At 67.8% G+C, this 57,091-nt stretch carries 62 protein-coding genes (2 of these 62 running past the window's edge); 57 read left to right on the forward strand and 5 right to left on the reverse strand.

Going from position 1 to position 57,091, the window contains the following annotated elements; all coding sequences use genetic code 11:
• The 43 genes from ACFSXZ_RS38630 to truA form a co-directional block, all read left to right on the forward strand.
• Window positions 1–19: the 3' end of an MlaD family protein gene (locus ACFSXZ_RS38630; protein WP_378271251.1), read on the forward strand. 1,241 nt of this gene lie to the left of the window's left edge; the window shows 19 of its 1,260 coding nt (coding positions 1,242–1,260); the start codon falls outside the window, past its left edge; its stop codon occupies window positions 17–19.
• 35 nt (window positions 20–54) lie between these two features.
• A complete protein-coding gene (locus tag ACFSXZ_RS38635) occupies window positions 55–669 on the forward strand; it encodes a hypothetical protein (protein WP_378271252.1) in 615 nt (204 codons plus the stop codon).
• A gap of 17 nt (window positions 670–686) precedes the next feature.
• The gene (locus ACFSXZ_RS38640; protein WP_378271253.1) at window positions 687–1,514 is read left to right on the forward strand and encodes a hypothetical protein; all 828 of its coding nucleotides are present in this window, start codon (window positions 687–689) and stop codon (window positions 1,512–1,514) included.
• Between the two features lie 542 nt (window positions 1,515–2,056).
• Window positions 2,057–5,560 (forward strand): DNA-directed RNA polymerase subunit beta, encoded by a 3,504-nt coding sequence (gene rpoB, locus ACFSXZ_RS38645; protein WP_378271254.1) that lies wholly within the window; start codon window positions 2,057–2,059, stop codon window positions 5,558–5,560.
• An 80-nt stretch (window positions 5,561–5,640) separates the two neighbouring features.
• Window positions 5,641–9,558 (forward strand): DNA-directed RNA polymerase subunit beta', encoded by a 3,918-nt coding sequence (locus ACFSXZ_RS38650; protein WP_378271256.1) that lies wholly within the window; start codon window positions 5,641–5,643, stop codon window positions 9,556–9,558.
• Window positions 9,559–10,544: 986 nt separating this feature from the next.
• Complete coding sequence (locus tag ACFSXZ_RS38655; protein WP_378271257.1) at window positions 10,545–10,694, forward strand: hypothetical protein; 150 nt, start codon at window positions 10,545–10,547, stop codon at window positions 10,692–10,694.
• A gap of 455 nt (window positions 10,695–11,149) precedes the next feature.
• Window positions 11,150–11,524, forward strand: coding sequence for a 30S ribosomal protein S12 (gene rpsL / locus ACFSXZ_RS38660; RefSeq protein WP_003102113.1), 375 nt, complete (start codon window positions 11,150–11,152; stop codon window positions 11,522–11,524).
• Entirely contained in the window at window positions 11,524–11,994 is a 471-nt protein-coding gene (gene rpsG / locus ACFSXZ_RS38665; protein ID WP_378271258.1) for a 30S ribosomal protein S7, read from the forward strand. The genes rpsL and rpsG overlap by 1 nt, the downstream gene beginning before the upstream one ends.
• Window positions 11,995–12,067: 73 nt before the next feature.
• A complete protein-coding gene (gene fusA / locus ACFSXZ_RS38670; RefSeq protein ID WP_378271260.1) occupies window positions 12,068–14,167 on the forward strand; it encodes an elongation factor G in 2,100 nt (699 codons plus the stop codon).
• A 118-nt stretch (window positions 14,168–14,285) separates the two neighbouring features.
• Window positions 14,286–15,479, forward strand: a complete 1,194-nt coding sequence (gene tuf / locus ACFSXZ_RS38675) for an elongation factor Tu (protein ID WP_378271261.1) — start codon at window positions 14,286–14,288, stop codon at window positions 15,477–15,479.
• Window positions 15,480–15,884: 405 nt separating this feature from the next.
• The gene (gene rpsJ / locus ACFSXZ_RS38680; protein ID WP_003883485.1) at window positions 15,885–16,190 is read left to right on the forward strand and encodes a 30S ribosomal protein S10; all 306 of its coding nucleotides are present in this window, start codon (window positions 15,885–15,887) and stop codon (window positions 16,188–16,190) included.
• A gap of 71 nt (window positions 16,191–16,261) precedes the next feature.
• Complete coding sequence (gene rplC / locus ACFSXZ_RS38685; protein WP_378271263.1) at window positions 16,262–16,918, forward strand: 50S ribosomal protein L3; 657 nt, start codon at window positions 16,262–16,264, stop codon at window positions 16,916–16,918.
• Window positions 16,915–17,598, forward strand: a complete 684-nt coding sequence (gene rplD / locus ACFSXZ_RS38690) for a 50S ribosomal protein L4 (RefSeq protein ID WP_378271264.1) — start codon at window positions 16,915–16,917, stop codon at window positions 17,596–17,598. Before rplC ends, rplD begins: the two co-directional genes overlap by 4 nt.
• A complete protein-coding gene (rplW, locus tag ACFSXZ_RS38695; protein ID WP_378271265.1) occupies window positions 17,595–17,906 on the forward strand; it encodes a 50S ribosomal protein L23 in 312 nt (103 codons plus the stop codon). The genes rplD and rplW overlap by 4 nt, the downstream gene beginning before the upstream one ends.
• A gap of 16 nt (window positions 17,907–17,922) precedes the next feature.
• The gene (rplB, locus tag ACFSXZ_RS38700) at window positions 17,923–18,756 is read left to right on the forward strand and encodes a 50S ribosomal protein L2 (protein WP_378271267.1); all 834 of its coding nucleotides are present in this window, start codon (window positions 17,923–17,925) and stop codon (window positions 18,754–18,756) included.
• An 18-nt stretch (window positions 18,757–18,774) separates the two neighbouring features.
• Window positions 18,775–19,056, forward strand: coding sequence for a 30S ribosomal protein S19 (gene rpsS, locus ACFSXZ_RS38705; protein WP_015105260.1), 282 nt, complete (start codon window positions 18,775–18,777; stop codon window positions 19,054–19,056).
• 16 nt (window positions 19,057–19,072) lie between these two features.
• Entirely contained in the window at window positions 19,073–19,486 is a 414-nt protein-coding gene (gene rplV / locus ACFSXZ_RS38710; protein WP_378271269.1) for a 50S ribosomal protein L22, read from the forward strand.
• Window positions 19,486–20,337 (forward strand): 30S ribosomal protein S3, encoded by an 852-nt coding sequence (rpsC, locus tag ACFSXZ_RS38715; RefSeq protein ID WP_378271270.1) that lies wholly within the window; start codon window positions 19,486–19,488, stop codon window positions 20,335–20,337. The genes rplV and rpsC overlap by 1 nt, the downstream gene beginning before the upstream one ends.
• A 3-nt stretch (window positions 20,338–20,340) precedes the next feature.
• Window positions 20,341–20,760, forward strand: coding sequence for a 50S ribosomal protein L16 (rplP, locus tag ACFSXZ_RS38720; RefSeq protein WP_378271272.1), 420 nt, complete (start codon window positions 20,341–20,343; stop codon window positions 20,758–20,760).
• Entirely contained in the window at window positions 20,760–21,002 is a 243-nt protein-coding gene (rpmC, locus tag ACFSXZ_RS38725; RefSeq protein WP_378271274.1) for a 50S ribosomal protein L29, read from the forward strand. The genes rplP and rpmC overlap by 1 nt, the downstream gene beginning before the upstream one ends.
• Window positions 20,999–21,292: a 30S ribosomal protein S17 gene (rpsQ, locus tag ACFSXZ_RS38730; protein ID WP_378271276.1), complete on the forward strand. Its 294-nt coding sequence runs from the start codon at window positions 20,999–21,001 to the stop codon at window positions 21,290–21,292. Before rpmC ends, rpsQ begins: the two co-directional genes overlap by 4 nt.
• A gap of 91 nt (window positions 21,293–21,383) precedes the next feature.
• The gene (rplN, locus tag ACFSXZ_RS38735; RefSeq protein ID WP_027940992.1) at window positions 21,384–21,752 is read left to right on the forward strand and encodes a 50S ribosomal protein L14; all 369 of its coding nucleotides are present in this window, start codon (window positions 21,384–21,386) and stop codon (window positions 21,750–21,752) included.
• 1 nt (window position 21,753) lies between these two features.
• Window positions 21,754–22,068 (forward strand): 50S ribosomal protein L24, encoded by a 315-nt coding sequence (gene rplX / locus ACFSXZ_RS38740; protein ID WP_378271278.1) that lies wholly within the window; start codon window positions 21,754–21,756, stop codon window positions 22,066–22,068.
• Window positions 22,068–22,637 carry a 50S ribosomal protein L5 gene (gene rplE / locus ACFSXZ_RS38745; protein WP_378271279.1) on the forward strand — a complete coding sequence of 190 codons (570 nt, stop codon included), beginning with the start codon at window positions 22,068–22,070 and terminating at the stop codon, window positions 22,635–22,637. The genes rplX and rplE overlap by 1 nt, the downstream gene beginning before the upstream one ends.
• The gene (locus ACFSXZ_RS38750) at window positions 22,637–22,822 is read left to right on the forward strand and encodes a type Z 30S ribosomal protein S14 (protein ID WP_027940989.1); all 186 of its coding nucleotides are present in this window, start codon (window positions 22,637–22,639) and stop codon (window positions 22,820–22,822) included. The genes rplE and ACFSXZ_RS38750 overlap by 1 nt, the downstream gene beginning before the upstream one ends.
• A gap of 105 nt (window positions 22,823–22,927) precedes the next feature.
• Entirely contained in the window at window positions 22,928–23,326 is a 399-nt protein-coding gene (gene rpsH / locus ACFSXZ_RS38755; RefSeq protein WP_378271281.1) for a 30S ribosomal protein S8, read from the forward strand.
• A 17-nt stretch (window positions 23,327–23,343) separates the two neighbouring features.
• Entirely contained in the window at window positions 23,344–23,883 is a 540-nt protein-coding gene (gene rplF, locus ACFSXZ_RS38760) for a 50S ribosomal protein L6 (RefSeq protein ID WP_378271283.1), read from the forward strand.
• A gap of 2 nt (window positions 23,884–23,885) precedes the next feature.
• Window positions 23,886–24,296 carry a 50S ribosomal protein L18 gene (rplR, locus tag ACFSXZ_RS38765; RefSeq protein ID WP_378271284.1) on the forward strand — a complete coding sequence of 137 codons (411 nt, stop codon included), beginning with the start codon at window positions 23,886–23,888 and terminating at the stop codon, window positions 24,294–24,296.
• 172 nt (window positions 24,297–24,468) lie between these two features.
• Window positions 24,469–25,113 (forward strand): 30S ribosomal protein S5, encoded by a 645-nt coding sequence (gene rpsE / locus ACFSXZ_RS38770; protein ID WP_378271286.1) that lies wholly within the window; start codon window positions 24,469–24,471, stop codon window positions 25,111–25,113.
• Between the two features lies 1 nt (window position 25,114).
• Window positions 25,115–25,300, forward strand: a complete 186-nt coding sequence (gene rpmD / locus ACFSXZ_RS38775; RefSeq protein ID WP_378271288.1) for a 50S ribosomal protein L30 — start codon at window positions 25,115–25,117, stop codon at window positions 25,298–25,300.
• Entirely contained in the window at window positions 25,297–25,743 is a 447-nt protein-coding gene (gene rplO / locus ACFSXZ_RS38780; protein ID WP_378271290.1) for a 50S ribosomal protein L15, read from the forward strand. The genes rpmD and rplO overlap by 4 nt, the downstream gene beginning before the upstream one ends.
• A gap of 254 nt (window positions 25,744–25,997) precedes the next feature.
• Window positions 25,998–27,305, forward strand: coding sequence for a preprotein translocase subunit SecY (gene secY / locus ACFSXZ_RS38785; RefSeq protein ID WP_378271292.1), 1,308 nt, complete (start codon window positions 25,998–26,000; stop codon window positions 27,303–27,305).
• Window positions 27,302–27,856, forward strand: coding sequence for an adenylate kinase (locus ACFSXZ_RS38790; protein WP_378271294.1), 555 nt, complete (start codon window positions 27,302–27,304; stop codon window positions 27,854–27,856). Before secY ends, ACFSXZ_RS38790 begins: the two co-directional genes overlap by 4 nt.
• A gap of 7 nt (window positions 27,857–27,863) precedes the next feature.
• Entirely contained in the window at window positions 27,864–28,649 is a 786-nt protein-coding gene (map, locus tag ACFSXZ_RS38795; RefSeq protein ID WP_378271295.1) for a type I methionyl aminopeptidase, read from the forward strand.
• Between the two features lie 218 nt (window positions 28,650–28,867).
• Window positions 28,868–29,089: a translation initiation factor IF-1 gene (gene infA / locus ACFSXZ_RS38800; protein WP_004558881.1), complete on the forward strand. Its 222-nt coding sequence runs from the start codon at window positions 28,868–28,870 to the stop codon at window positions 29,087–29,089.
• A gap of 164 nt (window positions 29,090–29,253) precedes the next feature.
• Complete coding sequence (rpmJ, locus tag ACFSXZ_RS38805) at window positions 29,254–29,367, forward strand: 50S ribosomal protein L36 (RefSeq protein ID WP_004558882.1); 114 nt, start codon at window positions 29,254–29,256, stop codon at window positions 29,365–29,367.
• A gap of 203 nt (window positions 29,368–29,570) precedes the next feature.
• Window positions 29,571–29,951 (forward strand): 30S ribosomal protein S13, encoded by a 381-nt coding sequence (gene rpsM, locus ACFSXZ_RS38810; protein WP_378271296.1) that lies wholly within the window; start codon window positions 29,571–29,573, stop codon window positions 29,949–29,951.
• Window positions 29,948–30,145 carry a hypothetical protein gene (locus ACFSXZ_RS38815; RefSeq protein WP_378271297.1) on the forward strand — a complete coding sequence of 66 codons (198 nt, stop codon included), beginning with the start codon at window positions 29,948–29,950 and terminating at the stop codon, window positions 30,143–30,145. Before rpsM ends, ACFSXZ_RS38815 begins: the two co-directional genes overlap by 4 nt.
• 19 nt (window positions 30,146–30,164) lie before the next feature.
• The gene (rpsK, locus tag ACFSXZ_RS38820) at window positions 30,165–30,569 is read left to right on the forward strand and encodes a 30S ribosomal protein S11 (RefSeq protein ID WP_020668402.1); all 405 of its coding nucleotides are present in this window, start codon (window positions 30,165–30,167) and stop codon (window positions 30,567–30,569) included.
• Between the two features lie 23 nt (window positions 30,570–30,592).
• Window positions 30,593–31,198: a 30S ribosomal protein S4 gene (gene rpsD, locus ACFSXZ_RS38825; protein WP_378271299.1), complete on the forward strand. Its 606-nt coding sequence runs from the start codon at window positions 30,593–30,595 to the stop codon at window positions 31,196–31,198.
• 188 nt (window positions 31,199–31,386) lie between these two features.
• Window positions 31,387–32,448 (forward strand): DNA-directed RNA polymerase subunit alpha, encoded by a 1,062-nt coding sequence (locus ACFSXZ_RS38830; protein ID WP_378271300.1) that lies wholly within the window; start codon window positions 31,387–31,389, stop codon window positions 32,446–32,448.
• A 107-nt stretch (window positions 32,449–32,555) separates the two neighbouring features.
• The gene (gene rplQ, locus ACFSXZ_RS38835) at window positions 32,556–33,122 is read left to right on the forward strand and encodes a 50S ribosomal protein L17 (protein WP_378271302.1); all 567 of its coding nucleotides are present in this window, start codon (window positions 32,556–32,558) and stop codon (window positions 33,120–33,122) included.
• Window positions 33,123–33,980 (forward strand): tRNA pseudouridine(38-40) synthase TruA, encoded by an 858-nt coding sequence (gene truA, locus ACFSXZ_RS38840; RefSeq protein ID WP_378271304.1) that lies wholly within the window; start codon window positions 33,123–33,125, stop codon window positions 33,978–33,980.
• 122 nt (window positions 33,981–34,102) lie between these two features.
• Here truA and ACFSXZ_RS38845 read toward each other — a convergent pair whose 3' ends face one another.
• Together ACFSXZ_RS38845 and eccE are read right to left on the reverse strand one after the other, a co-directional pair.
• Window positions 34,103–34,825, reverse strand: a complete 723-nt coding sequence (locus ACFSXZ_RS38845; protein ID WP_378271306.1) for a hypothetical protein — start codon at window positions 34,823–34,825, stop codon at window positions 34,103–34,105.
• On the reverse strand, window positions 34,822–36,000 hold the full coding sequence (gene eccE, locus ACFSXZ_RS38850) for a type VII secretion protein EccE (RefSeq protein ID WP_378271307.1): 1,179 nt from the start codon (window positions 35,998–36,000) through the stop codon (window positions 34,822–34,824). The genes ACFSXZ_RS38845 and eccE overlap by 4 nt, the downstream gene beginning before the upstream one ends.
• Before the next feature lie 465 nt (window positions 36,001–36,465).
• On the opposite strand from eccE, the gene eccB reads away from it, so the two are divergent.
• Entirely contained in the window at window positions 36,466–38,061 is a 1,596-nt protein-coding gene (gene eccB, locus ACFSXZ_RS38855; protein ID WP_378271309.1) for a type VII secretion protein EccB, read from the forward strand.
• Between the two features lie 78 nt (window positions 38,062–38,139).
• Here the strand turns inward: eccB and mycP are convergent, their stop codons facing one another.
• On the reverse strand, window positions 38,140–39,546 hold the full coding sequence (gene mycP / locus ACFSXZ_RS38860; RefSeq protein ID WP_378271311.1) for a type VII secretion-associated serine protease mycosin: 1,407 nt from the start codon (window positions 39,544–39,546) through the stop codon (window positions 38,140–38,142).
• A 12-nt stretch (window positions 39,547–39,558) separates the two neighbouring features.
• Window positions 39,559–40,926 carry a type VII secretion integral membrane protein EccD gene (gene eccD, locus ACFSXZ_RS38865; protein WP_378271313.1) on the reverse strand — a complete coding sequence of 456 codons (1,368 nt, stop codon included), beginning with the start codon at window positions 40,924–40,926 and terminating at the stop codon, window positions 39,559–39,561.
• 215 nt (window positions 40,927–41,141) lie between these two features.
• Between eccD and eccCa the strand changes: the two genes are divergently transcribed.
• From eccCa to ACFSXZ_RS38925, 12 genes are all read left to right on the forward strand, one after another.
• Window positions 41,142–45,149 carry a type VII secretion protein EccCa gene (gene eccCa, locus ACFSXZ_RS38870; RefSeq protein ID WP_378271315.1) on the forward strand — a complete coding sequence of 1,336 codons (4,008 nt, stop codon included), beginning with the start codon at window positions 41,142–41,144 and terminating at the stop codon, window positions 45,147–45,149.
• 255 nt (window positions 45,150–45,404) lie between these two features.
• Complete coding sequence (locus tag ACFSXZ_RS38875; protein ID WP_378271316.1) at window positions 45,405–47,270, forward strand: type VII secretion-associated protein; 1,866 nt, start codon at window positions 45,405–45,407, stop codon at window positions 47,268–47,270.
• Between the two features lie 214 nt (window positions 47,271–47,484).
• Window positions 47,485–47,802, forward strand: coding sequence for a WXG100 family type VII secretion target (locus ACFSXZ_RS38880; protein WP_378271318.1), 318 nt, complete (start codon window positions 47,485–47,487; stop codon window positions 47,800–47,802).
• A gap of 57 nt (window positions 47,803–47,859) precedes the next feature.
• Window positions 47,860–48,153 (forward strand): WXG100 family type VII secretion target, encoded by a 294-nt coding sequence (locus tag ACFSXZ_RS38885; protein WP_378271320.1) that lies wholly within the window; start codon window positions 47,860–47,862, stop codon window positions 48,151–48,153.
• Window positions 48,154–48,440: 287 nt separating this feature from the next.
• Window positions 48,441–48,893: a 50S ribosomal protein L13 gene (rplM, locus tag ACFSXZ_RS38890; protein ID WP_378271321.1), complete on the forward strand. Its 453-nt coding sequence runs from the start codon at window positions 48,441–48,443 to the stop codon at window positions 48,891–48,893.
• 14 nt (window positions 48,894–48,907) lie between these two features.
• The gene (rpsI, locus tag ACFSXZ_RS38895; protein ID WP_378271323.1) at window positions 48,908–49,375 is read left to right on the forward strand and encodes a 30S ribosomal protein S9; all 468 of its coding nucleotides are present in this window, start codon (window positions 48,908–48,910) and stop codon (window positions 49,373–49,375) included.
• 167 nt (window positions 49,376–49,542) lie between these two features.
• On the forward strand, window positions 49,543–50,877 hold the full coding sequence (gene glmM / locus ACFSXZ_RS38900) for a phosphoglucosamine mutase (RefSeq protein WP_378271324.1): 1,335 nt from the start codon (window positions 49,543–49,545) through the stop codon (window positions 50,875–50,877).
• 59 nt (window positions 50,878–50,936) lie between these two features.
• A complete protein-coding gene (locus tag ACFSXZ_RS38905; protein WP_378271325.1) occupies window positions 50,937–51,257 on the forward strand; it encodes an acyl carrier protein in 321 nt (106 codons plus the stop codon).
• Window positions 51,258–51,399: 142 nt separating this feature from the next.
• A complete protein-coding gene (locus ACFSXZ_RS38910) occupies window positions 51,400–51,675 on the forward strand; it encodes a hypothetical protein (RefSeq protein ID WP_378271326.1) in 276 nt (91 codons plus the stop codon).
• Window positions 51,675–54,050, forward strand: a complete 2,376-nt coding sequence (locus tag ACFSXZ_RS38915; protein ID WP_378271328.1) for a hypothetical protein — start codon at window positions 51,675–51,677, stop codon at window positions 54,048–54,050. The genes ACFSXZ_RS38910 and ACFSXZ_RS38915 overlap by 1 nt, the downstream gene beginning before the upstream one ends.
• Window positions 54,047–54,454, forward strand: a complete 408-nt coding sequence (locus ACFSXZ_RS38920; RefSeq protein WP_378271330.1) for a hypothetical protein — start codon at window positions 54,047–54,049, stop codon at window positions 54,452–54,454. Before ACFSXZ_RS38915 ends, ACFSXZ_RS38920 begins: the two co-directional genes overlap by 4 nt.
• 101 nt (window positions 54,455–54,555) lie before the next feature.
• Window positions 54,556–54,807 (forward strand): hypothetical protein, encoded by a 252-nt coding sequence (locus tag ACFSXZ_RS38925; RefSeq protein WP_378271332.1) that lies wholly within the window; start codon window positions 54,556–54,558, stop codon window positions 54,805–54,807.
• Between the two features lie 45 nt (window positions 54,808–54,852).
• Here ACFSXZ_RS38925 and ACFSXZ_RS38930 read toward each other — a convergent pair whose 3' ends face one another.
• Entirely contained in the window at window positions 54,853–55,665 is an 813-nt protein-coding gene (locus ACFSXZ_RS38930; protein ID WP_378271334.1) for a dienelactone hydrolase family protein, read from the reverse strand.
• A gap of 54 nt (window positions 55,666–55,719) precedes the next feature.
• Between ACFSXZ_RS38930 and glmS the strand changes: the two genes are divergently transcribed.
• A protein-coding gene (glmS, locus tag ACFSXZ_RS38935; RefSeq protein WP_378271336.1) for a glutamine--fructose-6-phosphate transaminase (isomerizing) crosses the window boundary here: on the forward strand, window positions 55,720–57,091 show its 5' portion. It continues 500 nt past the right edge of the window; only the first 1,372 of its 1,872 coding nucleotides appear in the window; it begins with the start codon at window positions 55,720–55,722; its stop codon lies beyond the right edge, outside the window.

The following is a 57,091-nucleotide window of genomic DNA, read 5'->3' on the forward strand; positions in this document are numbered from 1 at the left end:
GTTGGCACTGCCTGGCTGACCGTTGATCAACCCGACTACCTACCCTGGAGCGCCATGACTTCCGACGAAGCTGTCGACGAGGGCGGCTCCCAGCCGGACCACGAGATCGACGTCGATCCGGTGCCCGGCCAGGAGGCGGAACCCGGCGAGTCGCCGATCCGGCGGTACGCGCTGCTGGCCGCGGCGGGACTGGCCGCCGCGTCGCTGATCGTCGCCGCCGTGTTCGGCGTCCAGTGGTGGGTCGACTCCGGCAACGGCGACCTCGCCCTGGCCCAGGCTCGCGACCAGGTCGTCAGCACCGGCAGGACCGCGGTCAAGGCCTACACGGAGCTCGACTACACCAACCCGGACGCCTACTTCCAGCGGCAGCTCGCCGTGTCGGACCCCGACATGCAGACGCAGATCAAGAACACCGAGAACAACTACCGGCAGGCGATGGCGGACGCGAAGACGAAGGTCGTCACCACCGTGCAGGACATCGGTGTCGAGGAGTTGAACGACCACGAGGGCAAGGCGAGCTTCCTGGCCGCGATCAGCACCCAGGTGACGAAGGAAGGGCAGCAGCCCGTCGTCAAGCCGTTGCGCCTGGAGGTGCAGATGACCCGGACCGGTCAGGACTGGAAGGTGTCCTCGATCAGCTCGGTGCCCACCGTGAGCAGCGGACAGTGACGGCGTAGGAGGTCGTTTTGCCAGCAGTTCCCCCCCGCCAGCCGCCACCCGCGGGCCGGTCCCGTTCGTCCGGGATCCGCCGGCCCGCCCCCTCACCGCGGCGCCGCGAGACCACGACCGAGGACACCGAGGACACATCCGTCATCGACAAGGTGGAAGAGGCACCTGACAAGCCGAGCCCCCGCCGCAAGAGCCGGGACGACGGGGTGGCCAAACCGGCCGACTACAACGCCGCGGAGGCGGCCGTCGCCGAGCAGGACGGCGAAGAGTGGTCGGGCCGCCCGGACCGGAAGGTGCTGACCGGCGCCCTGTTCGCGGTCGCGGTGGTGCTCATCGGGCTCGCGGTGTGGTTCAAGATCGAGGACAACCAGGTGAGCGACGCGACGGCCAACACGGCCTTGCTGGACGTGGCACGCACCTCGGAGGTCAAGCAGGCCGCGACCGGCGCGGTGGAAACGCTGTTCTCCTACGACTTCACCAACGTCGGCAAGACGCAGGACGCGGCGAAGGATCTGCTGCTCAACGACGATGTGCGGAACAAGTACACCAGCCTGATGGGTGAGGTGCAGCGGCTTGCTCCGCAGCAGAAGATCGTGGTCACGGTGAAGGCGAGCCGCAGCGCGGTGCTCATGCTCGACGACGACCGCGCCCGGGTGATGGTCTTCGTCGACCAGACCGCGACTCGCACCGACCAGAACCAGACCTCGAGCGGCAGTGCCCAGCTCTGGCTGCAGATGCAGAACACGGGTGGTAAGTGGAAGGTCACCGACCTCGACACCTACAACACCGGGCAGCCTTCCACGCCCGCGCAGCCGGCACCCGCGGCGCCGTCGGCAAGCAAGTAACACGCCGGTCCACATCACCCTTCCGGGCGGTTTTTCGAGCCGTCCGGAAGGGTGATGCGGTGGTTGCCGGTGGCCGGGCGGAGTCCGGTCCGCCTCCGCGTCCCCGCGCGCCGGGAATCGCTCGGGTCCGGCTTCTTCGGCGCTGCCCCGCCGGGCCGCCGCCGAACCGCTCCGCCGCAGGTCGCGCCGTGGTTTCGGGCTTGGCTACCGGGCGCGATGACGTTGCGCCAACTGGCGGGTTGAGGGCGTGGCATCTTGACTCTTTCGCGCTGTGGGGTCACGCTTACTGCGTGCGGTGAGGCCCTTGCGGGAGGGTCGATCCGGGAGGCATACCTGAAGACGTCGTGATCGAGATCTGGGCCCCATCGGAGCGCCCCTCGACAAGGCACGGCGTTCGGGCTAGACTGCTTATTTGCGCTGCCCTCTTTCAGGCTGCTCGGGCACGGCAGCTAGGATGGTGGGCACACGGCACCCCTTGAGAGTCGCAATAGTAGTTGCTAGCGCGGCTGCTCACCGCTCATTTGTCCCCGGAAGGACGCATCTTGGCAGTCTCTCCCGCGAACCAGGCCACTGCTGCGACCACCTCGGCTGTTACAGAATCGAATTCCTCGGCGATCCCGGGGGCCCCCAAGCGGGTCTCCTTCGCGAAGATCCGCGAACCGCTGGCCACTCCCAACCTGCTCGACGTCCAGATCCGGTCCTTCGAATGGTTCACCGGGGACGAGAAGTGGTTCGAGCGCCGCGTCGAAGAGGGCGAGGAGAACCCGGTCGGCGGCCTGGAGGAGGTCCTCAACGAGATCTCCCCGATCGAAGACTTCTCCGGCTCCATGTCCCTGTCCTTCTCGGACCCGCGCTTCGACGAGGTCAAGGCCTCCGTCGAGGAGTGCAAGGACAAGGACATGACCTACGCGGCGCCACTGTTCGTGACCGCCGAGTTCGTCAACAACAACACCGGCGAGATCAAGAGCCAGACGGTCTTCATGGGTGATTTCCCGGTGATGACCGACCGCGGCACCTTCATCATCAACGGCACCGAGCGTGTCGTGGTGTCCCAGCTGGTCCGCTCGCCCGGCGTGTACTTCGACCAGACCGTCGACAAGACCACCGACAAGGACGTCTTCAGCGTCCGGATCATCCCCAGCCGCGGGGCGTGGCTCGAGTTCGACGTCGACAAGCGCGACACCGTCGGTGTCCGGATCGACCGCAAGCGCCGCCAGCCGGTCACCGTCCTGCTCAAGGCACTGGGCTGGACGACCGAGCAGATCCGCGAGCGGTTCTCCTTCTCCGAGACGCTGCTGGCCACCCTGGAAAAGGACCACACCGCCGGCACCGACGAGGCGCTGCTCGACATCTACCGCAAGCTGCGTCCCGGCGAGCCGCCGACCAAGGAAAGCGCGCAGACCCTCCTGGAGAACCTGTTCTTCAAGGACAAGCGCTACGACCTGGCCAAGGTCGGCCGGTACAAGGTCAACAAGAAGCTGGGCCTGTCGATCCCCTACGACACCGGCACGCTGACCGAAGAAGACATCGTCACCACCATCGAGTACCTCGTCCGGCTGCACGCCGGCGAGGAGCAGATGACCGCCCCCGGCGGCGTCGAGGTGCCGGTCGAGACCGACGACATCGACCACTTCGGCAACCGCCGCCTGCGCACCGTGGGTGAGCTGATCCAGAACCAGATCCGGGTCGGTCTGTCCCGGATGGAGCGCGTGGTCCGCGAGCGGATGACGACGCAGGACGTCGAGGCGATCACGCCGCAGACCCTGATCAACATCCGTCCCGTGGTGGCGGCGATCAAGGAGTTCTTCGGTACCTCCCAGCTCTCGCAGTTCATGGACCAGAACAACCCGCTGTCCGGGCTGACCCACAAGCGCCGCCTGTCGGCGCTCGGCCCCGGCGGTCTCTCCCGTGAACGCGCCGGCATGGAGGTCCGCGACGTGCACCCGAGCCACTACGGCCGGATGTGCCCGATCGAGACCCCGGAAGGTCCGAACATCGGCCTGATCGGGTCGCTGTGCTCCTACGCCAGGGTGAACCCGTTCGGCTTCATCGAAACCCCGTACCGCAAGGTCGTCGAGGGTCAGGTCACCGACCAGATCGACTACCTGACCGCCGACGAGGAGGACCGCTTCGTCAAGGCGCAGGCCAACGCGCCGCTGACCGACGACGGGTACTTCGCCGAGGATCGCGTGCTGGTCCGCCGGAAGGGCGGCGAGGTCGAACTGATCGACCCGATGGACGTGGACTACATGGACGTGTCGCCGCGCCAGATGGTGTCGGTCGCCACGGCGATGATCCCGTTCCTGGAGCACGACGACGCCAACCGCGCGCTGATGGGCGCGAACATGCAGCGCCAGGCGGTGCCGTTGCTGCGCAACGAGTCGCCGCTGGTCGGCACCGGCATGGAACTGCGCGCCGCGGTCGACGCCGGTGACGTGCTCGTCGCCGAGCAGGCCGGGGTGGTCGAGGAGCTGTCGGCGGACCTGATCACGATCATGCACGACGACGGCACCCGCAAGAGCTACGGGCTCTACAAGTTCCGTCGTACCAACCACGGCACCTGCTTCAACCACCGGCCGATCGTCTCCGAGGGCGACCGGGTCGAGGCGGGCCAGGTGATCGCGGACGGGCCCTCCACCGAGAACGGCGAGATGGCGCTGGGCAAGAACCTGCTCGTCGCGGTCATGCCCTGGGAAGGCCACAACTACGAGGACGCGATCATCCTCTCCGAGCGGCTCGTGCAGGACGACGTGCTCACCTCGATCCACATCGAGGAGCACGAGATCGACGCGCGGGACACCAAGCTCGGTGCCGAGGAGATCACCCGGGACATCCCGAACGTGTCCGAAGAGGTCCTCGCCGACCTCGACGAACGCGGCATCATCCGGATCGGTGCCGAGGTCCGCGACGGCGACATCCTGGTCGGCAAGGTCACCCCCAAGGGTGAGACCGAGCTGACCCCGGAGGAGCGCCTGCTGCGTGCGATCTTCGGCGAGAAGGCCCGTGAGGTCCGTGACACCTCCCTGAAGGTCCCGCACGGCGAGACCGGGAAGGTCATCGGCATCCGGGTGTTCTCCCGCGAGGACGACGACGAACTGCCCCCGGGCGTCAACGAACTGGTCCGCGTCTACGTGGCACAGAAGCGCAAGATCCAGCCGGGCGACAAGCTCGCCGGGCGGCACGGCAACAAGGGTGTCATCGGCAAGATCCTGCCGGCCGAGGACATGCCGTTCATGGAGGACGGCACCCCGGTCGACATCGTGCTGAACACTCACGGTGTGCCCCGCCGGATGAACATCGGCCAGATCCTCGAGCTCCACCTGGGCTGGCTGGCGTCGCAGGGCTGGCAGGTCGAGGGCTCTCCCGACTGGGCGAGGAACCTGCCCGAGGAGCTCTACGACGTCGAACCCGGCACGAACACCGCGACCCCGGTGTTCGACGGTGCGAAGGAGGAGGAGCTCCTCGGCCTGCTGGACTCGACCAAGCCCAACCGTGACGGTGCCCGTCTGGTCGGCGGTGACGGCAAGGCCACCCTGCTGGACGGTCGCTCCGGCGAGCCGTTCCCGTACCCGGTCGCGGTCGGCTACATGTACATCCTCAAGCTGCACCACCTGGTCGACGACAAGATCCACGCCCGGTCCACCGGCCCGTACTCGATGATCACCCAGCAGCCGCTGGGCGGTAAGGCGCAGTTCGGTGGCCAGCGCTTCGGTGAGATGGAGTGCTGGGCGATGCAGGCCTACGGCGCGGCCTACACGCTGCAGGAACTGCTGACGATCAAGTCGGACGACGTGGTCGGTCGTGTGAAGGTGTACGAGGCGATCGTCAAGGGCGAGAACATCCCGGACCCGGGTATCCCGGAGTCGTTCAAGGTGCTGTTGAAGGAGCTGCAGTCGCTCTGCCTCAACGTGGAGGTGCTCTCCTCCGACGGTGCGGCGATCGAGATGCGTGACTCCGACGACGAAGACCTGGAACGGGCCGCCGCCAACCTCGGCATCAACCTGTCCCGCAACGAGTCGCCCTCGGTGGACGACGTCGTTCAGTAACCAGCCGCCAGGGGGCCACCCCGGCCCCCTGGCCGCCGACGACCCCTCTATCCGGAAACAACCCAAGGGGATGCAAGCAATTGCTGGACGTCAACTACTTCGATGAGCTCCGCATCGGCCTCGCCACCGCCGACGACATCCGTCAGTGGTCCTTCGGCGAGGTGAAGAAGCCGGAGACCATCAACTACCGGACCCTCAAGCCCGAGAAGGACGGCCTCTTCTGCGAGAAGATCTTCGGCCCGACCCGGGACTGGGAGTGCTACTGCGGTAAGTACAAGCGGGTCCGCTTCAAGGGGATCATCTGCGAGCGCTGCGGTGTCGAGGTGACCCGTGCCAAGGTGCGCCGTGAGCGGATGGGCCACATCGAGCTGGCCGCGCCGGTCACGCACATCTGGTACTTCAAGGGCGTGCCCTCGCGGCTGGGTTACCTGCTGGACCTGGCCCCGAAGGACCTCGAGAAGATCATCTACTTCGCGGCGTACGTGATCACCAGCGTGAACAACGACCTGCGGCACAACGACCTGCCGACGCTGGAGAACGAGATCGGCGTCGAGCGCAAGAACATCGAGAACAAGCGCGACGCGGACATCGAGGAGCGCGCGCAGAAGCTCGAGGCCGACCTGGCCCAGCTCGAGGCCGAGGGTGCCAAGTCCGACGTGCGCCGCAAGGTCAAGGAGGGCGGCGAGCGGGAGATGCGCCAGCTCCGCGACCGGGCCCAGCGTGAGCTGGACCGGCTCGAGGAGGTCTGGACCACCTTCACCAAGCTCGACCCGCGTCAGCTGATCGCGGACGAGCAGCTCTACCGCGAGCTCTACGACCGCTACGGCGAGTACTTCACCGGCGGCATGGGCGCGGAGGCCATCCAGAAGCTGGCCACCGAGTTCGACGTGGCCGCGGAGGCGGACAACCTGCGCGACATCATCCGCAACGGCAAGGGGCAGAAGAAGCTCCGCGCGCTCAAGCGGCTCAAGGTCGTCGCGGCGTTCCAGGCCACCGGCAACGACCCGCGTGGCATGGTGCTCGACGCGGTGCCGGTGATCCCGCCGGACCTGCGGCCGATGGTGCAGCTCGACGGTGGCCGGTTCGCCACCTCCGACCTCAACGACCTGTACCGCCGGGTGATCAACCGCAACAACCGGTTGAAGCGGCTGATCGACCTCGGCGCGCCCGAGATCATCGTCAACAACGAGAAGCGGATGCTGCAGGAGGCCGTCGACGCGCTGTTCGACAACGGCCGCCGCGGGCGTCCGGTCACCGGCCCGGGCAACCGGCCGCTGAAGTCGCTGTCCGACCTGCTCAAGGGCAAGCAGGGCCGGTTCCGCCAGAACCTGCTCGGCAAGCGCGTCGACTACTCGGGCCGTTCGGTCATCATCGTCGGTCCGCAGCTGAAGCTGCACCAGTGCGGTCTGCCCAAGGACATGGCGCTGGAGCTGTTCAAGCCCTTCGTGATGAAGCGGCTGGTGGACCTCAACCACGCGCAGAACATCAAGTCCGCCAAGCGGATGGTGGAGCGCGCGCGGCCGCAGGTGTGGGACGTCCTGGAAGAGGTCATCACCGGGCACCCGGTGCTGCTCAACCGGGCGCCGACCCTGCACCGGCTGGGCATCCAGGCCTTCGAGCCGCAGCTGGTGGAAGGCAAGGCCATCCAGCTGCACCCGCTGGTCTGTGAGGCGTTCAACGCGGACTTCGACGGTGACCAGATGGCGGTGCACCTGCCGCTGTCGGCCGAGGCCCAGGCCGAGGCCCGGATCCTGATGCTGTCGGCGAACAACATCCTCTCGCCCGCCTCGGGCCGCCCGCTGGCCATGCCGCGACTGGACATGGTCACCGGCCTGTTCCACCTGACGAGGATCGACGAGTCCGCGGTGGGCACGGGCCAGGCGTTCTCGTCGCCGGCCGAGGCGATCATGGCCTACGACCGCAAGGCGCTGAGCCTGCACGCTCCGGTCAAGATCCGGATCACGGACCGGCAGCCGGGCCGGGCGGACACGGTCAAGCTCGCCGAGAACGGGTGGGAGCCCGGACAGGCATGGCTGGCCGAGACAACCCTGGGCCGCGTGCTGTTCAACGAGCTGCTGCCGCCGGACTACCCGTTCGTCAACGAGCCGATGCCGAAGAAGCGGCAGGCGGCGATCGTGAACGATCTGGCCGAGCGGTACTCGATGACACAGGTCGCGCAGACCCTGGACCGGCTCAAGGACGCCGGCTTCTACTGGGCGACCCGCTCCGGGGTCACGGTCTCCATCTCCGACGTCGTCGTGCCGCCGGAGAAGAAGGAGATCCTCGACCAGTACGAGGCCAAGGCCGACCAGGTCGAAAAGCGGTACCAGCGCGGTCAGCTCTCGCACGCCGAGCGCAACAACGAGCTGGTCAAGGTCTGGACGCAGGCGACCGACGACGTGGCCAAGGTCATGGAAGACCACTTCCCCGAGGACAACCCGATCTCGATGATCGTGAAGTCCGGGGCGGCGGGCAACATGACCCAGGTCCGGTCGCTGGCCGGGATGCGTGGTCTGGTGTCGAACCCGAAGGGTGAGTACATCCCGCGGCCGATCAAGGCCAACTTCCGCGAGGGGCTCTCGGTGGCGGAGTACTTCATCGCCACCCACGGCGCCCGGAAGGGTCTGGCCGACACCGCGCTGCGGACCGCCGACTCCGGTTACCTGACCCGGCGTCTGGTGGACGTGTCGCAGGACGTCATCGTCCGCGAGGTGGACTGCGGCACCAGCCGCGGCATCAACATGATCATCGGCGAAAACAACACGGCCCTGGGTGGCGGAATCACGCGTTCCCAGCACGTCGAAACCAGTGCCTACGCCCGCACGCTGGCCACCGACGCGGTCGACGCGCAGGGCAACGTGGTGCTCAACGGCGGCGACGACCTGGGCGACCCCGCGATCGAGAAGCTGATCACCAGCGGGATCCTCAAGGTCAAGGTGCGCAGCGTGCTCACCTGCGAGTCCGCGGTCGGCGTGTGTGCGACCTGCTACGGGCGTTCGATGGCCACCGGCAAGCTGGTGGACGTCGGCGAGGCCGTGGGTATCGTCGCCGCGCAGTCGATCGGTGAGCCCGGTACCCAGCTGACCATGCGTACCTTCCACCAGGGTGGTGTCGCCGGTGACGACATCACCACGGGTCTGCCCCGGGTGACCGAGCTGTTCGAGGCCCGGGTGCCCAAGGGCAAGGCGCCGATCGCCGACGTCGATGGCCGTGTGCGCATCGAGGAGAGCGAGCGGTACTGGAAGATCACGCTGATCCCGGACGACGGCAGCGAAGAGATCATCTTCGACAAGCTGTCGAAGCGTCAGCGCCTGGCCAACACGCCGAACGGGCCGTTGGCCGACGGTGACCACGTCTCGGTCGGTCAGTTGCTGCTGGAAGGCACGCCGGACCCGCACGAGGTGCTGCGGGTCATGGGGCCGCGCGAGGCCCAGATGCACCTGGTGGACGAGGTCCAGAAGGTGTACCGGGCCCAGGGTGTGTCGATCCACGACAAGCACATCGAGGTGATCGTCCGGCAGATGCTGCGCCGGGTCACGATCATCGACTCCGGTTCGACCGACTTCCTGCCTGGTGAGCTTCCCGAGCGCACCAAGTTCGAGGCGACGAACCGGGCCTCGGTGGCCGAGGGCGGCGAGCCGGCTTCGGGCCGTCCGGTGCTGATGGGGATCACGAAGGCGTCGCTGACCACGGACTCGTGGCTGTCGGCGGCGTCGTTCCAGGAGACCACACGAGTGCTGACCGACGCGGCGATCAACGGCCGCAGCGACAAGCTCGTGGGCCTCAAGGAGAACGTGATCATCGGTAAGCTGATCCCGGCAGGCACGGGGATCAACCGGTACCGCAACATCCAGGTCCAGCCGACCGAGGAGGCGCGAGTGGCGGCCTACGCCATCCCGTCCTACGACGACGGCTACTACACCCCGGATGTGTTCGGCACCGGCACCGGTGCCGCGGTCCCGCTCGACGACTACGACTTCGGGCGCGACTTCCGCTGATCTCGTAGCCGTTCACGACCCGAGGGCCCCGGACACCTCCCGCGTCCGGGGCCCTCGTCACGTCTCAGGACGAAGTCGCCGAGCCGACGCTGCGGAGTTTCTCGACGACGGTCCTGCTGCCGCCGTTTTGCGCTCCGCGGAAGGCCTGAGAATGGAGTGGCAGCCACAGGTCGGAGGAGGGATGGGAGAAACCGATCTCGATTTGCTTATCGGTTGAATCCGGAACGGCTTCCAACCCCCGTCACCGTCTTCGAATTCATCGGTGAGGTAGTCCAAATAGTCTGGCTCGCTCTGTTCCTTGCCGGCCTCTTCCCGCGTTCAAGCCGTCTCCCTCGCCGCCTGCCAGGACAGTTCACGCTGGATCTCTCCGGCGCTTATCCGGGGAATCCCACCATAACGGCCCCGGAGGTATCCGCGTTCGAGGTTTTCCTCCTTACGCGGCTTCGCATCGGTCAACGCATATAAGTCGGCTTCGCCGGCGCGTCGTTCAATGGTGGTCCAGACCTGGTCACGATCGAGCGGCCATCGAGTGCCGCATTTCCCAAGAGCGTTGTGTCGTGCGTCGTGAAAATCAGCTGGGCTCCCCGTGGATTGGAATCAGGGTCCTGGAAAAGGCACACCACCCGAGAAAAGCGAACCACGCGTGAGTCCCGAGAGACTCCTCCGTGAGGAAATCCATCGATATCTCGTTTCCACCCGGAGCGCGCTGTCCGCATCCGGTGTGACCAGCCACCAGTCTTCCGCGAACCAGCGATACAAGGACGACAGCTGGGATCGTTCAGCGTGGCCACGACGGCTTCTTGCCCGGCCGGCGGGCAATGGTCGATCGCCACCGTGACCGTGTGAAACGGGAGAGCGTGCTCGGCGGCAGTCGTAGGTCACTCCTCGTGTCGCGGTCGGAGCGTTCCGGGCACGGAGGGAGTGAACCGAAGGCGTTTGGGTAGCGTGTCGGCTGGCGGAGCACAAGCGAACTTGAGGAGGGCGTAGTGCACGCGGAAGAGAACCATGAGCCGGAGGAGGTGCGGCCCACCGGGCGTCACGCGGCGCCGGAGGGTGCCCCTCGTCACCCGGCTATCGACCTTTCCCGCGACCCGAACCCGGGGAAGCCGGACCACGCGAAGCCTGACGACGAGTAGGCGAGGTCGATCGGGACGCCCCGGGTCCTTCAGGCCCGGGGCGTCTTCGCTGTCCACCCCCTGAGCAGGGAATTCATTGCGACCCCATGACGTTGGAGTCCATGTCCGGTGGTGACCGCGGCGTGTCGATCGCGCTCCCTTTTCGTCACGGATCGGGTACACTGGAAGGGCAGGCAACCCGGCCGCCGACGTGAGATCGACCCCGCTGTGGTCGACCCCGGAACGGGCGGGTATCTTTGACGACTGTGCCCGGCACGTGTTGGGCCGCTCTGCGCGCCATTCGGTTCGGCAGGGTGCGGTAAGCACCTGACTGACCGCCTCGGCGAGGCGGAGCTCCGCGGAAAACCCGAGGGAACGTTACCGGCCGTGAGGCCTAGACGGGGGCCGACACGCCCGACCTCGGGGGCCGGGGAAGCAGACAGAACACAAGCTAGACGCGACAGAAAGCTGGTCCATTGCCCACGATCCAGCAGCTGGTCCGCAAGGGCCGCCAGGACAAGGCTGCCAAGCAGAAGACCGCGGCGCTCAAGGGGAGCCCGCAGCGGCGCGGCGTGTGCACCCGCGTGTACACCACCACGCCCAAGAAGCCGAACTCGGCGCTGCGCAAGGTCGCGCGTGTGAAGCTGACCAGCGGCATCGAGGTCACCGCCTACATTCCGGGCGAGGGCCACAACCTGCAGGAGCACTCGATGGTGCTCGTGCGCGGTGGTCGTGTGAAGGACCTGCCCGGCGTTCGCTACAAGATCATCCGCGGTTCGCTCGACACGCAGGGAGTGAAGAACCGCAAGCAGGCGCGCAGCCGGTACGGCGCGAAGAAGGAGAAGAGCTGATGCCCCGCAAGGGACCGGCCCCGAAGCGGCCACTGATCTCCGACCCGGTCTACGCCTCGCCGCTGGTCACCCAGCTGGTGAACAAGGTGCTCAAGGACGGGAAGCGTTCGCTGGCCGAGCGCATCGTCTACGGTGCGCTGGAAGGCGCCCGGGAGAAGACCGGCACCGACCCGGTCGTCACGCTCAAGCGTGCGCTGGACAACGTCAAGCCCACCATCGAGGTGAAGAGCCGACGCGTTGGTGGTGCGACCTACCAGGTGCCGATCGAGGTCAAGCCCGGCCGTTCGACCACCCTTGCGCTGCGCTGGATCGTCGCCTTCTCCCGGCAGCGCCGTGAGAAGACCATGATCGAGCGTCTGCAGAATGAGCTGCTCGATGCGAGCAACGGCCTCGGGGCCAGCGTGAAGCGCCGCGAGGACACCCACAAGATGGCCGAATCGAACAAGGCTTTCGCCCACTACCGTTGGTGATTAGCCCGGTCGTCGCGCCAGCACCGGCACTGCGGAGCTGGTGAGGATCGCAACCAGACAGGGGAACATCGCAGTGGCACGCGACGTGCTGACCGACCTGAACAAGGTCCGCAACATCGGCATCATGGCCCACATCGACGCCGGCAAGACGACGACGACCGAGCGGATCCTGTTCTACACCGGGATCAACTACAAGATCGGCGAGGTGCACGACGGCGCCGCGACGATGGACTGGATGGAGGAGGAGCAGAAGCGGGGTATCACCATCACCTCGGCTGCCACCACCACCTTCTGGGCCGACCACCAGATCAACATCATCGACACGCCTGGGCACGTCGACTTCACCGTCGAGGTGGAGCGCAACCTGCGTGTGCTCGACGGTGCCGTCGCCGTGTTCGACGGCAAGGAAGGCGTCGAGCCGCAGTCCGAGCAGGTGTGGCGTCAGGCCGACAAGTACGAGGTCCCCCGGATCTGTTTCGTCAACAAGATGGACAAGCTCGGTGCGGACTTCTACTTCACCGTGCGCACCATCGAGGAGCGTCTCGGGGCCCGTCCGCTGGTCATCCAGCTGCCGATCGGTGCCGAAAGCGAGTTCGAGGGCGTCATCGACCTCGTCCGCATGAAGGCGCTGACCTGGCGTGGCGATGTCAAGAAGGGCGAGGACTACGAGGTCGAGGAGATCCCGGCCGCGCTCGCGGACAAGGCCGCCGAGTACCGCGAGAAGCTGGTCGAGACGGTCGCCGAGTCCGACGACGAGCTGATGGAGAAGTTCCTCGACGGTGGCGAGCTGACCGAGGCCGAGATCAAGTCCGGCATCCGCAAGCTCACCGTCGCGCGGGAGGCGTACCCGGTGCTGGCCGGCTCCGCGTTCAAGAACAAGGGCGTGCAGCCCATGCTCGACGCGGTGATCGACTACCTGCCGTCGCCGCTGGACCTTCCGCCGGTCGAGGGCACCCTGACCGACGGTGAGACCCCGGTCGTCCGCAAGCCGTCGGTGGACGAGCCGTTCTCCGCGCTGGCGTTCAAGATCGCCGCCCACCCGTTCTTCGGGAAGCTGACCTACATCCGGGTGTACTCGGGCAAGGTCGCGGCCGGCAGCCAGGTCGTCAACGCGACCAAGGAGCGCAAGGAACGGATCGGCAAGATCTTCCAGATGCACTCCAACAAGGAGAACCCGGTCGACGAGGCCCAGGTCGGTCACATCTACGCGGTGATCGGTCTCAAGGACACCACGACCGGGGACACCCTGGCGGACCCGCAGAACCCCGTCGTGCTGGAGTCGATGACCTTCCCCGAGCCGGTCATCAAGGTCGCCATCGAGCCGAAGACCAAGGCCGACCAGGAGAAGCTGTCGACCGCGATCCAGAAGCTCGCCGAGGAGGACCCGACCTTCCGGGTCAGCCAGGACGAGGAGACCGGGCAGACGATCATCGAGGGCATGGGCGAGCTCCACCTCGAGGTCCTGGTCAACCGGATGAAGTCCGACTACAAGGTCGAGGCGAACATCGGTAAGCCCCAGGTGGCCTACCGGGAGACCATCCGCAAGACGGTCGAGAAGCACGACTACACGCACAAGAAGCAGACCGGTGGCTCCGGTCAGTTCGCGAAGGTCATCATCGCGCTGGAGCCGCTCGCGACGACGGACGGTGCGCTCTACGAGTTCGACAACAAGGTCACCGGTGGCCGCATCCCTCGGGAGTACATCCCGTCGGTGGACGCCGGAGCGCAGGACGCCATGCAGTACGGCGTGCTGGCCGGATACCCGCTGGTCGGGTTGAAGGTGACCCTGTTGGACGGTGCCTACCACGAGGTCGACTCCTCGGAAATGGCGTTCAAGATCGCCGGTTCGATGGCGCTCAAGGAAGCCGCGAGGAAGGCAAGCCCCGTACTGCTGGAACCGATGATGGCGGTCGAGGTGACCACGCCCGAGGACTACATGGGCGACGTCATCGGTGACCTCAACTCCCGCCGTGGCCAGATCCAGGCCATGGAGGAGCGGGCGGGTTCCCGCGTCGTGAAGGCGCTGGTTCCGCTCTCGGAGATGTTCGGCTATGTCGGCGATCTGCGGTCTCGCACCCAGGGGCGGGCGAACTACTCCATGACGTTCGACTCCTACGCCGAGGTTCCGGCGAACGTCGCGAAGGAGATCATCGCGAAGGCGACGGGGGAGTAACCCGGAGCACCAAACGGGCCTCCCCATAGGTCCGCACAACGAACACGCAACAACCAGCACTGTCCGACTCAAAGCCACGTCGGCCGGTGAGCAAGCAAGAGTCCAGGAGGACATTCCAGTGGCGAAGGCGAAGTTCGAGCGGAGCAAGCCGCACGTCAACATCGGAACCATCGGTCACGTCGACCACGGGAAGACCACTCTGACCGCGGCGATCACCAAGGTTCTGCACGACAAGTACCCGGAACTGAACGAGTCCCGGGCGTTCGACCAGATCGACAACGCGCCGGAAGAGAAGCAGCGCGGCATCACGATCAACATCTCGCACGTCGAGTACCAGACCGAGAAGCGTCACTACGCGCACGTGGACGCCCCCGGTCACGCGGACTACATCAAGAACATGATCACCGGTGCCGCCCAGATGGACGGCGCGATCCTGGTGGTCGCCGCGACCGACGGCCCGATGCCGCAGACCCGTGAGCACGTGCTGCTCGCCCGCCAGGTCGGCGTCCCCTACATCGTGGTGGCGCTGAACAAGGCCGACATGGTCGACGACGAGGAGATCCTCGAGCTGGTCGAGCTGGAGGTCCGCGAGCTGCTGTCCTCGCAGGAGTTCCCCGGTGACGACGCTCCCGTCGTCAAGGTCTCCGGTCTCAAGGCCCTCGAGGGCGACGAGAAGTGGGCGCAGTCGGTTCTCGAGCTCATGGAGGCCGTGGACGAGAACGTGCCGGACCCGGTGCGTGACCTCGACAAGCCGTTCCTGATGCCGATCGAAGACGTGTTCACCATCACCGGTCGCGGCACCGTGGTGACCGGGCGTGTCGAGCGCGGCCAGATCAACGTCAACGAAGAGGTCGAGATCGTCGGCATCAAGGAGAAGTCGCAGAAGACGACTGTCACCGGTGTCGAGATGTTCCGCAAGCTGCTCGACTCCGGCCAGGCCGGTGACAACGTCGGGCTGCTCCTGCGCGGTATCAAGCGTGAGGACGTCGAGCGCGGCCAGGTCGTCGTGAAGCCCGGCACCACCACCCCGCACACGGAGTTCGAGGGCTCGGTCTACATCCTGTCCAAGGACGAGGGTGGCCGGCACACGCCGTTCTTCAACAACTACCGTCCGCAGTTCTACTTCCGCACCACCGACGTGACCGGTGTGGTGACTCTCCCCGAGGGCACCGAGATGGTCATGCCGGGCGACAACACGAACATCAAGGTCCAGCTGATCCAGCCGGTCGCGATGGACGAGGGTCTGCGGTTCGCCATCCGTGAGGGTGGCCGGACCGTCGGTGCGGGCCAGGTCACCAAGATCGTCAAGTGATTTCCTCCCGACCCCGGGGTCCTCTTACCCCCGGGGTCGGGTTGTGAAATCACGTGTGCGACACTATTAGGGTTGCTCGTGGTAAGGGCGGCCGATTCTCGTTGAGGATTCGGCCGCCCTGGCACGAGTGGTCAGTGGCGAAGCCTCCGGCTCGCCCTGGCGAATCAAGGACCAATCGGCACAACGACGAATTCCCGGGGACTCCTCTGCGCATCGGGTGCGACACGCCCGACCTCGTGGACCGGAGGGGAAGGCGTTGAAGTGCGAAAACAAGCGGCACGAGACTCCAGTCTCGGGCGGCCCGGACGCCAGGGGCGTATCGGCCCTCGAGGGTAGGCCAGCGGTCTTCCCGAGGGAGCCGGCCCGGGTTCCGGCCGAGAGAAAGACGAAGGACAGGCTGCCACTATGGCGGGACAGAAGATCCGCATCAGGCTCAAGGCCTACGACCACGAGGCGATCGACGCCAGCGCGCGCAAGATCGTCGAGACGGTGACGCGCACCGGCGCCTCGGTCGTCGGACCTGTGCCGCTGCCCACGGAGAAGAACGTTTACTGCGTCATCCGCTCGCCGCACAAGTACAAGGACTCGCGCGAGCACTTCGAGATGCGCACGCACAAGCGTCTGATCGACATCCTCGACCCGACGCCGAAAACGGTCGACGCGCTGATGCGTATCGACCTGCCGGCCAGCGTCGACGTCAACATCCAGTAAGCCGGAGGACCTGCTCGCAGGGTCCGACCATTACACGGAGTGCGGGCGGCGGAGATAGAAGAGACGGACTCATGTCTGATAGGCAAGTGAAGGGCATTCTGGGCAAGAAGCTCGGCATGACGCAGGTCTTCGGCGAGGGCAACCGGATCGTCCCGGTGACCGTCGTGCAGGCCGGGCCGAACGTCGTGACCCAGGTGCGCACCAAGGACAACGACGGCTACGAGGCCGTGCAGCTGGCCTTCGGCGCCGTCGACCCGCGCCGGGTCAACAAGCCGGAGACCGGTCACTTCGACAAGGCGGGCGTGACGCCGCGGCGGTACCTCGCCGAGCTGCGCACCACCGACGCGGCCAGCTACGAGGTCGGCCAGGAGATCACCGCCGACGTGTTCGCGGCAGGCGCGAAGGTCGACGTCACCGGCACCAGCAAGGGCAAGGGCTACGCCGGTGTCATGAAGCGGCACGGCTTCAAGGGCCAGGGCGCCAGCCACGGTAACCAGGCCAAGCACCGCGCTCCCGGATCGATCGGCGGCTGTGCCACGCCGGGCCGGGTGTTCAAGGGTCTTCGGATGGCAGGCCGGATGGGCCACGTCAAGGTCACCACCCAGGGTCTGACCGTGCACGACGTGCGCGCCGAAGACGGCCTGATCCTGATCAAGGGCGCGGTTCCCGGACCGAACGGCACCCTGGTGTTCGTCCGGACCGCCGCGAAGGGTGGTGCGACCGAATGAGCAGCGTCGAGCTGAAGACCCCGGCCGGTGAGGCGCAGGGCAGCGTGGAACTCCCCGACGAGATCTTCGACGCCCAGGCCAACATCGCGTTGATGCACCAGGTGGTCGTCGGCCAGCTGGCCGCGGCGCGCCAGGGCACGCACGACACGAAGACCCGCGGTGAGGTCTCCGGTGGCGGCAAGAAGCCGTACCGGCAGAAGGGCACCGGCCGCGCCCGTCAGGGTTCGACCAGGGCGCCGCAGTTCACCGGTGGTGGCACGGTGCACGGGCCCACGCCGCGTGACTACACCCAGCGCACCCCGAAGAAGATGAAGGCGGCCGCGCTGCGCGGTGCCTTGTCCGACCGGGTCCGCAACGGTCAGCTGCACGTGGTCACCGAGCTGGTCGCCGGCGAGAAGCCGTCCACGAAGGACGCGAAGAAGGCGCTCGCGGCGATCACCCAGGCCAAGCGCGTGCTCGTCGTGCTCAACCGCGACGAGGAGCAGAGCTGGCTGTCCGCGCGGAACCTGTCGTACGTGCACCTCATCCACCCGGACCAGCTCAACACCTACGACGTGCTGGTCAACGACGATGTGGTGTTCACCAAGGCCGCGTACGACACGTTCGTCGCGGGGCCGGCCAAGGGCAAGGCCGTCAAGGCTTCCGCCACATCGAGCGAGGTCGAAGGGAGTGACCAGTGAGCAGCGTGGCGATCCCCGACCCGCGTGACATCCTGCTCGCGCCGGTGATCTCCGAGAAGTCCTACGGGCTTCTCGAAGAGCACACCTACACGTTCATCGTTCGCCCGGACGCCAACAAGACCCAGATCAAGATCGCGGTCGAGCAGGTCTTCGGAGTCAAGGTGACCAGCGTGAACACGCTGAACCGGCCGGGCAAGCGGAAGCGGAGCCGTCAGGGTTATGGCAAGCGCAAGGACACCAAGCGCGCCATCGTGACGCTGTCCGCGGAGAGCAAGCCGATCGAGATCTTCGGCGGACCCGCCGCGTAAGGGACGGAAGCTTTCAATGGGTATTCGTAAGTACAAGCCGACCACGCCGGGCCGTCGCGGTGCCAGCGTGTCGGACTTCGCCGAGATCACCCGGTCCGAGCCGGAGAAGTCGCTGCTTCGTCCGCTGCACGGGCGGGGTGGCCGCAACTCGTCGGGCAAGATCACCACCCGCCACAAGGGCGGCGGCCACAAGCGGGCCTACCGGTTGATCGACTTCCGGCGCAACGACAAGGACGGCGTGCCGGCCAAGGTCGCACACATCGAGTACGACCCGAACCGTTCCGCCCGGATCGCGCTGCTGCACTACGCCGACGGCGAGAAGCGCTACATCATCGCGCCGGACAAGCTCAAGCAGGGCGACAGGGTCGAGTCCGGCCCCCGCGCGGACATCAAGCCCGGCAACAACCTGCCGCTGCGCAACATCCCGGTCGGCACCGTGGTGCACGCGATCGAGCTCCGCCCCGGCGGCGGCGCGAAGATCGCCCGCTCCGCCGGCGCGCGGGTGCAGCTGGTGGCCAAGGACGGTCCCTACGCCCAGCTGCGGATGCCTTCGGGCGAGATCCGCAACGTGGACGTGCGCAACCGTGCCACGGTCGGCGAGGTCGGCAACTCCGAGCACGCCAACATCAACTGGGGCAAGGCGGGCCGTAACCGGTGGCGCGGCAAGCGTCCCACCGTCCGCGGTGTCGTGATGAACCCGGTGGACCACCCGCACGGTGGTGGTGAGGGCAAGACGTCCGGTGGCCGTCACCCGGTGAACCCGAACGGTAAGCCGGAGGGCCGCACCCGCCGCCGCAAGCCGAGCGACAAGCTCATCGTCCGTCGCCGTCGTACCGGCAAGAAGCGCTGAGCAGGAGGTTAGAACGACATGCCACGTAGCCTGAAGAAGGGCCCGTTCGTGGACGACCACCTGCTCAAGAAGGTGGACGTGCTCAACGAGTCGGGCAAGAAAACGGTGATCAAGACCTGGTCTCGCCGGTCCACGATCATCCCCGACATGCTCGGGCACACGATCGCGGTGCACGACGGTCGCAAGCACGTCCCGGTGTTCGTCACCGAGGCGATGGTGGGTCACAAGCTGGGCGAGTTCGCCCCGACCCGGACGTTCAAGGGCCACATCAAGGACGACCGCAAGTCGCGCCGGCGCTGAGGAGAGGAACTAACGAATGAGTGCCCCAGGCAACGCTACGGCCAGGGAAGACACCGAGCTTCCCATGGCCTACGCGCGGGCTCGCTTCGTCCGGGACTCGCCCACGAAGGTGCGCCGGGTGATCGAGCTGATCAAGGGCAAGAACGCCCAGGAGGCGCTGGCCATCCTGCGATTCGCGCCGTACGCCGCGAGCGGGCCGGTCGCCAAGGTGCTCGCGAGCGCGATGGCCAACGCCGAGAACAACCTCGACCTGGACCCGGACACGCTGTGGGTCCGCAACGCCTACGCCGACGAGGGCCCCACCCTCAAGCGCATCCGGCCCCGCGCCCAGGGGCGCGCGTACCGGATCCGTAAGCGCACCAGCCACATCACGGTGGAGGTCGAGTCGCGACCCGAGGCGAAGAAGAGCAGGAAGAAGGGTGGCCGGTAGTGGGCCAGAAAATCAACCCGCACGGCTTCCGGCTGGGTATCACCACGGACTGGAAGTCCCGCTGGTACGCCGACAAGCAGTACGCGGAGTACGTGGCCGAGGACGTCAAGATCCGGAAGCTGCTCTCCACCGGCATGGAGCGGGCGGGTATCTCCAAGGTCGAGATCGAGCGCACCCGTGACCGGGTCCGCGTCGACATCCACACCGCGCGCCCGGGCATCGTGATCGGCCGCCGCGGCGCGGAGGCCGACCGTATCCGCGGTTCGCTGGAGAAGCTGACCGGCAAGCAGGTGCAGCTCAACATCCTCGAGGTGAAGAACCCCGAGGCCGACGCCCAGCTCGTCGCGCAGGGTGTCGCCGAGCAGCTGTCCAACCGTGTCGCCTTCCGGCGTGCGATGCGCAAGGCGATCCAGACGTCGATGCGTTCGCCGCAGGTGAAGGGCATCCGGGTGCAGTGCGGTGGTCGTCTCGGCGGCGCCGAGATGTCCCGTTCGGAGCACTACCGCGACGGCAGGGTCCCGCTGCACACGCTGCGGGCCGACATCGACTACGGCTTCTTCGAGGCCCGCACCACGTTCGGCCGGATCGGCGTGAAGGTGTGGATCTACAAGGGCGATGTCGTCGGTGGCCTGAAGGCCAAGGAGGCGCAGGCCCGCGAAGCCGCGGCCGCCGCGGAGCGCGCCCCGCGCCGGGAGCGTCCGTCCCGTCCGCGCCGCTCGGGTGCCTCGGGTACCACGCCGACCTCGACCGAGGCCGGCCGGGCCGCCGCCGCCAGGACTGACAGCGACGCCGCGACCAGCGAGGCCCCGGCTGTGGCCACGCCGGAAGCGGCCGAGAAGACGGAGGGCTGAGGCGTGCTCGTCCCACGCAAGGTCAAGCACCGCAAGCAGCACCACCCGAAGCGCACCGGCGCCGCCAAGGGCGGCACGAAGGTGACCTTCGGTGAGTACGGCATCCAGGCGCTTGAACCCGCCTACGTGACCAACCGGCAGATCGAGTCCGCTCGTATCGCCATCACCCGGCACATCAAGCGTGGCGGCAAGGTGTGGATCAACATCTTCCCGGACCGTCCGTTGACCAAGAAGCCGGCCGAAACCCGGATGGGTTCCGGTAAGGGCTCGCCCGAGTGGTGGGTGGCCAACGTCAAGCCGGGCCGCGTGATGTTCGAGATGAGCTTCCCGAACGAGCAGACGGCCCGTGAGGCGCTGCGCCGCGCGATCCACAAGCTGCCCATGAAGTGCCGAATCGTGACCCGTGAAGGTGGTGAGTTCTGATGGCCAAGGCCGGCACCGCTCCATCGGAGTTTCGTGAGCTCACCAACGAAGAGCTCGTGCTGCGGCTGAAGGAGGCGAAGGAGGAGCTGTTCAACCTCCGCTTCCAGATGGCGACCGGGCAACTGGACAACAACCGGCGCCTGCGCACGGTCAAGGCGGACATCGCGCGCGTCTACACGGTCATGCGTGAGCGTGAGCTCGGCCTGTCGGTGGCGCCCGATGGAGAGGAGGGCGCAGCATGAGCGAAAGTGTGGAGCTCACGGCGCAGAAGGCGGAGTCGGGCCGTAACTACCGCAAGGTCCGCGAGGGTTACGTCGTGTCCGACAAGATGGACAAGACGATCGTGGTCCAGCTCGAGGACCGCAAGAAGCACCCCAAGTATCCGAAGGTCGTGCGGACCACCAGCAAGGTGAAGGCGCACGACGAGGAGAACGTCGCCGGTGAAGGCGACCGCGTGCTTCTCATGGAGACCCGCCCGCTGTCGGCCACCAAGCGGTGGCGGCTCGTGCGCGTCGTGGAGAAGGCCAAGTAATCATCAGGGAGTTCCCCTGGTTCAGGGGTTCATCCCGTCCGTTCCGCCAGGCTGGGGCGACCCAGAACCGGCGAGACATACAGGAGTTGACGTGATCCAGCAGGAGTCGCGGCTGCGAGTCGCCGACAACACGGGTGCCAAGGAGATCCTCTGCATCCGGGTGCTCGGTGGGTCGGGGCGGCGCTACGCCGGTATCGGCGACATCATCGTCGCCACCGTGAAGGACGCCATCCCGGCCGCCGGGGTGAAGAAGGGCGACGTGGTCAAGGCCGTCGTCGTCCGCACGACGAAGGAGCGGCGTCGCCCGGACGGCTCCTACATCCGGTTCGACGAGAACGCCGCGGTACTGATCAAGAACGACAACGAACCGCGCGGGACCCGCATCTTCGGCCCGGTCGGTCGCGAACTGCGCGACCGGAAGTTCATGAAGATCATCTCCCTCGCGCCGGAGGTGCTCTGAGATGAAGGTGAAGAAGGGCGACACGGTCGTCGTCATCTCGGGCAAGGACAAGGGTGCCAAGGGCAAGGTCATCCAGGCCTACCCCGACCGGCAGCGCGTTCTGGTGGAGGGCGTGAACCGGATCAAGAAGCACACCCGGATCACGCAGACCCAGCGCGGCGCGCAGTCCGGCGGCATCATCACCCAGGAGGCGCCGATCCACGTGTCCAACGTGATGGTCGTGGACTCCGACGGCAAGCCGACCCGGGTGGGCTACCGCATCGGCGAGGACGGCAAGAAGGTCCGTATCTCGCGCAGGAACGGCAAGGACATCTGATGACGACCGCAGAGAAGACCTACCCGGACCCACGGTTGAAGCTCCGCTACCGCGAGAACATCAAGGGCGAGCTCCAGAGCGAGTTCGGTTACCCCAACGTGCACCAGATCCCCGGTGTGGTGAAGGTCGTCGTCAACATGGGTGTCGGCGACGCCGCCCGCGACAGCAAGCTGATCGAGGGCGCGATCCGCGACCTGTCCCTGATCACCGGGCAGAAGCCCGAGGTGCGCCGGGCGCGTAAGTCGATCGCGCAGTTCAAGCTGCGCGAAGGCCAGCCCATCGGCGCGCGGGCGACCCTGCGCGGTGACCGGATGTGGGAGTTCCTGGACCGGCTGCTGACCATCGCGCTGCCGCGTATCCGTGACTTCCGCGGGTTGTCGCCGAAGCAGTTCGACGGCAAGGGCAACTACACGTTCGGGCTGACCGAGCAGGTCATGTTCGCCGAGATCAACCCGGACAACATCGACCGCTCGCGCGGCATGGACATCACCGTTGTCACCACCGCGACCAATGACGACGAGGGCCGCGCGCTGCTCCGCAAGCTCGGCTTCCCGTTCAAGGAGAACTGATGGCCAAGAAGGCTCTGATCGCCAAGGCGGCCCGCAAGCCGAAGTTCAAGGTGCGCGCGTACACCCGGTGCAACCGGTGCGGCCGGCCGCACTCGGTGTTCCGCAAGTTCGGACTCTGCCGGGTGTGCCTCCGTGAGATGGCGCACCGGGGCGAACTGCCCGGCGTCAGCAAGTCCAGCTGGTAATCCCCTTCCGTGGCGCGGTGTCGTGCCACGGAAGAGGCCGAATCCCACTTCGCCACAGGCCCGCTGCCGCAGCGGGAACCAGGCGAGAAAGGTTGACAGGTCACCATGACGATGACCGACCCGATCGCAGACTTCTTGACCCGTCTGCGCAACGCCAACTCGGCGTACCACGACGAGGTCGTGCTGCCTCACTCCAAGCTCAAGCAGAACATCGCGGAGATCCTCAAGCGTGAGGGCTACATCGCGACCTACCGTTCCGAGCCGGGCGAGAAGCACAAGAACCTGATCGTCGAGCTGAAGTACGGCCGCAACCGCGAGCGCAGCATCGCCGGGCTTCGCCGGGTGTCCAAGCCCGGCCTGCGGGTCTACGCGAAGTCGACCGAGCTCCCCAGTGTCCTGGGCGGGCTGGGGATCGCGATCATCTCCACGTCCTCCGGTCTGCAGACCGACCGGCAGGCCAAGCGCAACGGAGTGGGCGGGGAAGTCCTCGCCTACGTCTGGTAAGGGAAGGGAGCGTAGGCATGTCACGTATCGGAAAGCTGCCGGTCCCCGTCCCTTCCGGGGTCGAGGTGAGCATCGACGGTCAGCGCATCGAGGTGAAGGGCCCGAAGGGCACGCTGTCGCACACCATCGCCGAGCCGATCACGGTGGAGCGCGACGAGAACGGCACGCTCCAGGTCAAGCGGCCCGATGACGAGCGCACCAGCAAGGCCCTGCACGGCCTGACCCGTACGCTGGTGAACAACCTGGTGGTCGGGGTGACCGACGGATACGAGAAGAAGCTCGAGATCCACGGCGTCGGTTACCGCGTGCAGGCCAAGGGCAAGGACCTCGAGTTCGCCCTCGGCTACAGCCACCCGGTGCTGATCGAGGCGCCGGAGGGCATCACCTTCAAGGTGGAGACCCCGACCCGGTTCTCGGTGTCCGGCATCGACAAGCAGAAGGTCGGCCAGACGGCCGCGGTGATCCGCCGGCTGCGCCGTCCCGACCCGTACAAGGGCAAGGGACTGCGCTACGAGGGTGAGCGCATCCGTCGCAAGGTCGGAAAGACGGGTAAGTGATCATGAGCGAAACGCAGGGTACGGCGACGAAGAAGCGGAAGCCGGTCGGCAAGGACGTTTCGACGCGGCGCCGGGTAGCGAAGGCGCGCCGTCACTTCCGGCTTCGCAAGAAGGTCAGCGGCACCGAGGCTCGTCCCCGGCTGTCGGTCAAGCGTTCCTCGCGGCACCTCTACGTCCAGCTGATCGACGACCTCACCGGTCACACGGTGGCGGCGGCGTCGACCATGGAGCCGGACGTGCGCGCGCTGGAGGGCGACAAGAAGGCCCGCTCCGCCAGGGTGGGCGAACTCCTGGCCGCCCGCGCGAAGAACGCGGGCATCACGAGCGTGGTGTTCGACCGGGGTGGCAGCGACTACCATGGCCGCATCGCCGCGCTGGCCGACGCCGCGCGTGAGGCGGGGTTGGAGTTCTGATGGGTATGTCGACAGCCGGCGCAACCACCTGGTCGTGCCAAGGGGCGGCGCTCAGGCCGGCCACGGAGCGCGCTTTCGCCGAAGGCGTACGAATGCGGAGCCGGGCCGGAGGTCCGTCTACGCATTCGTGCTCGAGCGCAAAATCGCCAAAAAACACAGGAAGGAACGCCTGATGCCGGGACGTACACGGCAATTCGGCGGCGGACAGGGCGGTCAGGGCGGCCAGGGCGGTAACGACCGCGGCGACCGTCGCGACCGCAGGGACCGCCGCGACAGTGGCCGTGGCGGGGCCGGCCAGGACAAGACCCCGCACCTCGAGCGCGTGGTGGCGATCAACCGCGTGGCCAAGGTGGTCAAGGGTGGTCGTCGGTTCAGCTTCACCGCGCTGGTCGTCGTCGGTGACGGCGACGGTCAGGTCGGCGTCGGCTACGGCAAGGCCAAAGAGGTGCCCGCGGCCATCGCCAAGGGCGTCGAGGAAGCGAAGAAGAACTTCTTCCGCGTGCCTCGCATCGCCGGCACCATTCCGCACCCCATCCAGGGCAGGGACGCCGCCGGTGAGGTCCTGCTCCGTCCGGCCAGCGCCGGTACCGGTGTGATCGCCGGTGGCCCGGTGCGCGCGGTGCTGGAGTGCGCGGGCGTGCACGACGTGCTGTCCAAGTCTCTGGGCAGCGACAACGCGATCAACATCGTGCACGCGACCGTGGCCGCTCTCAAGGGCCTGCAGCGTCCGGAAGAGGTGGCGGCCCGTCGCGGTCTGCCGCTGGAGGACGTCGCGCCGGCCCGGATGCTGCGTCAGCGTGCGGGACAGGGGGTCTGACATGGCTCAGCTCAAGGTCACCCAGGTGCGCAGCAAGATCGGCACCAAGCAGAATCACCGGGACACCCTGCGGACCCTCGGGCTGCGTAAGATCCGCCAGTCCGTGGTACGCGAGGACACCCCGGTGGTGCGGGGCCTCATCCACACGGTCCGCCACCTGGTGGAAGTCGAGGAGGTCAGCCAATGACGGCCATCAAGATCCACCACCTGCGGCCCGCGCCGGGCTCGAAGACCGAGAAGACCCGGGTCGGTCGTGGTGAGGGTTCCAAGGGCAAGACCGCCGGTCGCGGTACGAAGGGCACCAAGGCACGGAAGAACGTGCCCGCTGCCTTCGAGGGTGGGCAGATGCCCCTCCACATGCGGCTGCCGAAGCTGCGTGGTTTCAAGAACCGCTTCCGCGTCGAGTACCAGCCGGTGAACGTGGGCGACATCGCCCGGGTGTTCGCCGACGGTGGTCAGGTCTCCAAGGAGGACCTGGCCGCGCGTGGGCTGGTGCGTAAGGGCAAGCTCGTCAAGGTCCTCGGCAACGGCGACGTCAACGGCGTCAAGCTGGACGTCACCGCCGACGCCTTCTCCAACTCCGCGAAGGAGAAGCTGGAGGCGGCGGGCGGCTCCGTCACCGTTCCCTAGGCACTGACGCAGACACCGCGGCCCGCCCGGCCTCGCCGGGCGGGCCGCGGTACATCCACCCCCTGGTCGGGCCCTTGCCGCCGCCTGGTTGTGGCGGCCTCACACCGTGCTGTTAAAGTCGGCAAAACGCTGCGGGACCAGTGTGCCCCGAAGCGTTCCTGGCTTGCCCGCCAGACACAGTGTTCCCGCCGGCCTCGCGCCGGCCAATCCGATCGCCGGCGACAAGCGCCGGCGACGCCGAGGAGGTCCCCCGCGTGCTCAGCGCCTTCCGCTCGGCTTTCGCCACGCCGGACCTGCGTAAGAAGATCCTGTTCACGCTGATGATCGTGGCCGTGTACCGGATCGGTGCGGTCACGCCGGCGCCCGGGGTGTCCTATCCCAACGTGCAGGCATGTAGTGCGCAGGCCGACCAGACGGGTGTCTACTCCCTGCTGAACCTGTTCAGCGGTGGTGCGCTCCTGCAGCTTTCGGTCTTTTCGACCGGCATCATGCCCTACATCACGGCGAGCATCATCATCCAGTTGCTGACCGTGGTGATTCCCCGGTTCGAGGAGCTGAAGAAGGAAGGCCAGTCGGGTCAGAACAAACTGACCCAGTACACCCGGTATCTGACGATCGCGCTGGCGATCCTGCAGGCGACCGGCGTGGTCGCGCTGGCCGATCGCGGAACGCTGTTCCAGGGCTGCTCCCAGTCGGTCATCCCGGACAACAGCATCTGGGCGCTGTCCATCATCGTGATCACGATGACCGCGGGCACCGCGGTGATGATGTGGCTGGGCGAGCTGATCACCGAGCGCGGCGTCGGCAACGGCATGTCCGTGCTGATCTTCCTCAACATCGCCGCCCGCATCCCGGCGGAGGGCTCCTACATCCTCAGCGGCCAGGGTGGCCTCGTGTTCGCCCTGGTGTGCGTGCTGGGTCTGGCGATCATCGCCAGCGTGATCTTCGTCGAGCAGGGCCAGCGCCGGATCCCCGTGCAGTACGCCAAGCGCATGATCGGCAGGCGGATGTACGGCGGGACCTCGACCTACCTGCCCATCAAGGTCAACCAGGCCGGTGTCATCCCGGTCATCTTCGCGTCGTCCCTGCTGTACCTGCCCCAGCTGATCAGTCAGCTCGTCGGCGGTTCCAACAGTTCGGCGGGGTGGTACGTCTTCCTGCAGAACTACGTGATCAACCAGAGCAACTCGGTACACATCCTGCTGTACTTCGCGCTGATCATCTTCTTCACGTACTTCTACATCACGATCACGTTCAACGTGGACGAGCGTGCCGAGGAGATGAAGAAGTTCGGTGGCTTCATTCCCGGTATCCGGCCTGGCCGGCCCACGGCGGAATACCTGAGCTTCGTGCTCGGCCGGATCACCCTTCCGGGTTCGCTGTACCTGGGCATCATCGCGATTTTGCCGAACTTCTTCCTGTCGATCACCCAGCAGGGGAACAACCAGAGCTTCCCGTTCGGCGGCACTCAGGTGCTGATCATGGTCGGCGTCGCACTGGACACCGTGAAGCAGATCGAAAGCCAGCTCATGCAGCGCAACTACGAAGGGTTCCTCCGATGACGCGCCTGGTTCTTGTCGGCCCGCCCGGAGCGGGGAAAGGCACCCAGGCGCTGGAGCTGTCGCGGAAACTGTCCGTGCCGCACATCTCCACCGGTGACCTCTTCCGTGCCCATGTCGCGCAGCGGACGCCGCTCGGTGAGGAGGCCAAGCGCTACCTCGACTCGGGTGACCTGGTGCCGGACACGGTGACCAACGAGATGGTCCGCGAGCGTCTGGCCGAGTCCGATGTGGAGCCGGGATTCCTGCTCGACGGCTTTCCCCGCAACACCAAGCAGGCCGAGGTGCTCGACCAGATCCTCGCCGAGCACGGCGTCGCCCTCGACGCGGTGATCCAGCTCGCGGTGCCCGAGGACGTCGTGGTGGGCAGGCTGCTGTCGCGAGGCCGTTCGGATGACACCGAGGAGGTCATCCGGCGCCGCCAGCAGGTGTACATGTCCGAGACAGCCCCGTTGCTCGAGTACTACTCGAGCATCCTGGTCACGGTCGACGGCGTCGGTGAGGTCGACGACGTGTCCTCGCGGGTCCTGACCGCGCTGCACCAACGCGCGTGAGCCGCCGGTGCTGAGGTTCTTTCGCCGCCATCGCCCGATCGAAGTCAAGTCGCGGGGCGAGGTCGAAGCCATGCGCGCCGCCGGCTTGGTCGTGGCCGAGGCGCTGGCGCTGATCGAGAAGGCGGTGAAGCCGGGCATCAGCACGGCCGAACTGGACGAACTGGCCGAGCAGACGATCCGGGACGCGGGGGCGGTGCCCTCGTTCAAGGGCTATCACGGGTTCCCGGCCTCGATCTGCGCGTCGGTCAACGAGCAGATCGTGCACGGCATTCCGGCCCGGGAAACGGTGCTCGCCGAGGGCGACCTGATCTCCGTGGACTGCGGGGCGATTCTGGACGGCTGGCACGGTGACGCCGCCGTGACACTGGCGGTCGGCGCCGTTTCCGCCGAGGACCAGGACTTGTCCCGGGCCACCGAGGCCGCGATGTGGGCCGGGGTTCGTGCCGCCGTGCCCGGCGCGCGACTGAGTGACATCTCGCACGCGGTGCAGACGGCCGCCGAGCGTGCCGGCGCCTACGGCCAGGTGGCCGAGTACGGCGGGCACGGCATCGGGCGGGAAATGCACATGGATCCGTTCCTGCCGAACGCGGGCAAGCCGGGCCGCGGCCCGTTGCTGCAGGTCGGCGCGACACTGGCGATCGAGCCCATGCTCACGCGGGGCAGTGGCCGGACGGTCGAACTGGACGACGGGTGGACGGTGGTCAGCGCCGACGGCTCACGCGCCGCACACTGGGAGCACACGGTCGCGGTCACCGCGGACGGTCCCTGGGTGCTTACGCAGCGCGACAGCTGACCCACTCTTGACCGCGTCCTCAAGCGCGGCAGTGTAGAACGGATCACCCCCGGTCGCGGGGTGCGACACGGCGTGCGTACACTATTAAGTCGGCGTACTCATCACGCCGAGTCCAGCGCGCTCGTGAATTCTCGCGTCTTTGGAGTCGGGGTGACGCGTGTGCGCCGAACCCTGGAAGAAGACAAGCGTGCTCAACCCCATCACGAAACGCGGAGGACATGGCTAAGAAGGACGGGGCCATCGAGGTCGAGGGTCGCGTGGTCGAGCCACTCCCCAACGCGATGTTTCGAGTCGAGTTGGAGAACGGCCACAAGGTCCTGGCGCACATCAGCGGCAAGATGCGGCAGCACTACATCCGTATCTTGCCGGAGGACCGGGTCGTCGTGGAGCTGTCGCCCTACGACTTGTCCCGTGGCCGGATCGTCTACCGCTACAAGTGACGACGGTGGAGCACCGATGCGGATTCGCGGGGCGGCTCACGAGTCGCCGTTGCGCCGCCGACCTGACGCGACGGGGCCTGTCCCCTCGCACGTAGAATGGCTGGTGGGCGGAGGTGGCGTGCTGGTTCGCGCGCGAGTCCGCCGAGAAAGAGAAAGCAGGAGACGTGAAGGTTCAGCCTAGCGTCAAGAAGATCTGCGACAAGTGCAAGGTGATCCGCCGTCACGGCCGGATCATGGTGATCTGCGAGAACCTGCGGCACAAGCAGCGTCAGGGCTGATCACCGCCGCCGGCGGAGCTGATTGACGTTCAAGAACAGCTCTCCCCGCACCTGCCGGACTTTGGCTCCGGCTCACCCCTGGACTCCAGGCCAGGGCCGGGACGTCCGTTCGCGCAAGCGGCGGGCCACGACAGCGAGTCGGTCCCGGAACCGGGCGGGGAGCACACCTGGAGCGAAGAAAACGAGAAGGAGCAGTAGCCGACATGGCACGACTCGCCGGCGTCGATCTTCCCCGCGAGAAGCGGTTGGAGATCGCGCTGACCTACATCTACGGCATCGGCCGTACCCGTTCGCAGGAGACCATCGCCGCGACGGCGCTGAACCCGGACACCCGGGTCAGGGACCTGAGCGACGACGACCTCGTCAAGCTGCGTGACTACATCGAAGAGAACTTCAAGGTCGAGGGTGACCTCCGTCGCGAGGTGAACGCCGACATCCGGCGCAAGATCGAGATCGGCTGTTACGAGGGTCTTCGCTGGCGTCGCGGGCTTCCCGTGCGTGGTCAGCGGACCAAGACCAACGCCCGTACCCGCAAGGGGCCGAAGAAGACGGTCGCCGGCAAGAAGAAGGCTGGCAAGAAGTGAGCGTTCAGGGCAAGAAGGTCGTCTCGATGGGCGGCCAGCGTCTGTCCCGCAATTCGTGCGTATCGCCGAAGGCGCTCTATGCCCGGCCGATGGCGCTTCGCCAGCTGTACACCGACGCCGGTTCGCTGATCCGGCGCGGCCAGCAGGAAGCGCGGAACGCTTCGGCGGCCACTCGCGAAAACGACCCGCGCTAACGAGGAGAATCACCCGCACATGCCACCCAAGTCACGCACCGCCGGGACCAAGAAGGTCCGGCGGAAGGAAAAGAAGAACGTGGCCCACGGCCACGCGCACATCAAGAGCACGTTCAACAACACCATCGTGTCGATCACCGACCCCACCGGCGCGGTGATCTCGTGGGCCTCCTCCGGTCACGTCGGGTTCAAGGGCTCGCGCAAGTCCACCCCGTTCGCCGCCCAGATGGCCGCGGAAAACGCCGCCCGTAAGGCCGCCGAGCACGGGATGAAGAAGGTCGACGTGTTCGTCAAGGGACCGGGTTCCGGTCGCGAGACGGCGATCCGTTCGCTGCAGGCCGCCGGTCTCGAGGTCGGCACGATCCAGGACGTGACCCCGCAGCCGCACAACGGCTGCCGCCCGCCCAAGCGGCGCCGGGTCTGAGGCACGGGGAGGAGTAAGAAGACATGGCTCGTTACACCGGCCCCGCGACCCGTATCTCGCGGCGTCTCAAGGTTGACCTCATCGGCGGCGACCAGGCTTTCGAGCGCCGTCCGTACCCGCCCGGCCAGCACGGCCGCGGCCGGGTCAAGGAAAGCGAGTACCTGCTTCAGCTGCAGGAGAAGCAGAAGGCTCGCCACACCTACGGCATCCTCGAGCGGCAGTTCAGCCGTTACTACAAGGAAGCGGCGCGGCGCACCGGCAAGACCGGTGAGAACCTGCTGCAGATCCTGGAGTCCCGGCTGGACAACGTGATCTACCGGGCCGGGATCGCCCGCACCCGCCGCCAGGCTCGCCAGCTGGTCAGCCACGGTCACTTCCTGGTCAACGGCGTGAAGGTGAACATCCCCAGCTACCAGGTGGAGAAGTGGGACATCATCGACGTCCGCCCCAAGTCGATGTCGATGCTGCCCTTCGTCGCCGCGAAGGAGTCCTACGGTGACCGGCCGGTCCCCGCGTGGCTCCAGGTCGTTCCGTCCAACCTCCGGGTCCTCGTGCACCAGCTTCCGGAGCGGGCGCAGATCGAGGTTCCGGTGCAGGAACAGCTGATCGTCGAGTTCTACTCGAAGTGAGCTGTGTTCATTGAGAACGTGTGCGAGTGGACAGGCCGTGACCTGGTCTTGCCGGTGCCGGTGAGCTCCGGGGACGCCCTGCCTCCTCGCCCACGTGAACAAGGTGGGGGCGTGCCGGATGCGCGCCCCCGCTTCGCCACACCTTTCGGCGTCATATGGCGGGCGCCGGCAGGAAAGGAAGAAAGAAAGTGCTGATTTCCCAGCGACCGGCCCTCGGCGAGGAGCCGATCAACGAAACCCGGTCCCGGTTCACCATCGAGCCGCTCGAGCCCGGCTTCGGCTACACGCTCGGCAACTCGCTGCGGCGGACCCTGCTGTCGTCCATTCCGGGCGCGGCCGTGACCAGCATCCGCATCGACGGTGTGCTGCACGAGTTCACCACGGTGCCCGGGGTGAAGGAAGACGTCACCGACATCATCCTGAACCTCAAGGAACTGGTCGTGTCCTCCGAGGAGGACGAGCCGGTCACCATGTACCTGCGCAAGCAGGGCCCGGGTGAGGTCACCGCCGCGGACATCGTGCCGCCGGCCGGGGTCACCGTGCACAACCAGGACCTCCACATCGCTTCGCTGAACGGCAAGGGCAAGCTGGAGATCGAGCTGGTCGTCGAGCGTGGCCGTGGCTACGTGCCCGCGCTGCAGAACAAGCAGGCGGGTGCCGAGATCGGCCGCATCCCGGTGGACTCGATCTACTCGCCGGTGCTCAAGGTCACCTACAAGGTCGAGGCGACTCGTGTCGAGCAGCGCACCGACTTCGACAAGCTGATCCTGGACGTCGAAACCAAGCCGTCGATCACGCCGCGGGACGCGGTCGCGTCGGCCGGTAAGACGCTGGTGGAGCTGTTCGGTCTCGCCCGCGAGCTGAACGTCGACGCCGAGGGCATCGAGATCGGCCCGTCGCCGCAGGAGGCGGACACCATCGCCGCCTACGCGATGCCGATCGAGGACCTGGACCTCACCGTCCGGTCCTACAACTGCCTCAAGCGCGAGGGCATCCACACGGTCGGCGAACTGGTCTCGCGCAGCGAGGCCGACCTGCTCGACATCCGGAATTTCGGTGCGAAGTCGATCGACGAGGTGAAGTTGAAGCTCGTCGGCCTCGGCCTCGCGCTGAAGGACAGCCCGCCCGGGTTCGACCCGACCGCGGCCGCTGTCAGCTACGAGGGCGAGGGCTGGTCCGAAGGCGTCGACAGCATTTCGGAGAACAGCCACGACGACGGCCAGGACTACGCGGAGACCGAGCAGCTGTAGCGCGCTGAGACCGCCTGCGAATCGGAGGACGGCATGCCCGGCGGTCACCGGGCATGTCCCTTCCGGCGATGGGGCCGGCGCGCGGATCGCAATCACGAGGAGAGACAATGCCCACCCCCACGAAGGGCCCCCGGCTCGGTGGCTCGCCGGCCCATGAGCGGCTGATCCTGGCGAACCTCGCCACGTCGCTGTTCGAGCACGGGAAGGTCACCACCACCGAGGCCAAGGCCCGCCGCGTGCGCCCGCTCGCCGAAAAGCTGATCACCAAGGCGAAGCGCGGAGACCTGCACAACCGGCGCCAGATCCAGCGGGTCATCCGCGACAAGGATGTGGTCCACAAGCTCATCGCGGAGATCGGCCCGCACTTCGAGCAGCGGCCCGGTGGCTACACCCGGATCACCAAGACGTTGCCGCGCAAGGGGGACAACGCCCCCATGGCGGTCATCGAACTGGTGTCCGAGCAGACCGTGACCCAGGAGGCCGAGAAGGCTCGCGGGACGAAGTTCGCCAAGGACCAGGCTCCGGAAGCCACCGCGGAGGAGACCACCACCGCGGCGGCCGAGACGGACCAGGACGCCGAGGCTCCCGAGTCCGCGACCGCCGAGGCAGCCGCGGAGCCCGCCGAGGGTGCCGAGGGCGACACCGAGGCCAAGGCCAAGACGGAAGAGTCCTGATTGGACAGTTCGTCCGACGAGCCCGCCGCACCCTCCCGGGGCGGCGGGCTCGTTCGTCTGCGCCTTGACGTGAGCTACGACGGCACGGATTTTTCCGGCTGGGCGCGCCAGCCAGGCCGTCGCACGGTGCAGGGGCTGCTCGAGGACGCTCTGGCCAAGCAGCCGCCCGGTGTTTCGGTGCCGCGCTCGGTCGTCGTGGCCGGCCGCACCGACGCCGGTGTGCACGCGGTCGGGCAGGTGGTGCACGTCGACGTCGTGGTGGACGAGCACGGGGTGCCGGACCTTCCTCGCCTGTGCCGCCGGTGGAACCGTTACCTGCCACCGGATGTCCGTGTGCTGGGAGCCCGCGTCGCACCGCCCGGCTTCGACGCGCGTTTCTCGGCGATCCGGCGGCACTACCGGTATCGCGTCTCGGATGCGGACTGGGGTGTGGATCCCTTGCTGCGCCGGGACACCCTGGCGTGGGGGCGGCCGCTGTCGATCGAGGCGATGAACGAGGCGTCCGCGAATCTGTTGGGGCTCAACGACTTCGCGGCCTTCTGCAAGCGCCGGGAAGGTGGTACGACGATCCGCGAACTGCAGCGGTTCGCCTGGGCCCGTCGTGACACCCACCTGATCGAAGCGACCGTGTCCGCGGACGCGTTCTGCCATTCCATGGTCCGCAGCCTGGTCGGCGCGATGCTCCAGGTCGGTGACGGACGGCGGGAGGTGGGGTGGCCGGCCGTGTTGTTGAGCTCAGGCGTCCGGCACAGCCATGTGGCTCCGCCTCACGCCCTGACTCTGGTGGCCGTCGACTATCCGCCGGACGACCAGCTCTCCGCCCGCGCCGACCAGACCCGCGCGCTGCGCTCCTCGTAGGAAGTGGAGCAAGGAGCGTTTACTACGAATCATCCGCTCCTTCCTCCACAACGAATCCTTGAGTTGTCCACAGGGTTGGCGGGTTATCCACAAAATATCCCCCGGTTGTCCCCAGGGTGTGTTCAGTCGCCGCGGCGGACCGGACCCAGCAGTTGCTGTTCCTTCGGCGTCGTGACCAGTCGCAGCGGCCGCCAGAGATTCTGGCCCAGCGCCACCACCTGGTCGTCCTTGAGCGTGGTGAGCTGACGCATCATCTGGGGCGGTAGCCGCCAGATGCGCGCCGCCAGTTCGGCCTGACCGACGGGCAGTCGCTGCATCAGGACGATGTCCGCGGCGTTGGCCACCGTGCTCGCCTGGGGATGCAGGTACGGCAGCACGTAGACGGTGGTCTGCCAGGGCGACCGCGGCGGGAACAGGTCCTGCGGGGTCGGCCCGCCGTCGGTGACGACGAGCAGCGGCGCGTCTTCCGAAGGCCGGGGCAACTCGACCGGGGAGAGGCGCCGGATCTGCACGAGGGGGGAAGGTCGCCCGTTCGGCTGGTTCCCGGCCGAGGTGGGGAGCACCTGCCAGGCCGCGGGCCGTCCCGTCGCGATCACCACCCAGGCGCCGACGGCCATCGCGCGCAGCGCCACCTGCCGGGCCAGGTAAAGACCCCCGACCAGCACGATCCTGGTCGGCGCCGAGCGCAGCGCGGAGATCGTCAGTGCCTCGCCCTGCAGGCCCGAACCGACCACGATGCCTCCGCGGTCTCCGGACGGGCTGATCGCGTCGAGCAGTACCGGGTCGACCGCGAACTCCGGTGCGACACCGTTGTTCCGTCCCGGATCGCGTAAGCGCAGACTCATGCGGTGCCTCCGATCGGCATGGTCGCGGCCAGGCCTTCCACCTGCAGGCCCCGCAAGGGAGTGAGCGACACACCGACACGGTCGGCGAGCGTGTTGAGCCTGCCGTCGGCGGTGTCCAGTTCGCGGCGGTTGCGCGCGCTCAACCGCACGACGCCGCGAAGCCCCACCTGGCCCTCGTCGTCGGACGGGGAAATCGACATGGCGACCGTGGCCGACAGGGCTCGGACGCTCGTCAGCGCGTTGAGGGTGTTGGCGATCTTGCCCTTCGGCCATGAGGTGATGGCGTAACTGGCGTGCCCGATGCCGGCCGCGGTCACGCTCGTCCAGTGCTCCTTCATGGCGACCCGCGCGGAATTGCCGGTCACCGCGGACAGTTCGGCCGCGGAGATGCCCGCGCGCAGCACTTCTTCCGGATCGAGCGGCCTGGTGGGCACGCCACGGGACTCCAGCGCGTTGCGGACTCGCGACAGCGCCCCGATCAACGCCCGGTGCGCTCCCACGACACCACCACCGCGTTCCCGGATGGCGGCCGGGCAACGGCGGGGGTCGAGCCGGACCGCCACCCACGTCGTGCGCCGGGCCGCGGCCGGCAGGGGGCCGAGCACCTCCATGTAGGAGCTCAGCGCGGGCGATTCCGACGGCAGTGCGGCACTGCCGGGGTAGGTGTGCCAGATCATCTGGATCGAGTCGAGGACCACGCCCCGGTCTTCCAGGCACGGTGCCAGCGACGACAGCGGAAGGCTGGGTGCGCCGCCTGCCTGGGTGATCAGCGCGGGCATCGGTTCCACGAGGAGCACGGCGGTCCAGGTGCCTTCGTGCCAGGCAAGGCCGACGCGCTCACGTTCGTGGTCGATCCCGTGCGCCACCACGAGATCCGGGACGACCAGCCGCAGCAGGCTGACGCGGACGTCCTCGGGCCCGGTCACGGTGTCCTTCTCCGCGGCGACGGGGTCGGTGGTCGGAGGAGGCGGCTTGACCACTCGGTCGTGCGTGCGGAACGAGTAGCGCAGGGTGAGACGGACCCACTGGGTGAACCACTGCCCGCGCCAGCGCAGAATCGCGATGATCAGCGCGACGGCGAGCACGCCGGTGCCGACGTAGAGCAGGCGCGTGTTGATCGCGAGCAGGATCAGACCGATCGCGAACCCGACCTCCAGCACGACCACGTTGCCCACCGGCAGCGGGCCGAGGGTCGCGCCGAGGGCCCGGCGCCGGGCCGGGGGAGCGACGGGCGTCGGCGCGGAACCCGAGGGCTGGGAACCGGAAGGACGTCCGGTGCCGCCAGGGCCACCCGGACCTCCTGGGCCCCCGGGACCTCCGGGCCCCCCAGGACCTCCAGGCCCACCGGGACCTCCCGGACCGCCGGGGCCACGCGGACCAGCAGGTCCGCCGGGACCTCCTGGCCTGCCTTGATGCGGCGGCGGACCACCCGGTCGTCCCCGGGGCGGCGGCGGTCCCGACGGGCCGCCCGGACGTGGAGGAGTGGTGACCGACATCCGCGCGTTCTCTTCCCCTCGTGCGTAGTGCCTACCGGAGCGCGATCGGCGGCGGGCGGAGTTTGGGAGAAACCCCCACTCGCGCCCTTCCCGTACCGCTATCCTGCGAAACCGTACCGCGACTCGGGGAGCTGTAGGTCGAGAATGCCGTCAACACCGACAACAAAGTCTCAGGTCCAGGCATACCGGTTCGTGCTGCGGCGGATGCAGTCGGCGCTCGTCCGGCGCGACTCCGTGATGCTGCACGATCCCATGCGCAGCCACGGGCGGGCCACCGTCGTCGGGTTTCTGCTCGGCCTGCTGGGGATGGTCGGATTCGTGGTGTTCGGGCTGCTCAGCCCCTCGCCGTCGGTTCCCGACGCGCCGGGGATCGTGATCGGCAGGACCTCCGGTCAGATCTACGTGGTCTCCGGCCCCCAGAAGACGCTGACCCCGACGTTCAACCTCGCCTCCGCGCGGCTTTTGCTGATGTCCCAGCAGCAGGGCGGCAACGCGCAGGTCGCCGATCCCACCGTGGTGCCCGACGAGTCGTTGAAGGACCTGCCACGCGGAAGGCGTACCGGCCTCGTCGACGGTCCCCAGTTGCTGCCCAGCGCGAGCCAGCGGATCGGGGACAACTGGGCGGTCTGCGACAAGATCGTGATCAACTACCGCCTGCCCGAACAGGTGAGACTGCCGCAGTCCACCCGGGAGACCTCGGTCTTCGCCGGAGTGCCGGAGCTGGGCACCGAACTCGCGCCGGATCAGGCCATCCTGGCACAGGCGGAAAACGACAAGTTCTACCTGATCTACCGGTTACCCAGTAATCCCAACGATCCTTCCGCGAACAACACGGTGCGTGCCGAGGTCGACCCGGCCGACAAGGCCGTCGCGAACGCGTTCAAGCTCAACGGCCCGATTCCACGCCACGTCTCCATCGGTCTCCTCAACGCCATTCCCCAGGTGCGGCCGCTGACCGTGCCGTCGATCCCGAACAAGGGCGGCACGGCGAACTTCGCGGCGCTGCGGGCGCAAGGGCTCACCAACGGGAGCGTGTTCGCCGTCCCGACCACGAGCGGCCTCGAGACCTATGTTCTGCTGCCCGGCGGTATCCAGAGGGTTTCGCAACCGGTGGGTGACATGCTGCTGGCGCAGTCGGGGGTGGTCACGCCGCCGCTGGTCGCTCTGGAAGGGATCAACGACATCCGCCAGATCCAGCCGACGAGCGCCGACGCGCTGCCGGTCACCACGATGCCCGCGGTGGTCCCCACACTCCTTGACGCGCAACGTTTCCCGACCGCGTGCCTGGGGTGGAGCCTGGTCGGCAACCGGCCGCACACCGCCTTGTACGTCGGTTCGGATCTGCCGACGCCCGCGGGCAAGAAACTCATCGACATCGGCAAGGCGGGCCCGAACGGGACCAAGATCGATCACTTCTACATGCCGACCGGGCGGGCCGCGGTGATCCAGTCCGCCACGTCCGAGGACACCTTCGGCAAGGGGCCGATCAGCCTGGTCAGCGACAACGGGCTGCGATACGGCATTCCGGACGTCACCACGGCGAAAGGCCTGGGCATCTACGATCCGTTGCCGCGACCGGCACCGGAATCGATCATCGGGTTGCTGCCGACGGGCGCGTCGCTGAACGTTGCCGACGCGCAGCGAAGCTATGACGACATCGAGGTCCGCCCGGGTACCGGTAGCTATCCGGGTCAGGCCGCTCCACCCTCGTCGTCCGGCGCGTCAAGCCCGCCTGGCTGAGAAGAGAAGGAAGGTGGCTTTACTACGGATCTTCCGTAGTAAAGCCACCTTCCTCGCAAACCGCGTCGTGCGGGGGCCTCAGGCCCGGCGGTTCCGGCGGATGGTCCGGACCACGAACATGGTGACCAGCAGGACGGCCAGACCGCCGCCCGTGCCGGCGAGCGCCACGATCATCGGCGCCCAATCCCGGGGAGTGGCGGGCGGCAGGCCCGAGGGCAACTGCTTCGGCGGCGGTGAGGAGAGACCTTCCTCGGCCGGCACGATCGCGGTCAGCGCGGCGATCGGATCGACGACCCCGTACCCGATGTACTGGTCGTGTCCGCCCGGCGCGCCCGGATGCTGCGCGGTCGCCTCGATCCGGCGCATCACCTGGCGCGCGTTGAGATTCGGGAACTGCGCACGCACCAGCGTGGCGAGCCCGGCCACGTACGGCGCGGCGAAACTGGTGCCCTGGATGCCTCCGGCCTTGCCACCCTCGACCACCTGGTTGGCCAACCCGGACGAGGACGGGTCGAGCGAAGTGATGTTCGTACCCGGCGCGGCCACGCTCACCCACGGTCCCCGCATGCTGAAATTCGCCACGGAGCCGTCCTCCTGGATAGCGGCGACGGAGAGGACGTCGTCGGAAAACCAGGGCGGGGTGACGATCGACTGGGGTGAGTCGGCGTCGGCCTGTTCGTTCTGCTTGCAGGCATCCGAAGTGTTGCCGGCCGCGGCCACGATGACGATGTTCTTCTCGACCGCGTAATGGATGGCGGCCTGCAAGGCCTTCTCCTGCGCGGAGATTCCGCCACCGGCGGTCCGGCAGTTGTCGATCGAAATATTGGCCACGCTGATGCCGCCGAGGTTGGCGGCGTGCACGATGGCTTGCGCCAGCGTCAGCAGGTTTCCCGCGCCGTCGCCCTGCTGGCGGCTGCCCTGCTTCACAGTGGACTGGTCGCCCACCGAGTAGTTCTGACTGGTCTGGCGGATGGACACGATCGTGGCGTCCGGTGCCACGCCCTTAAAGCCGATGTCGGTCGGGGTCGAGGCGGCGATGATGCCGGCCACCTCGGTGCCGTGCCCGTCACAGTCCTCGAGTCCGTTGTCCGGGTGGACGTAGTCGCCACCGCCTTGCACCTTCAGGTAGGGATGCCTGGCCACCCCGGTGTCGATGACGGCGACCTTCTTACCGGTCCCCATCCCGCCGGTACTGGCCTGAACCAGTTTCTGCGCCTGGTCGATCTGGAGGTAGTCCTGGCTCCACGGCCTGTCCCGGAGCACGCCGCTCAGTGTCTGATCGTGCGTGACGCACTCGGTCTTCTTCACATAAGGCTTGTCGGGTTGCCCCGAGTCGTTCGGCAGGTAGCTCATGTTGACCGCGGGAGGTGCCCATTTCGCGGTCGCGTCACCGGTCTGCGCGACGGCGGTGAGCGGGTTGGCCATACCCAGCGCCGCCGCGAGTGCCACCGCGGCCGCCCGGGTGGATGCGGTTGTCGTGCGCACGCGCGCCACTCCTCAGCTGCCGAAGGAAACGTGCCGCAGCGTGGTGTAAAGGTCCATGACGGCGAGGGCCAGGGGGAGCACCGTCGCGATGCAGACCGCCTCGAAGATTTCCACGGACCGGCGCAGCGGCGGCGAGAAGCGCTGGTTGGGGAAGACCACCCCGACCACCAGTCCGCCGGCGGCGACCAGCACCAGTACGCCGAACACCCACAGCAGACGGCCCATCGGGTGCTGGGAGAACAACCAGCTGAGGAGGATTCCGGCGGCCGAAACCATGCCGGTGGTCAGCAGGGCGACCGCCTGCGCGCCGTTGGCGTAGGAGCGGGCGCGCAGCAGCAACACGAGCGTCGCGACGACCGCGGTGATGATGCCGAACGCGCTGGGCGAAGTGGCCGTGACGATCGCCGCGACGGCGGTCGCGCCGCCGCAGCCGATCAGCAGGCCGGTCATGTAGTTGTGGGCGACCGCCGTGCGGTGCTCGATCGCGGTGTAGTCCGGGAAGGCGTCGTCTTCCTTGAGTTCCTCGGCCGTGCCCGGCACATGGGGCAGCGGCAGTTTCGCCAGCCAGATGGTGGCCCTGGGCAGGAACGAGATGGCGGCGAGCGAGACCGCCGCGGTGCCGGCGGCGATACCGGGCGCGGGGTGCGCGATGAGGGTCGCGACGGTGAACGCGAGGACCCCGATGACACCGGCGGTCGCGGCCGCGATGAACGTGGTGATACCGACGCCCATGATCATGATCGCCGCCGCCGCGACGATCACCACCAGACCGCTGCCCAGCAACAGGTTCGCCCGGATGGTCAGGCCCGGCACGCCGGAGAAACCGGCCACGAACGCGAACGGCAGCCCGCCCGCGGCGGCGATCACGACTCCGGTGGCTTCGGCCTGGTAGCCCTTGGCGAGGGTGGCGCCGACCGCGACGCACGCGATTGTGGCGACCCCGGCGGTCAGCGCGACGGCCAGTCCGCTGCCGCCGAACAGCGGTCCCGCCATGAACAGTGCGAACGCCGCGACGATGAGCGCCAGTCCGCCCGCGATGTGGCCGATGCGCTGCGCGGTTTCCTTGGTCCACGGCCGGAAGCTGTCCGGGTCCGCGTCGGCGATCGCGTCGACGACATCGTCGTAGAGGGGCGGCGGCGGATTTTCGTTGCGGCGCCTCAGTTGCAGCAGATCACCGTCGACGACGCCGAGGGAGGCGAGCGTGCGGCTGGGGTCCAGCGGCGAGTCGCCGAGTTTGGCCAGCGCCCACCCACCGTGCCGGGCACCGCCGTCGGGCGTGGTTTCCCGCGCCATCTCCAGCAGCATCGGCATCAGGTCGGCGACCGGGACGTCGGCGGGCAGTGCCACGTCGATCCTGGTACGCGGAGCGACCACTGTCACCCTGCTGAATACTGTCGTGCCCGTAGCCACCTGCGGCCCCCTGACCTTGCGAGTTCGGTGCAGGCTACTTATACCGAACTTGCTGACCGGGCAGGGGCGGGATCCGCAAAATTTCGCTGGTACTCCCCTCTGCGGGGCAGTGATTCGCTAACGTGTTCCTCGAGCCCTGGGGGTCGCGTCCTGGGAGTTGCCGAGTTCGAAGAGGGGTCCTTCCGGTGAGCACGCTGCAGTTCAAGAGGTCACCACGGCTCGCCGCGCCGCGTCCGCCGGGAGGCGAGGTCCACCTCGAGCCACCGCCGGAGGTTCCCCGCACGATTCCGGGCAACGTCGTGCAGAAGATGATGCCCGTGGTCATGGTGGTGGCCACGCTCGGCATGGTCGTGGTGATGTTCACCAGCGGCGGGGCCGCCGCGCGCAACCCGGTGACCATGATGTTCCCGCTCATGATGATCATGTCGATGGGAGGCATGTTCGCCGGTGGCGGCCGTGGTGGCGGCGCCAAGAAGGCGGAGATGAACGAGGACCGCAAGGACTACCTGCGGTACCTCGGTCAGATGCGCGACCGGGCCCGCGAGGCCATGGCCGACCAGCGGGCCTCGCTGGAATGGGTCCACCCGGACCCGCAGGCCCTGTGGTCGATGGCGGCCACCCGCCGGATGTGGGAACGCCGCCAGAACGACTCCGACTTCCTGCATCTGCGCGTCGGCCGCAGCTCGCACCGGCTGGCCACGCGTCTCGTGCCGCCACAGACCGGTCCCGTCGACGAACTGGAGCCGATCGCGACGCTGGCGCTGCGCCGGTTCGTGCGCGCGCATTCGATCGTGGCGGACCTGCCCACGCAGATCACGTTGCGCGGGTTCGCCGCGGTGAGCCTCCAGGGCGACCGTGAGCTGACCCGGGGTCTGACCCGCGCCATGCTCGCCCAGCTCGTCACCTTCCACAGTTGCGACGACGTGCTCATCGCGGTGGCCACCGCGGGCCGGGCCAAGGCCGAGTGGGAATGGGCGAAGTGGCTTCCGCACGTCCAGCATCCCGAACTGTCCGACGGTATCGGCCAGATGCGGATGATGGCCGGTTCGCTGGCCCAGATCGAGCGGTTCCTCGACGTCGAACTCCGTGAGCGGCCCCGGTTCTCGCGCAACGCCTCGCCGAGCCCCGATCAGCCCCACATCGTGATCGTCATCGACGACGCCGAGGTCACCCGCGAAGAACAGATCATCCTCGAAGAAGGACTGGTCGGCGTCACCCTGATCGACCTGTCCGACTCGCTGGGGAACCTGCCCGCCCGCCGCGGTCTCCGGCTGGTGGTGGAAAAAGAACGGGTCGGCGCGCGCAGCGCGGGCGGTGTCGAATGGTTCGGCAAGCCGGACTTCCTCACCGTGGTCGAGGCGGAAGCGTTGTCGCGCAAGCTTTCGCCGTACCGGGCCGGGGTCGCCGCGCAGGAGGCCGGTGACGAGGAACCGTTGCTGGCCAACCCGACGCTGCTCGAACTGCTCGGTATTCCGGGCGACCCGATGACCTTCGACGTCCAGCAGGCCTGGCGTCCGCGCCCGGTCCGGGACAAGTACCGGGTGCCCTTCGGCATCGGCGAACACGGCCAGCCGGTCGAGCTGGACATCAAGGAGGCCGCGGAGGAGGGCATGGGCCCGCACGGCCTGTGCATCGGCGCGACCGGTTCCGGTAAGTCGGAGTTCCTGCGCACGCTGGTCCTCGGCCTGCTCGCCACCCACTCCAGCACCGCGCTGAACATGATCCTGGTGGACTTCAAGGGTGGCGCCACCTTCCTCGGCCTGGACAAGGCGCCGCACGTGGCCGCCACGATCACCAACCTGGCCGGCGACCTCAGCCTGGTCGACCGGATGAAGGACGCGATCGCCGGCGAAGTGGCGCGACGGCAGGAAGTCCTGGCCAAGGGCAACTACAAGAACGTGTGGGACTACGAGAAGGCGCGCGAGAACGGCGCCGACCTCGACCCGCTGCCCGCGCTCTTCATCTGCATCGACGAGTTTTCCGAGATGCTGACGGCCAAGCCCGACTTCATCGACATCTTCCTGCAGATCGGCCGGGTCGGCCGGTCGCTGCAGATGCACATGCTGCTCGCGTCGCAGCGGCTCGAAGAGGGCAAGCTGCGTGGTCTGGACACCTTCCTGTCCTACCGGATCGGTCTGAAGACCTTCTCCGCCGCGGAGTCGCGGGCGGCGATCGGCGTGCCGGACGCCTTCGAACTGCCGCCGATCCCGGGGTCGGGCTATCTCGGGACCCAGGGCGGTGGTCTGGTCCGGTTCAAGGCCGCCTACGTGTCCGGTCCCTACCGGCCCGCGGGCATGCAGGCCGCCGGGCCGGTGGCCAACGTGGTGCGCGCCGACAAGCGGCCGCAACTGTTCGTGCCGGACTTCGTCGAACTGCCGCCCGAGCCGGAGCCGGAGCCGGAGCACACGGCGCCGGTGCAGGCCAAGGAGCCCGACGCCAACGAACCCTCCGAGCTGGAGGTCATGGTCGACCGGCTGATCGGCCAGGGCCCGCCGGCGCACGAGGTGTGGCTGCCGCCGTTGAACGAGCCGAACTCGCTCGACACCCTGCTGCCGAACCTCAACCCGACCGAGGACCGCGGCCTGTCGCCGGTCGGGTTCTTCGGCAACGGCAAGCTCCAGGTGCCGGTCGGCATCGTGGACCGGCCGTTCGAACAGCGTCGTGACCCGCTGTGGGCGGACTTCTCCGGCGCCGCCGGGCACGGGGTCGTGGTCGGCGGTACGCAGTCGGGCAAGTCGACCTTGCTGCGGACGCTGATCATGTCGATGGCGCTGGCCAACACCCCCGAAGAGGTGCAGTTCTACTGCATCGACCTCGGTGGTGGCACGCTCGCCTCGCTCGCCGGACTGCCCCATGTCGGCGGGGTCGCGGTGGCCCGTCGTGAACCGGACAAGGCGCGCCGGATCGTCGCCGAGCTCAACACCCTCGCCAACACCCGGGAAGGCCTGTTCGGCTCGCTCGGCATCGACTCGATCACCGACTTCCGCAACCGGAAGCGGCGTGGGGAGATCTCGCCCGAGCAGGACCCGTTCGGCGACGCCTTCCTCGTGGTGGACGGCTGGCGGGCGATCCGCGACGACTTCGAGGAACTGGAACCGCAGATCACCGCGCTGGCCCAGCGCGGTCTGGCCTACGGCGTGCACGTGATCATCTCCGCGACCCGGTGGGCGGACATCCGGCCGGCGATCAAGGACGTCCTGGGCACCCGGTTCGAGCTACGGCTCGGCGACCCCAGCGAGTCCGAGTTCGACCGTCGCGTCGCGGTGAACGTGCCCGAAGGACGGCCTGGTCGCGGGCTGACCAGGGATCGGTTGCACCTGCTCACCGGTCTGCCGCGGATCGACGGTTCCAGTGACGTGGAGACGGTCGGTGCCGGCGTGGTGGACGCCGTGACCAAGATCAAGACGGCGTGGAAGGGCCGGGTCGCGCCGCAGGTCCGGCTCCTGCCCGAGCTCATCACCTACGATGAGCTGGCCGCGGTCGACAAACAGCGCAACACCAAGCTCGTGCCCATCGGCATCAACGAGGACGAGTTGGCGCCGGTGTACCTCGATTTCGACGCCGACCCGCACTTCGTCGCCTTCGCCGACGGCGAGTCGGGCAAGACCAACCTGCTCCGTCAGATCGCCCGGGGGATCACCGAGCGGTACACGGCGAAGGAAGGCGTCATCGTGCTGGTCGACTACCGGCGCACGATGCTCGGGTATGTCCAGGACCCCCACCTGCTCGGCTATGCCGTGTCGTCCAACCAGTTGGACGAGATGATCAAGCAGATCGCGGGCTCGATGACGCGGCGGCTGCCCGGGCCGGACGTCACCCAGGAACAGCTGCGCACCCGGTCCTGGTGGAAGGGCCCGGAACTGTTCGTGCTGGTCGACGACTACGACCTGGTGGCCACCCAGACCACCAACCCGCTCAAGCCGCTGTCGGAGTTCCTGCCGCAGGCCAAGGACGTCGGGCTGCACATGATCGTCGCGCGCCGCACGGGTGGCGCCTCGCGGGCGGCCTATGATCCGATCATCGGGAAGCTCAGGGAGATCGCGGCACCGGGCATCGTGATGAACGGCAGCAAGGACGAGGGCCAGTTGCTCGGCAACGTCAAGCCGGGCCCGATGCCTCCTGGCCGGGGTGTCCTGGTCAGCCGGAAGGTCGGCAAGCAGTTGATGCAGGTGTCGTGGATCCAGCCGGAGTGAGCCCGAGCCCGCCGGTGTACGTGAGTGAACAGAGCGCTATGCACAAGTAAGGTTGCCGGTGGTAGCGAGATGTGACGCGCTCGCGAAGCTACGGGGGCGGGAAGGCAGGCCGCTTTTGTACGCGGTTGGCGCCCGGACGCGGATGTCACGGCCTGGCTGCCCGCGCCCGTGGGCGCGTACTGAATGACGCTGACAGTGTCGTCGTCTTGACACGGTCCACGCGCGAAGCCGGGCCACGGCGAAGGGAAGCCCCGCGTGACGTTGAAGGTCGCGGTCGACTTCGGGACCTCGAGTACCTGCGTGGTCGTGTCCAGGCACGGGCGCGACCCGCAGGTCGTCGTCATCGACGGGCAGCCGCTGATGTCCAGCGCGGTCTACGTCGCCGGTGACGGCACGGTGTTCGTGGGCCAGGAGGCCGACCGCCAGGCGGCGATGGATCCCTCGCGCTACGAGCCGAACCCGAAACGGCGTATCGACGAAGGTGAGCTGCTGCTCGGCGACACCGTCATCCGGGTGACCGATGTCGTGCACGCGGTGCTGGACCGGGCGGTGTCGGAAGCGCGGCGGCTGGCCGGAGGCGCCGAGGTCGACCTGCTCGTGCTCACGCATCCCGCGGACTGGGGCGCGGTGCGCACCAGGTTGCTGCGTCAGGCCGCCGGTGGGCTCGCGCGTGAGGTCGTCCTGGTGCCGGAACCGGTCGCGGCGGCGGTCTTCCATGCCGTGACCTTCGCGCCGACGGAGGTCGCGCGGGACCGGACGGTCGAGCTGAGCACCCGGCCGGGGGAGACGCTGGCCGTGCTCGATCTGGGCGGCGGCACCGTGGACGTGAGTGTGGTGAGCAGACCGGCGAATCCCGGCCACCGCGGCGGTTTCGAGGTCCTCGCCACCCGGGGCGACCCGAGTTTCGGCGGCGCGGACATCGACCAGATGCTGCTGGAACACCTGGGCGAGTCGGTCTCCTCGGCCGATCCGGAAGCGTGGCGGCAACTGGTGGAAGGCCGTGAACTCGCCGACCGGCGGCGGCGGCGCGTGCTGCGGCAGGACGTGCGGGGGGCCAAGGAGACGTTGTCGCGGCACACCTACACGGACGTGCCGATGCCGCCGCCCTTCGCCGACGCGCACGTGACCCGAGAGGACCTCGAGCGGTTGATCGAGGCGCCGCTCGGCCGCGCGGTCGAGCTCACCCGGGCCGCGATCGAGGCGGCGCGCCTGCGGCCCCAGCAACTCACCGCGATCTTCCTGGTGGGCGGGTCGAGCCGGATCCCGATGATCTCGCGGCTGATCCACGAGGCCACCGCGGTGGTGCCGACCACGCTCGATCAGCCGGAAACCGTGGTGGCTCGTGGTGCCCTGCTCGCCGCCACCGGTCCGGGTTCCCGCGAACGGCCTCCGCCGCCACGCGCCCCCGTCCCGCGGCCGAATCCCGTCCAGCGCCCCGATTTCGTCGCCACACCGGCCGGTCCCCGTCCCGCCTTCACTCCCGCTCCGCAGGCGCAGCGGGCGGCGTTCGGGCCTCCGACGGCGCTCGCCGCGCCTTCACCGTCGGCTCCGACCGTCGCCATGGGCAAGCCTCGCCGGTCCCGCAAACTGCCGTGGCTGATCAGCGGTGCCGTCGTGGTGGTGGTCGCCGCGGTCACCGGGACCGTGCTCCTGCTCGACCGGGGTGGCGACGCGAAACCGCCGGCGGGCAAGGTGGTCGCGCAGTATCACTACAGTTTTTCCGCGCCGGTGGACTGGCTCCAGACCGGCGGCCGTCCGGAATTCCGCGAAACCGTGATCAAACCGAACGACCTGGCACAGGGCAACGACGCCATCGCGGTGCAGGAGGCGTCACTGACCATCGACGCGACCGCGCATCGCGAGCAGTGGACCGAGTCGTTGAAAACCCAGGTGCTGCAACAGGGATCGCATTATTCGGGGTTCGACGCCAACGCGAATTTCGCCGGGCGTCAGGTCGTTTACTACCGGCAGGCCGCGGAAGCGGGGTCGATCGACTGGTACGGCCTGGCAACGGGGAACGTCCAGGTGAATGTGGGCTGCCAGTACACGACCCCGGCCGTGCACGAACGTGTCGCCGCGGCGTGCGAGCAGGTCGTGCGGTCGGTGCAGATCGCGCCCTGACGGCTTTCCGCCGGTCGCGGAGAGCGCTTTCGCAACCGCGAATTACGCAGGTCAGCGCGGTGGGCGCGGAGCGTTCCGGAATGGCGCATTCACGCTCGCAACTACTTGCGGGCAAACCAGGACAGGGCGGAACCGGACATGGCATCGTCTTCGTCGTAGGGCCGTACGAACGAACGAGTTCGGCCAACACCACTGACGAAGGGGGTCATACCTCATGGCTGAAGGCTTCACCGGGACACCGGCCGATTTCGCCGACGCGCACCAGAAGGTCAACAACGCCAAGCAGGAAATGGACGGGCAGCTGGCCAAGCTGCGGAGTGACATCGAGGCCACCCGGGATGGCTGGCAGGGCCCGGCCGCCATCGTCTTCAACCAGGTGATGGAGGCCTTCAACGAGAAGTCGACGAAGCTGAACCAGGCGCTCGAGCACATCGGTGAGATGCTCAAGCAGTCGGGCGTGCAGTACGACTCGCAGGAAAGCGACACGCACCAGCAGCTGTCCGGACTTCAGTCGGCCCTCGAGGGTCTGTAAGTCGCGAGCTTCGATTCATCGGCCACACAGTCTTCTTAGCGAAAAACGGAGGGAAAAATGTCCGACGCCATCAAGGTCAGTTACCAGACAATCGAAGAGGCCGGCAACAGCTGCAAGACGGCCGGCGGCCAGATCGAGGACGTGTTCGACCGCCTCAAGTCGCAGCTGGCTCCGCTGACCAGCACCTGGACCGGCCCGGCGCAGGAAGCGTGGGGTCAGCGCCAGGACGAGTGGAATCGCGCTCTCGGCGAGATGAACGCCCTGCTGGCTCGCATCGCCACCGCCCTGCCGCAGATCGCCGACGCCTACCGCGGCACCGACCACGGCATCACCAAGATGTTCGGCGGCTGATCCGCCTCAGCCCGTTCGATCAGGCGCCCCCAGCCCCGGGACGGGACTGGGGGCGCCTGGTTTTCGCCGAAGCCTCGAACGGGTGACGGTCGCGTAGAGTGTCACCCGATCGCACCGGTTTCCCGGTTCAGTCGCGTCACCCCCGCCCAGGGAAGCCCGAAGGGGCACCCCGCTGCACAGGTGGCCGGACCGGGAGGGTATCTTCATATGTCGTTGTGCGTTGCGGCGCACTATGGCGTTTGGCCCGCACACGACCCCACAAGCAATGTTGACGACGAGGTAGACCCTTGCCCACGTACAGCCCCAAGCCTGGCGATGTCACCCGTGCCTGGCACGTGATCGACGCCGAGGATGTCGTGCTCGGCCGGCTCGCGACCGAGGTCGCCACGCTGCTGCGCGGCAAGCACAAGCCGACCTTCGCGCCGCACACCGACACTGGTGATTTCGTCATCATCGTGAACGCCGAGAAGGTCGCGCTCACCGGTAACAAGCGCGAGCAGAAGTTCGCCTACCGTCACAGCGGCTACCCCGGCGGTCTCCGCAAGCGCTCCTTCGGGGAGTTGCTGGACACCCGTCCCGAGCGGTTGCTGGAGAAGGTCGTCAAGGGCATGCTGCCGAAGAACAAGCTCGGCCGCGCCCAGGCGAAGAAACTGAAGGTCTATGCCGGGCCCGAACACCCGCACGCCGCGCAGCAGCCGCGGCCGTACCAGATCACCAAGATCGCGCAGGTGGCCCAGTGAGTGAGGAACAGTCTGTGACCAGCACCGAGACCGAGGCCGTCGCCGAGGTCACCTCCAGCGAGACGCCGGCGCCCGAGCGTCCGTCGCGTGCCGCGGGCGGGTCGGCCCAGACCGTCGGCCGTCGCAAGGAGGCCGTCGTCCGGGTTCGTCTCGTCCCGGGGACCGGCCAGTTCAAGCTCAACGGCCGCAGCCTCGAGGAGTACTTCCCGAACAAGGTGCACCAGCAGCTCATCCGCGAGCCGCTGATCACCGTGGAGAAGCCGGAGTCGTTCGACATCTTCGGCAACCTCACCGGCGGTGGCACCTCCGGTCAGGCCGGCGCGCTCCGCCTGGCGATCGCACGTGCCCTGGTCGAGGTCGACGGTGACGACCGCCCAGCCCTGAAGAAGGCCGGATTCCTGACTCGTGACGCGCGCGCCACCGAGCGGAAGAAGTACGGTCTGAAGAAGGCCCGCAAGGCGCCGCAGTACAGCAAGCGCTGATCGGCTCCCGTATCGCGCGAAGGCGCCCATCCGGCCCCGGATGGGCGCCTTCCTGCTTTTCCGGGCCTCCGCGAACGGGAGGTCACGGTGAAGTGCCGGGGCGCGGCTAACGTGCGCCGCGGGGCCGCTAGGTTGTCGGGGCTGCAGAGGTTCGAGGAGAGGATCAGATGGCTCGCCTGTTCGGCACCGACGGGGTTCGTGGCCTGGCCAACGGGGACCTGACCCCGGAACTCGCGCTGTCCGTCGCGGCCAGCGCGGCCCGCGTGCTCGCCGCGCACGACCGTTCGCACCGCCCGGTGGCCGTGGTCGGCCGCGACCCGAGGGCCAGCGGCGAGATGCTGGAGGCCGCCGTCGTCGCCGGGCTGGCGTCCGCGGGGGCCGACGTGCTGCGGGTCGGTGTGCAGCCCACCCCGGCCGTCGCGTACCTGGTCGCCGCGCTGGACGCCGACCTCGGTGTGATGATCTCCGCCTCGCACAACCCCATGCCCGACAACGGCGTCAAGCTCTTCGCGGCCGGTGGGCACAAGCTTCCCGACGGTATCGAGGACGAGATCGAAGCGGGCCTGCACGCGGAGTCGGTCCGCCCGACCGGCGCGGGTATCGGTCGCGTCACGGACGTCGAAGACGCGCTCGACCGGTACACCGAGCACCTGCTCGCCGCCACGCCGCACCCGCTCGCCGGCCTGCGGGTCGTCGTCGACTGCGCGAACGGCGCGGCGTCGGTCGCCGCCCCGGAGGTGTACCGGAAGGCCGGTGCCGAGGTGATCGCGATCCACGCCGAGCCGGACGGGATCAACATCAACGACGAGTGCGGCTCCACCCACCTGGAGCAGGTCAAGGCGGCCGTCCGTGAGCACGGTGCGGACCTGGGGGTGGCCCACGACGGTGACGCCGACCGCTGCCTGGCCGTGGATGCGGACGGCGAAGTGGTCGACGGCGACCAGATCATGGCGATCCTGGCCCTGGGCATGGCCGAGGCCGGTGAACTGACTCACGGCACGCTGGTGGCCACGGTGATGAGCAACCTCGGCCTGCACCTCGCGATGCGGGAGCACGGGATCGAGATCCGCACCACGGCGGTCGGTGACCGGTATGTGCTCGAGGAGTTGCGCACCGGCGGGTACGCGCTCGGGGGTGAGCAGTCCGGTCACGTCGTGTTCCCGGCGGTCGCCACCACGGGTGACGGACTGCTCACCGCGCTGCGCCTGATGAGCCGTGTCGCCGAGACGGGCAGGCCCTTGGCGAAGCTGGCGGCGGTGATGCGCAGGCTGCCGCAGGTGCTGGTGAACGTGCGGGTCGCGGACAAGGCGGCGGTGGCCGGGTCGTCCGCGGTGCGCGACGCGGTGCAGGCGGTGGAGGCCGAACTGGGCGGGCAGGGCCGAGTGCTGCTCCGGGCCTCCGGAACCGAGCAACTCGTGCGTGTCATGGTCGAGGCTCCGGCGGAGGAAACCGCGCAGGCCGCCGCGGAACGGCTGGCGGGTGTCGTTTCCACCGTGTCGTAGTTGTGTCTTGACACCCAGTAGTCTGTCGTCATGGGAATGGTGGAGCTCGGGCTGGGGCAGTGGAGTGGGCCGCCGGGCGGCCCCTGGCCACGATGACCGGCGCGCTCGTGGGCGAAATCAAGAAAATCGTCTGCGATCTGCTGGACCTCGATCCCACCGAGGTCGACGAGGCGACGCCCTTCGAAGACCTCGGCATGAGTTCGACTTTGCGCGTGCGCCTGCTCGCGACCGTCGAGACGCACTTCGACGTCCTGGTGGACACCGGTGAACTGGCCCGCCTGGTGAATCTGCGCGAAGCCGGTGTGGTCGTCGCGGAGGCCCTCGAACGGCGCCGGAGCGGAGTGGCCGACGTCGTGAACTACGGCGAAAACCCGGCGTGACGGGTGCATGCCTGTTGACCGGTGGGTAGATTCTTGGCGGATGCGCGTATTCGCGTCGGCGCGAGCGCGTCCGAGGTGTCAGGCCACCCACTACGAAGGGGCGTCGACCATGCCCGGTGGTTACGCGACGAGCGGTGAAGCGATGATGCGCGCGCAGGCGCGTCTGGAGCAGGCCGCGGACGATCCGGCGTCGGAAGCGTCGAAAGTGGCGCCCTCGAAAATGACCGCGCAGGATTTCGGCGACGGGCACCAGGCGCATTTCGATGTTTACCGCGCCGGATTCGACGAGATCGCCGCGGCCATGAAAGGGTTTTCCGCCGCGTTGACCAACCTGGCCGACGGTATCGGCGGCGCCGGTAAGGCCTATGACGCGGCGGAGAGTGGCATGTCGGCCGAGACCCGGCAGGCCGGTGCCTGATGCCGTCCTGGGAAGAGATCAAGGCTGTCCTCGACAGTCCCTACGTCCCGGCGGACAAGAAGAACCGCATGATGGACGCCTACGACCGGGACACCTTCAACTTCAATGACGAGCAGGAAGAGTACGCGAAGAAGTACCTCGAGGGATACGCGGAAGGTGACAACTCCGGTTGGAAACCCGGGTTCGGCGATCACGGGCTGCAAAGCGCCTATGACGATGCCAAGGCCGACATGGACGCCGGACGCGCGGAGGAGAAACAGGGCACCGACGCGAAGGACAAGGCTTCCGCGGCCCTTGCCGCGTTGAGTCCGCCCGCTTCCGGGGGAACGGGCACGCGGAATTCGAATGACGTGCTGGACCTGGGAAGGCCTGCCTGCGATTTCTTCTGCCAGTGGATCGACCAGATTTGGAACAAGCGTCCTTCCGGCGGAACGCTGGACTACATGAAGGAGATCTGGGGCCGGTACAACCGGGACCGGAACATCGATTTCGCCAAACTGCTCGCCGACACCGAGGACCTGACCGCCGCGCACAAGGTCAACGACGAGACGATCGGTACCGCCAAGACCGAACTGAACACGCTCTTCACCGAATGGAAGGGCGAGGGCGCGACCGCGGCGCGGGTGAAGTTCGAGGAGAAGATCGAGCCGGAGCACCGGAAACTGCAGGAGCACATCGACGGCGCGGCCAAGCTCGTTCCGCAGGTCACCAGCGCGGTGTTCGACGCGGTGGTGACCAAGGTCGACTCGGTCCTCGGCCTGTACCGGACGACGGTCGCGCACGCGCCGCTGGAAATGGCGAACAAGGTCGTCAAGATCGCTCGTAAGGAGACGGACAAGAAGAGCGATCTGCTCGATGTCGCGGGTTGGGTGGACAGTGTCTGCGGCAGCGACCTCTCCGCACGGTTGCAGAGCGACGACTGCGCACTGAACGACGAAAACCGGGACTATGCCTACGATCTGTGCGCCAAATGGGTCGCCGGTTCGTTCACTCCCGAGTTCCAGGGGTTACTCGACGCGTTCAACGGTTACTGCGAAACCGCGCAGTCGACGATCGAACAGCAGTGGGACGCGCTGACCGGCTATCTGAACGGCTACCACAACGAATTCACCGAACCGGCGGCGACCGGCCAGGCGACCCCACCCGCGCGGACCGGGGGTGGCGGCGGTGTCACGCCTGCCGCCAACGGTTCCGGCAGTGGCTCCCTGCCCGCGGCCAACGGCTCGGGCGGTGGTTCCGCGATGCCCTCGGTACCCCCGCCGTCCGCGGAGGGCACTGAGGACCCCGCGACGGTCGCCGAAGCGGTGAAGAAGGAGTCCGGCGAGGGCACGAACCCGTTCACGGGCAAGCCTCTGGAGATCGATCCGGCCACCGGGCAGCCGTACCCCATCGATCCGGCGACCGGGCAGGCGGTCAAGGACGCGGGGCATCCGGAAAGGCTGACCGTGCGACAGGGCGACAACGAGATCGAGATGTCCGAGCCGGCCAAGGACGGCACGATGGAGATCAAGATCGACGACGGCCACGGTGGCACGCGGGACTTCAAGCTGGACTGGGACGGCGGACCCGGTCAGGACACCGCGGGCGTGGTGGCCTCGCCGTCCGGGGAAAAGGTGTACACGCCGGGACCCGACGGCAAGATCCACATCCAGGACGGTGGCCTGACGATCACCGCGGAACGGCCGTCGGGGCCGGATTCCGCCACCGCCGTCACCGTCGACGACGGCACCGGCAGGCCGGCCACCTACACTCTGGGCCGGGATGTCCACGGCCCGCAGGAGGAGCAGCCGCCGACCGCGGAGGCCGGGGCGCACCAGGCCGTTCCGGGCACCCCGCAGGCCAGCGGTTTCACGGCGCCGGGAGGGATCGACATCGACCACGCCACCGCCTCCGGAACCCAAGCGTCCGAAGTGGACGGATCTTCGTCCGAAATGGACACTCCGCCCGCACCGGAAGGGGCCGACGCGGACCAGCGGACGACGGCGGCGAGTTTCATCGACGGGTGCGCCGCCGATGTGCCGAGCGGGGCGGGAATCGTCAGCGGAACCCTGGGCGACGCCGGGGCGTTGGAGGGTGGCGCGCAGGCTGGTCTTTTCCTTCCCCAGCCGGTCGAAGCCGCGGTCGGCGTGGCGCCGGAGCCGATCTCGGGCCAGCAGGCCCCGGTGGACCATCGGGCCGCGATCGGCGGGAGTGGCTTCGGCGGTGGCGGTATGAGCCCGGCGATGGGCGGAATGCTGGGCTTCGCCGACCTCGGTGAGGAACCGGAGCGCTCCGCGCGGGCCTACCGAGTGGACGGGGGCATCTTCGACACCAACGGCGCCGGTGGCCGGATCAGCGGTTCGCTGGACGACGACGATCGCGAGGTCCGGTTTTGAGCGCCCAGGAGCGGCTTCGCCGGGCGGTCGAAGCGATCGAGTCCGCGGCGCGTGAGCAGCACGAGCGGCGCGAACTCACCGAACGCAAGCTGATCGAAACCGAGGCGAAGGCCAAGGCCGCGTTCCGCAAGGAGGTCGACGCGGCCGTCCGCTATGCCGGGCACATGGAAGAACTGGCCAGGCGCGAGAAGGAAGCGGGCGGCTGGGCGACCGGAAAAACCTTGTCGGACAACGAAAACGTGATGGGTTTCGAGGTGGAGGAGGATCACCGGCCGGTGGAGGTGCCGTTCGCCGGGGCCGCCGATCGCACGGAATCCACCGCCGCGCCGCTTCCCCGTCGACGTCGTCGCCGCGACGACGTCGACGACGATGAGGACTTCTCCACTACCAACTGGCTGGACTGATGCCCTGGCGCGGCAGGAAGCCCCGGGTGGGGGCCGAGTTCCTGGCACGGTCGCCCTCCGGATCGAACGGCCCGTACGCTGCCGCCCCATACACTTCGGCGATGAGCGAATGGCAGTACCGGCAGACGTCCCTCGCGGCGGCCGGCGAAATGGCGGCAGCCGGGAAAATCAAGGGGTTCGACGACACGGTCAACGCCCACCTCGCCAAGATGGCCGACGCCGGCTGGGAGCTCGTGGCCGCGACCTCGACCATCGCCGGGTCTTTCTCGAAGATCTCCCTCGGTGCTTCCTACGGTAGCGCCCCTTACGGTGAAACGAAGTTCCACCACTACATCTGGAAGCGGCTTCGGTGACCGCGGGCACGTTCTCGGCGAGGAACCCCGAACGGACGGGTGATCTCAGGCGGCTTCGAGGCTCGGGTCGAATTCGATCGACGCCCGCTTGATCCCGGTGTCGAGCAGCGGCTGGTACTTGCCGGTGCCCGCGAGATGGGTGAGGAAGAACGCGGTGAACAGCCCGCGCACCAGGCGCTGGGTACCGTAATGCGGCTTGCCGTGCAGCAGGCGCTGGCTCCAGTGGCGGCCTTCGGTCACCGCGAGGTGTGACGAGCGGCCCAGTGTCCGGAGCTGGACCGGACCGGCCCAGGCTTTCGCGATCGCCTCGGCGTTGCCCGCCGCGGGCGCGACGAGGTCGCCCTCCGCGGCGAGATGAAGCCCGGGAACGGTGACCTTGCGGGCGGCTTCGGTGGCGGACGGGATGGTCTGTGCGGCCGCGAACGTGGCGACCGCCTTGACCGCGGGTTTCCCGGTCGCCGCCGCGAGAACGGCGGCGCCACCGCCGGTCGAGTGCCCGGCCAGGCCGAACTTCGACGGGTCGACGCTGATGGCGCCCGGGCCGAGCCGCACGCCGCTGACGAGGTCGAGCGTGGTGCACAGGTCGGCGGCGAAGATCCGGTGCGAGGGCAGCGGCCCGCGTTGCGTCGCGGGCGCCGCGGCGACGATGCCCCAGCTCGCCAGGTGATGCAGCAGGCCGTGGTAGCGGCCCGTCGGCTGGAGCCAGCCGTGGCCGAACGCGATGGCAGGCAGGTTCAGGCCGCGGGCGGGGGTGAAGACGACTCCGGGGAGCCCGGCCAGCGCGAGGTTGCCGCGCAGCACGTCGTGCGGGCCGGGATGAGTCAGCTCGTCGAGCAGCGCTTTGGGCTTGCTGGCCATGGCGAGAGCTTACGCGTCAAGCCGTCCGGCTCGCGTCCCAGTACTCTGCCGGGCGTGTGCGGAATCGTGGGATACGTGGGCCACCGGCAGGCACTCGATGTCGTGCTGGGCGGTTTGCGGCGGATGGAATACCGTGGCTACGACTCGGCGGGTGTCGCGGTGCTGGACGGCAGCGGTGCGCTGACCGTCGAGCGCAAGGCGGGCCGGCTGGCGAACCTGGAGAGCGAACTCGGACTGGCGGACCGGCACGAACCCGGGAGGTTCACCGGCACGGCGGGCATGGGGCACACGCGCTGGGCGACGCACGGCGCTCCGGTCGACCGGAACTCACACCCCCACCGGGACTCGTCGCAGCGCGTCGCCGTGGTGCACAACGGGATCATCGAGAACTTCGCCACCCTGCGGGCCGAGCTGGAAGAGGCCGGGGTCGAGATGACGAGCGACACCGACACCGAGGTCGCCGCCCATCTCATCGCCCGCGCGTACGACGACGGGCCGACGGCGGGAGACCTTCCGGCCAGCGTCCGCTCGGTGTGCCGCCGCCTCGAAGGGGCGTTCACGCTGGTCGTTTCCCACGCGGGCGAGCCGGGCCGGATCGTGGCCGCGCGCCGGTCGTCCCCGCTCGTGGTCGGGGTCGGTGAGGGCGAAACGTTCGTCGCCTCCGACGTGGCGGCCTTCATCGAGCACACGCGCGAAGCGGTGGAACTCGGCCAGGACCAGGTCGTGGTGATCGGCCGCGACGGCTATGACGTGACCGATTTCCGGGGCGAACCCGCCCAGGCCAAGCCGTTCACCGTGGACTGGGACCTCTCCGCCGCGGAGAAGGGTGGCCACGAGTACTTCATGCTCAAGGAGATCGAGGAACAGCCCGAGGCGCTGGCGAACACACTGCGCGGGCACTTCGCCGACGGCCGGGTGGTGCTGGACGAGCAGCGCATGGCCGAGCAGGACCTGCGGGAAGTGGACAAGGTGTTCGTGGTCGCCTGCGGGTCGGCCTACCACTCGGGCCTGGTCGCCAAGTACGCCATCGAGCACTGGACGCGGCTTCCGGTGGAGGTGGAGTTGGCCAGCGAGTTCCGCTATCGCGACCCGGTGCTCGACCGTGACACGCTGGTGGTCGCGGTGTCCCAGTCCGGGGAGACCGCGGACACGCTGGAAGCGGTCCGGCACGCCCGCGAGCAGAAGGCCAGGGTGCTCGCCGTGTGCAACACCAACGGCGCGCAGATTCCGCGCGAGTCGGATGCCGTGCTCTACACCCACGCGGGGCCGGAGATCGGTGTCGCGTCGACCAAGGCGTTCCTGGCTCAGATCGCGGCGAACTATCTGGTCGGCCTCGCCCTGGCGCAGGCCAGGGGCACGAAGTACCCGGACGAGGTGGCGCGCGAGTTCGCCGAACTGGAGGCGATGCCCGCGGCCGTGCGCAAGG

Origin of the sequence: Amycolatopsis pigmentata (genome assembly GCF_042684065.1) — a bacterium.
GTDB classification, from domain to species: domain Bacteria; phylum Actinomycetota; class Actinomycetes; order Mycobacteriales; family Pseudonocardiaceae; genus Amycolatopsis_E; species Amycolatopsis_E pigmentata.

Coding starts and splice junctions, on each gene's coding strand:
- ACFSXZ_RS38635 (WP_378271252.1), top strand. CDS start 55: ATGACTTCCGACGAAGCTGTCGACGAGGGCGGCTCCCAGCCGGACCAC.
- rpsG (WP_378271258.1), top strand. CDS start 11,524: ATGCCCCGCAAGGGACCGGCCCCGAAGCGGCCACTGATCTCCGACCCG.
- rpsJ (WP_003883485.1), top strand. CDS start 15,885: ATGGCGGGACAGAAGATCCGCATCAGGCTCAAGGCCTACGACCACGAG.
- rplC (WP_378271263.1), top strand. CDS start 16,262: ATGTCTGATAGGCAAGTGAAGGGCATTCTGGGCAAGAAGCTCGGCATG.
- rplD (WP_378271264.1), top strand. CDS start 16,915: ATGAGCAGCGTCGAGCTGAAGACCCCGGCCGGTGAGGCGCAGGGCAGC.
- rplB (WP_378271267.1), top strand. CDS start 17,923: ATGGGTATTCGTAAGTACAAGCCGACCACGCCGGGCCGTCGCGGTGCC.
- rpsS (WP_015105260.1), top strand. CDS start 18,775: ATGCCACGTAGCCTGAAGAAGGGCCCGTTCGTGGACGACCACCTGCTC.
- rplV (WP_378271269.1), top strand. CDS start 19,073: ATGAGTGCCCCAGGCAACGCTACGGCCAGGGAAGACACCGAGCTTCCC.
- rpmC (WP_378271274.1), top strand. CDS start 20,760: ATGGCCAAGGCCGGCACCGCTCCATCGGAGTTTCGTGAGCTCACCAAC.
- rpsQ (WP_378271276.1), top strand. CDS start 20,999: ATGAGCGAAAGTGTGGAGCTCACGGCGCAGAAGGCGGAGTCGGGCCGT.
- rplX (WP_378271278.1), top strand. CDS start 21,754: ATGAAGGTGAAGAAGGGCGACACGGTCGTCGTCATCTCGGGCAAGGAC.
- rplE (WP_378271279.1), top strand. CDS start 22,068: ATGACGACCGCAGAGAAGACCTACCCGGACCCACGGTTGAAGCTCCGC.
- ACFSXZ_RS38750 (WP_027940989.1), top strand. CDS start 22,637: ATGGCCAAGAAGGCTCTGATCGCCAAGGCGGCCCGCAAGCCGAAGTTC.
- rpsH (WP_378271281.1), top strand. CDS start 22,928: ATGACGATGACCGACCCGATCGCAGACTTCTTGACCCGTCTGCGCAAC.
- rplF (WP_378271283.1), top strand. CDS start 23,344: ATGTCACGTATCGGAAAGCTGCCGGTCCCCGTCCCTTCCGGGGTCGAG.
- rplR (WP_378271284.1), top strand. CDS start 23,886: ATGAGCGAAACGCAGGGTACGGCGACGAAGAAGCGGAAGCCGGTCGGC.
- rpsE (WP_378271286.1), top strand. CDS start 24,469: ATGCCGGGACGTACACGGCAATTCGGCGGCGGACAGGGCGGTCAGGGC.
- rpmD (WP_378271288.1), top strand. CDS start 25,115: ATGGCTCAGCTCAAGGTCACCCAGGTGCGCAGCAAGATCGGCACCAAG.
- rplO (WP_378271290.1), top strand. CDS start 25,297: ATGACGGCCATCAAGATCCACCACCTGCGGCCCGCGCCGGGCTCGAAG.
- ACFSXZ_RS38790 (WP_378271294.1), top strand. CDS start 27,302: ATGACGCGCCTGGTTCTTGTCGGCCCGCCCGGAGCGGGGAAAGGCACC.
- infA (WP_004558881.1), top strand. CDS start 28,868: ATGGCTAAGAAGGACGGGGCCATCGAGGTCGAGGGTCGCGTGGTCGAG.
- rpsM (WP_378271296.1), top strand. CDS start 29,571: ATGGCACGACTCGCCGGCGTCGATCTTCCCCGCGAGAAGCGGTTGGAG.
- rpsK (WP_020668402.1), top strand. CDS start 30,165: ATGCCACCCAAGTCACGCACCGCCGGGACCAAGAAGGTCCGGCGGAAG.
- rpsD (WP_378271299.1), top strand. CDS start 30,593: ATGGCTCGTTACACCGGCCCCGCGACCCGTATCTCGCGGCGTCTCAAG.
- rplQ (WP_378271302.1), top strand. CDS start 32,556: ATGCCCACCCCCACGAAGGGCCCCCGGCTCGGTGGCTCGCCGGCCCAT.
- ACFSXZ_RS38845 (WP_378271306.1), bottom strand. CDS start 34,825: ATGAGTCTGCGCTTACGCGATCCGGGACGGAACAACGGTGTCGCACCG.
- eccB (WP_378271309.1), top strand. CDS start 36,466: ATGCCGTCAACACCGACAACAAAGTCTCAGGTCCAGGCATACCGGTTC.
- ACFSXZ_RS38880 (WP_378271318.1), top strand. CDS start 47,485: ATGGCTGAAGGCTTCACCGGGACACCGGCCGATTTCGCCGACGCGCAC.
- ACFSXZ_RS38885 (WP_378271320.1), top strand. CDS start 47,860: ATGTCCGACGCCATCAAGGTCAGTTACCAGACAATCGAAGAGGCCGGC.
- glmM (WP_378271324.1), top strand. CDS start 49,543: ATGGCTCGCCTGTTCGGCACCGACGGGGTTCGTGGCCTGGCCAACGGG.
- ACFSXZ_RS38910 (WP_378271326.1), top strand. CDS start 51,400: ATGATGCGCGCGCAGGCGCGTCTGGAGCAGGCCGCGGACGATCCGGCG.
- ACFSXZ_RS38915 (WP_378271328.1), top strand. CDS start 51,675: ATGCCGTCCTGGGAAGAGATCAAGGCTGTCCTCGACAGTCCCTACGTC.
- ACFSXZ_RS38925 (WP_378271332.1), top strand. CDS start 54,556: ATGAGCGAATGGCAGTACCGGCAGACGTCCCTCGCGGCGGCCGGCGAA.
- ACFSXZ_RS38930 (WP_378271334.1), bottom strand. CDS start 55,665: ATGGCCAGCAAGCCCAAAGCGCTGCTCGACGAGCTGACTCATCCCGGC.